This window comes from Pseudomonas sp. FYR_2 (genome assembly GCF_043106425.1).
GTDB classification, from domain to species: Bacteria; Pseudomonadota; Gammaproteobacteria; order Pseudomonadales; family Pseudomonadaceae; genus Aquipseudomonas; species Aquipseudomonas monteilii.
Genome location: NZ_JBICMM010000044.1, coordinates 1 through 49,675, shown reverse-complemented (window position 1 = coordinate 49,675; position 49,675 = coordinate 1). Strand labels below are relative to the sequence as shown.

Sequence of the window (49,675 nt, the reverse complement as noted above, 5' to 3'; positions counted from 1 at the left end):
CGAATTCAAAGTCGCATCGACCTTCACGAACGCTACCGATCCGGATCGGGTCGAAGGCACATGCTGGACGGCGTCAGCAGCCAAATACTGGACGGAGAATATGTCGAGCATGGAAAAGCTGGCAAGCGGCCAGCATCGTGAAGTGGGCTTGAAATCAATCTTTCCGTCAAGTGCGAGCTTATACGTGAGCGTACCGAGGTCACACTTGCTGTCTTTCACCAGCCCGCAAGGTATCGAGCATTGTGTCCCGAGAAGCGGTGTAAATCATCCTGCTAAGTTTCTGAGCCTTAACCCTACTTAATGCTTGATCAGCAGAAAACCAAGATTGACCATGTAAGGATTATTCCTTACCATTCGATCAATACATCCGGGAGAACACCCATGCCTGCCATCCACGAAATCGCAACGCTAACCTCGAAGGGGCAGGTCACACTGCCCAAATCCGTTCGCCAGCTTTTGGGCATAGACACTGGTGGCAAGATCGCGTTCGAGGTGCGCGGGGGTGAAATCGTGGTCAGCCGCGTAGAAACCACCCACGAAGACCCTGCCATCGGTGCGTTCCTGGGTTTGCTGGAGGCTGATATCCGAGGCGGCCGCAACCTCACCACCCTAACGGAAGACTTGGCGCAAACCATGCTCGCCAACGCAAACTACTCCGTAAACCTGGACGAAGATATCGATGGTGAGGTCGCGATCTGATGCTGCGATATGGCTGGACACTGTTGTTCCATGAAGGTGTGACTTTACAGCTACGCAAATTGCAAGAGGCCGCCGCCCGGGCCGAGCAGAACGACCCGCAAGGTTTTGAAAGCAACGCCAACGTGAAGCTGTTTCGGGCATTGAGCCATCTGATCATGGAGGCTGTGCCTGCCGACCCGGGCCGTGATGAGTTCCGCCAAGGCAACACGCTGGGCACCGCCTACCGACATTGGCGGCGGGCAAAGATCGGTAGGCGCTTTCGACTGTTCTTTCGCTACGACTCAAGATCCAAGGTCATCGTCTATGCATGGGTCAACGACGAAAATACCCTCCGGTCTGCAGGCAGCAAATCCGATCCCTACGCCGTATTCGAGAAGATGCTGGGCCGCGGCAACCCTCCTGATGACTGGGGTGCGCTGATTACTGCAACGCGTAGCGACTGGGACGAGCCCAAAGCATAAGCTGCGAGACTGGGTGAGGAATTGCACGTTTGCCCCCTCGATGCGTCCACTGTAGTCCACGCGTAGCTGCTGTAAAAAAGGGTACATCTGGGGGTACAAAATCAATTCCCCATTCATAAGCTTTTGATTTAAATCGGCGTCCAAATGTTCTTCGGCGACCCTGACAGTCTTTAGGGGCTTCGCGCATGCTTGTTAGCTGATCATTTCTGCGTTTTTCTAGCCTCGAATAGCCATTTACTTCCAGCTAATTGCTACATTTGGGGCAAATTTGAGGGCATGCTTTGGATGGTTTGAAAAGGATGCCCCCAGCTTGAGGCTCAACAATCATCTTCTCGAAAAATCACCTGCGACAGTTCCCTATCGCCGTTGAATGCTATTGGATCGTCGAGTGATCACGGCCCACAGCCATCAATGGATTTGTCCGTAAGCTTGCTCTTCACAAAGCCCTGCCGCTAACCTTCACCTGACAACAAAACGACGCGTCAATCGACGTGGTTACGCGCTAACTCCACTTGGCTCTCCCCCCCGGTGTCAGGATAGCCATTGAGCGAACTTCATGTATGTGACTAATCAGAACGGCAAGAACTGGCAAAGGTGACCAGCCAGTCCCGAGACGCGGGACTATTGCCCATCCTGAAAAATATATCGTGCTGTCTGCGTGGCAGCTTTTTCGCACAGTGCTTGACCGCAGATCGCATGGCAGCATCCGCCCCATGAACTCGATCGGCCAGTAGTCAAATCCAACCAAAACAAAGTTTCAAATAACAAAGTAAAGCACAACACTTTAGAAAGACAAATCACACCCTACCAAAAACTTGCGATAAGCACAGACAGATCCCGCCACAGCATAAAAACTTGATTATTAAGCAGACTAAAACAGTGAATTAACTGGCAGCACATTTACACAGCACGCAGGAAGCTTAGAATTAACCCTACCGAGACCAAGCAGTAGCAGTAACTTCTGATCCGGTAGAAAAAATCATGTTCCTCAGCGTGGAAATGTAAAAGTGAAATACCTGTTCGCAATAATCGCCTTTGCCGTTGCCAGCCATTCATTCGCCGCACAAACCAGTGATGAGTCCAGCCAACACACATCAAGCAATGTCGAGAGCTATCATTACGGAATGGCGATGGACATCGCCCATGTCATTTCGATAACCAGCAACGATGAGAGTGGATGCGGTGTGGTGCCTGCCAGCATCACTTATGTTGACCACCAGGGTGTAACCCATACCATCGACTACCTCAAAGTTTCCAACCTGAGCCAGTGTGACAATGGTTAATCTAATAGCCTGGAGCGAGCCTGCCACTCGCTCCGGCTTGCAATGCCGCCTCATCACCCTGTAGCCGTGTTGGAAGTTGCGCCTTCAAGAATTCGACCCAGGTTCTGACCTTGGCATCCAGAAAGTGCCGTGAAGGATAAATCACCGAAATACTTCTCTGGTTGGCCTTTACCGTGGGCAACACCCTGATCAAGTCACCTCTGGCGATTGAATTCGCAGCCACATAGCTGGGTATGAGACAAACACCCATGTTTTCCTTTGCCGCTTGAGCGATTGACCCAGCCACGTTGACCGTGAACGTTTGTCTGGGAGAAATCACTTCATCCATGTCATACCCATCAATTTCCCAACCCTTCGGAAAACTGGGGTCATGAAGCCTGAGGCAGGTATGGTCTTTCAATTGATCAATTTCCTCCGGTAACCCATGTTCCTGGATATAAGCCGGGCCTGCGCAAAAAACGCTGTAGGTCTCTCCCAGTTCTCTGGCAATGAAACTGGAATCAGAAACCCGGCTGTCCGCCGAAATGACTAGATCATAGCCTTCGGCAAGCAAGTCCGGAGAGGCTTGCGACAGGTTGAGTTCAAAGTCTACATTGGGCTGCAGCTGAGAATACTTGGCGATCAACGGAATAATATGATAATGGCCGATGCCGTTCGGCGAGTGCATGCGCAATTTGCCAAAGGCTTCCAGATGCGCCCCCGCCGCTTCAAGCTCCGCAAGTTTCAGGTCCTCCAGCAGCACTTTGCAGCGTTCAAGATAACGGTAGCCGGCTTCAGTTAACGCCACCTTTCGTGTCGTTCTGTTTATCAGTTTTGCCCGCAGATGAACTTCAAGATCCGAAATGCTTCGCGAGACATGCGGGGTCGAGTACCCCAACGACTCCGCGGCGGCGGTGAAGCTGCTGAACTCCGCTACCCGAACAAAAATATGCATGGCATGTACAATATCCATTTCCTGATCCTGATCAAGGTTCTACAAGCGCGAACGCCAACCAAAATCGACGTCAACTTTCCCGACGCATCACGCGAAGGCCTGCGCCAGATGTTCAATGACAAAGCGGATACGCGCAGTGTGTCTGAGGTCCTTGTGGGTGACCATCCAGACGTCATAAGACTTGGCTCTTACCCGATCGGGCCACACTCTTTGAAGCCCGTCACGGATTCCCATTTCAATCGGGATTTCTCCGATGCCCAGGCCTTCCTTTATCGAACGCCGCACCATCATGCTGGTATTGGCGGCCACCACTACCCGGCCTTGCTTAATGCTTTCATCGACCAGCCTGGGGTGGCCCCGGTCTCTCCAGTAAGGCTCATACATGACCAGGTCGTGCCCCTCAAACCCTGTGCCAGGCTCCGGCTCGCCATGTTTCTCTATGTATTGCGCAGATGCGAACAACCCCATCGGCCACTCGGCCAGCTTTCGCAGTATCAAATCAGGGTTCTCCGGACGCTGATTTCGCAGTGCGATATCAGTCTCTCGCTTTGACAAATTCACAATTTCCGATGTGCTGTTCAAGACAACACGTATGTCGGAGTGCGTAATGTGCAACTGCTTCAATGCCGGTATTACAAAGTCATAGGCCAGTGAGTCCGTTGTAGATAAACGCACTTCCCCCGCTTGCTCCTGGTCGGCTCCACGTGTTCGACGAGCCAACTCCATGGCGGCGCTTTCCATTTTCTCCGCCATTTCGAATGCCACTTCTCCGATGGCGGTCAGTTGATAACCCGTGGGCGTGCGCAGAAACAGAGTAGATCCCAGATCTTCCTCCATCGCGGCAATCCGCCTTCCCACCGTCGCTTGGTCAATCCGAAGCACGCGCCCCGCGCGGCGCAACGTCAACTCTCGCCCAAGCGCCAGCAAGACCCGTGCATCATCCCAGTTCATAAGCTTTTTTCCTTGAAGAACAACTGCAACAGAGCGTCGCAAAAACGCCGCGCGCCCCAGGCTCAACACTTTCGTACCCTTGATTTCACGCTAGCCGTGTTGGCTGGCTTTCACTCTTTTTCAGGAATATTCCATGAGCATAACCAACAGCAAGCCGTCCGTTGAGATGACGGCTATTGAAATTACCCGGCCTGGTGGCCCGGAGGTTTTGAAACCGACCCGGCGAGCGGTCCCGACGCTGGGGCCTCGTGATGTCCTGATCGAAGTTCATGCAGCGGGCGTAAACGGACCAGACCTTCTTCAGCGCAAAGGGCTCTACGACCCGCCCGCCGGAGCCTCCGACATTCCTGGCTTGGAGATCTCAGGCGTGGTCGCGGTGGTAGGCGATGAAGTCACGCGCTTCTCTGCCGGCGACAAGGTCATGGCGCTGGTTCCAGGCGGTGGATATGCCGAGTACGCCGTGTCGGATGAGCGGACGGTTGTACATTTGCCAGCTGGGCTTTCCATGCAGGAAGCTGCGGCTGTTCCTGAAACCTTCATGACGGTATGGGTCAATCTCTTTCAACGCGGTCAGTTCAAAGCAGGCGATTCGGTACTTATCCACGGAGGCGCCTCCGGCATCGGCACCACCGCAACCATGCTGGCCAAGGCTTTTGGCGCCTCTAAAGTGTTCACAACCGTCGCCAATAAAGAGCAGCAGGTTGCAAGCCAGAACCTGGGGGCCGATGTGGCGATAAATTACAACGAACAGGACTTCGTCGATGAAGTCATGCAGGGCACTAACGGCCAGGGCGTTGACGTCATTGTCGATATCATTGCCGGCGACTATGTTTCGCGAAACTTCCGGGTCGCCGCCATGAACGGTCGAATCGTGCAAATTGGTGTCATCAAAGGCGCCGCAACCAACGTCGATCTTTTCCCAATGCTTGTCAAGCGCCTGACTCATATCGGTTCGACCTTGCGTTCAAGAACCCATGACGACAAGGCCAGCATTCTGGCGGAGCTTGAACAGCACGTCTGGCCACACCTCAAGAACAACACCATAAAGCCGCTGCTTTACAAAGAATTTCCACTTTCGGACTCAGACAAGGCCCATGCCCTCATGGAGTCTGGACAACACATCGGCAAGGTTGTCTTGAACGTGTCAACGAAAACCTAATTCAAGCATGACGCTGCCTTCAAGGCAGCGTCATCTTTTTTAGCTGAGCCTCTACGCAACCACCACCCTGTTCAATAGATTGTCCACGACCACCGGGGTTTCGAACAACTCAACGCTCGGCGGTGTTCCGTATTTGCCCTCAACAAAAGCTTTCCACTCATCTGTGTATTGCGCCAGCGCCTGTTCTCGCGACTCCCACAAATAGACGCCGCCTACAGAGCGGCCATCTTCGGCCAATAAATAGTATTTCCTGACAAGCCCGGGCACAGCTTGGTATTGCACTGCTGTGCTTTTGAAAATGTCCTTGGCTGCCGCCAACTCAAGCCCTTCAGGAAGGCGAATGCGCACCACTGCCGTAATCATCGTAGCAACTCCTTTTAAAGACCCGCGCAGGCGTGACCGCCATCGACAATGATCTCTGCACCCGTCATGCCACGCCCAGCTTCAGAGGCCAGGAGCAACAGGGCACCATCAAGATCACTGCTCGTGCAAAACCGACGACTGGGTATACGCGCACGCAACCGTTCACCGGCGTCACTGGTAAGAAACGCGTCGTTGATTTCCGTAGCGATGTACCCAGGCGCAAGCGCGTTCACCCGTATTCCGTGACGTGCCAGCTCCAACGCGAGTGATCGGGTTAAATGGCTAAGCCCTGCCTTGGCCGCACAGTAAGGCCCTACACCTCCTCCGGTGCGGCTTGCGAGGATCGAGGTGATATTGATCACACTCCCCCCCTGCCCGGCCTTGACCATCCGTTTGGCCGACTCCTGCGCCACGATCCACGCGCCTTTGAGGTTGGTATCTAAAATGGCTTGCCAATCCTGATCGTCGTAATCGAGCACGCGTTTGGTATCGCTTACGCCGGCATTGTTGACCACGATATCCAGCCCACCAAAATCCGCTTCGATGGCGTCGATGCACTCGATCACCGATTGGCGCGAAGTCACATCCAGCGCGTAGGCTCTTGCGTCGTGCCCCTCGAAACGCAAGCCGCTTACCAGGTCATGAAGGCGATCGACGCGCCGAGCCGCAACCGCAACACGAGCACCTGCCGAAGCCAAGGTCTTGGCAAAGTGCAAACCCAGGCCACTCGACGCCCCGGTCACCAGCACACGTTTACCGGTCAGAACAAAGAGCTTGGAGACGAGAGCGCTCACTGTTCACCTCCGACGACACGGTCCAGGATTTTTCGTGCAAGGCTCATCCGATGGACTTCGTTAGGGCCGTCATAGATGCGGAAACCGCGGGCGTCTAGGAAAATCCGATCGACGATCGCCTCGCTGGTAACCCCTTGCCCGCCCAAAACCTGCACGCTGCGGTCAATCACTCGCCAAATGCCCTCCGAGCTCACCACTTTGGCAATGCTCGACTCGAAATTGCCACGTGCGCCCTGGTCCAGCACCCAGGCGCAGTTCCAGATGATCAAGCGTGTGGTGAGCAGGTCCATTTCGTTGTCGGCGAGCATAAAGCCCACCCCCTGGTGATCGCCCAGCCGCTTGCCAAAGGACTCGCGCCGCTTGGCGTAGGCGCAGGCCACATCGTGAGCACGACGTGCTTGGCCCAGCCAACGCATGCAGTGGGTCAGGCGTGCCGGCGCCAGTCGCACCTGGGCATACCGGAAGCCCTTGCCGACTTCACCTAGAACGTGGGTAGCGGGCACGCGAAGATTTTCAAAACGCAGCACCGCATGGCCACCGGTGAAACAGCTGTCCAGGGAGTCCATCATTCGCTCGAGAATGAAACCTGGCTGGTTCGTATCGGTGAGGAACATCGTGGCGTTACCGTCTTCGGTCCGGGCCATGATGATGGCGAAGCCTGCCCCCTCAGCGCCGGTAATGAGCCACTTCTGGCCATTGATGATGTAATCGTCACCGTCTCGGACGGCCGTGGTGGCAAGCATGGAAGGGTCAGAACCTGCCCCGGGCGCAGGCTCGGTCATGGCGAAGCAGGAGCGAATGTGACCTTGTACGAGGGGCCTCAACCAGCGGTCTTTCTGCGCTTCGGTGGCGACAACTTCCATCAGGTGGATGTTACCTTCGTCGGGCGCATGAATATTCATCGCCGTGGGGCCCAAGGGTGAGTAGGCGGCCTCCTCGAAGATTACAGCCTTTTCAACGTGACTCAGGCCCTGCCCGCCCATCTCGCGGGAAGCGTGCAGGGTCAGCAGGCCCTTGGCACGCGCCTTTTCGACGAGCGCGTGCCGAAGTTCTTCCGACGGGCCATGGGGGCTTTGTCGAGGGTCAGCTTCCATGGGAATGATGTCGTTGAGGATGAATTCTCGGACACGCGACTGCAGCGCAATCAGATCATCGGGAAATGCGAAGTTCATTGTTGTTTCCTCGGATAGTCCTGAGTCAGGCCAATGGCTTGCCCGGGCGAATGTGGCGGTAAAGGTTCTCTAGGACGGTGTCGCGAATACCTACCTTGCCTGGGTCGTAGGGCGTGACATTGAGCGCGCGGATGATCGCGGCGAATGAGCCATCGCCCTCCCCGTCGATGTCGATGACATTGAGACACGCGGTGTCCTGTTCGAAAGCCGCAATCCCTGGCAGGTCTGTACCCGCGGCCCATGCCAGGACGATGCGGTTGACGGCGTCATGGGCAACGATCAGCAGCGACTCCCAGCCATCCTCGTTCAGCACTGCGTGAAACTTGTCCAGCACGCGTTGGCTGAAATCGCTCCAGCGTTCGCCGCCCAGGAACGTGGCATCAGGCTCGGCGGCATTGCGATAGGCGCCCACGATGGCTTCTTGCATGGATGGCTCAGGTATCTCACGCAAACGGCCGGCTCTGATTTCGCGTAACGCAGGCGTGGATTCAACCTTCAGCGCTCGCCCCATCAGCACGAGGTCGAGTGTTTGCTGCGCCCGCGGATAATCGGAAACCAATACGCGATCCAACGCAGTTGCGCGCATCACCTCCCCAAGCGCTCTTGCCTGCAAAGCACCTTGGTCGGAGAGACTCACCGAGCGCGGGTCCAAAGGACGGCCTTGTGCGTCGAAATAATCGACATGGCCATGACGAACCAGATAACAGCGTCGTCGTTTGACCCCGATGCTATTTGCCATGGCACGCAACCTTCGGATTACTGATGGCCAGTCGTGCATGGGTAATTTGTCTCAGGGCTTCAAGCATGTTGGACTGCGCAGAGTCGGCATTATCGAAAACACCTTTTCTGATGAAACCGACCAGCAAGTGGCGCGCATGGGCCGGTGTCAGCTTCAACAGCCCATGGCGCCCCATGACTTCGCCCAGGACATTCGATTCAAGTGCGCTGACTTCTGCGCGCAGCTCGATCTCTCGGGCAGCGATTGACATGGCCCGGGCAATCATTCTGCATTCGTAGTGGTTCGCCTCACCCAGCAAGGGCAAAAGGTCGTCGATCAGGACATGTCGGGCCGTGTTCAAAAGGTCAATCGCGCTGACGTTGCTAGCGTTCATACGGTTTCTCCACTGAGGGCCAGGATTTCATGTTCGAGTTCGGGCAGCAGATGGCCAGTCAGCGCCAATTCAAGAGAGGGCTGCTGGCCGGAGATATGCCGCTGCACTTGCTGCAGCGCCACGACCGCCCAACGTAGATGAGCCATCAGTTGCCAGTACCGCAGCTCTTCATGACTCACCCAGTAACCGGATACAGACGCGTAGCCGGCCAGGAAGGCGTCGATGTCCCCTATACCGCCCGCCTCACGGTCTCGCCGGGCAAAGCGCCAACAACGGGCTGTGAACCAGCCAATATCCTCACGGGGGTCTCCCCAACCGGTGAACTCCCAATCCAGGATGCCGCTGAGCTGGCCTTGCTCGACCATGAAGTTGCCAGTGCGGTAATCACGATGGATCAGCCCGGCAGGCAACGGTGCGGGCTTGTTGAGTTCACACCATCGAAGCCCCCATTCGACGACCGGATGGTTGTCGGGCAATGCATCCAGAAACCGCCGGTACTGGTCGATGCTGGCCTGTATGGGGTCAGCGGCCGGTGGTGCGAGAAACGCCAGCATTGGATGGTACGGTCGGATCTGGTGCAGTTGGGCGAGATTCAGACCAAGCGATCTGCACAGTTCGTCGCGCTTTGGATCAAGGCCTGGATCTGATGTCAGCAGATGGCCGTTGGTAATGCCGTTCAACTTACGCATGATGAAGAACGGGCGGCCTATGACCGAGGCGTCTTCGCATAACCAAAGCGGCTCTGGTACGCGGACTCCAGCAGTGTGAACGGCCGCCAACACCGCAAACTCTTCTGCGCGGCTCATGCTGACAGCCACGGAAGAAGCGGCATCGGTTCGCAGCACCCAGCTGTCGACGAATGTGTTTGTCCCAAACTGGACTGTGCCATTCAGTAGCCAATTTTCCTGAATGGCGCCACCTGAAAGGCGCTGGCCCTGGTCTATGTTCACCAGATCGGCGCCGAGTTGTTGCTGCAAATATCGCGCAAGTGCCGGGTACGCATCTGGGATACTGACCCGAACATCTGCGGGGCGTGGGTTGGGAATGCTGTTCATCGCAATATCGAACTCGCTCTAATGACTCAAAGCCACTGAGCAAGAGCTGGGCCAGATGACGATAAATTTTAATTTATTCTTTTAAATCAATTAGTTATCGAGCTTATTGATTGAACCAGCAGTTGTCGAAGCACGTTCCTCGTTGCAGACCTGAAATTTCTGTTTCAACATGGAAAAAATTGTCGAGTGTTCAATCATGCGTGGTCGAGAGTACTTTCCCAAGGTGGTTGCCCTGATTACCCACCTTCGTCTGCCTGAGGGGCTCAGCCGCATGGCGCGAATAGTCGAAGAGGTGATTCCCGACTATGCCGGCCGTGCGCGCGTCGAAATTGTCGAAACCACGGTCGGCGAACTGCGCAGCACAGGCCTTGAGTTGGAGGCCAGAGGGGATGTGGACGTCATCATCTGCTCGGGCGCAACCTCCGAGTACCTGAGGCAGCACATCGCAACGGCCATCCTGTCGATTCGCATGGGCGAGTATGACCTCATCCGAGCCTTGGACCTCGCCCGCGCCCAAGCCACCCAGGTCGGTATTCTCAGTTTCCAGCACGCTCATCCAGAGCTTGAAGCGATGTCATCGCTTTTTACCGTCGATATCCGCCAGGCCACCTACACCAGCTATGAAGAGGCTCGCCAGCAGGTACACCGCCTGGTCGATGATGGATACCGAGTGGTGGTAGGCTCATCCACCGCCGTTGAACTTGCCGAGTCGGTGGGCGCACAGGGTGTACTGGCGCTGAACACCGACACAGTGCGGCGCGCCATGGAAGATGCATTGGCCATCTGCCGCAGTCGCCAGCAGAGCCTGGTTCAACAACAGCGCCTCAATTCGATACTGCGCAACTTGTCCGATGGCGTAATCGCGGTGGACGCTGAAGGGCTCGTTCAGTCCCTGAACCCACGCATGGCCGCACTTCTCGGTATTTCCAGCGAGTGGGCACGCGCACGCCCGCTCGCCGAGGTCATCCCGGGCCTGGATATAACGGCGGTACTTTGCAGTGGTGAAAGCGAGGAAAACCGGATTCTGAAAGCAGCGGGCCGGACACTGGCGGCGAACATCACGCCCATCATCGAAAACGACAAGCCCGACGGGGTCGTCATCACCTGTCAGGAAGCGAATGCAATCCAACGCGCGGACCGGCGTATCCGCAGTCAGGTGAAGCCCAAGCAGTTCACGGCTCGCTATCACTTTGAACAAATGCTTGGAGACACAGCCGGGTTCCAGGCCATGCTGGGGCTTGCCCGCCACTACGCGGAGGCCGACGCCACTGTGTTGATTCACGGAGAGAGCGGGACGGGCAAGGAGCTACTGGCACAAAGCATACATAACGCCAGCCAACGCCAGGCAGGCCCTTTCGTTGCAATCAACTGCGCAGCCTTCCCTGAAACATTGCTCGAAAGTGAGCTGTTCGGTTACGAGGAAGGTGCCTTCACCGGTTCGCGCAAGGGTGGCAAGGCTGGCTTGATAGAAAACGCCCACACCGGGACCCTGTTCCTCGATGAAATCGGTGATATGCCGGTCACCTTGCAAACGCGCTTGCTACGCGTGCTTCAAGAACGTGAGGTGTTACGCCTGGGGGCGGCAGAGCCGACACCGGTAGACATCCGGGTAATCGCTGCCACCCACCGGGACCTTCGCCAACGCATCACCGAAGGTTGTTTCCGCGAAGACCTCTACTATCGCCTCAACATCCTGCGCTTGACCATGCCACCCCTGCGCGAACGCTCCCGCGACATTCCAATGCTTGCCAGGTCAATTCTGGACAAACTGACGGGACACAGCTCGGCCACTGAATCGTCCAGCAGCCTGCTCGAGAGGCTCATGCCTCAACTGGAGCGGCACAGTTGGCCAGGGAACATTCGAGAGCTGGAAAACATCGTCGAGCGTGCGGCGCTGTCAGCAAGTGCACTGCAAGGCCAGGACAACGCTCGGCTGTTACAGGCCTTGTTCGACGAACTGTTCGAGCCGGCCCCGCATGCGACATTGCAAGGCATGACAAGCCAGGACCTGCGCAGCCACAGTCGCGCCGAAGAAGTAAGGCGAGTTCGGGAAGTGCTGGCTCATTGCGCAGGTGACATGGATGAAGCCGCCAAGCGACTTGGCATCAGCCGTACGACCTTGTGGCGGCGCCTCAAGGATGAAAAAAGCTAAGCGTCTGCGCCTTTGCAACCTTGAAATCCGATTCAATTCTGAAATCAGCTTTTCAGGACCTGCCGAACCCCGGAAAATTGACCCTAAGTACAACCATATGATTTTTATCGCTTTTTTCACGCACCCCGATTGATCTGCAAATTGGCACACCCCTTGCTCCTTGCTCATTCCAAGCTCGGCGCCCTCGCGCGCCCAGCCTAGAACCTCAAGAAGAACAAGGCTGGAGGTGCCTGTGCAAGGCATGATGATGAACTTCAACCTGAGTATCGCCGCGGTCATGCGGCAGGCACTCATGGTTGCTGCCGATACCGAGATTGTCTCTCTCTTCGCCGATGGCCGAGTACATCGATACACGTACGCCAACGCCTTTGCCAGAGCACGACGATTAGCCGATGGGTTGGACGCACTGGGTTGCCCTGACGATGCGAGGGTGGGCACCCTGGCCTGGAACGATCATCGGCACTTCGAACTGCATTACGCGATTCCATGCTCGGGGCGAATCTGCCATACCATCAACCCCAAATTGTCCCCAGAACAGATCAGCTACATCATTCGCCACGCTGAAGATGATGTGTTGTTCGTCGATCCGCAGTTCATTCCTTTGCTGGAAAGCATTCAACCCGAGCTGGATCGCGTACGCTGGTACGTTGCCCTGTGCGCTTGGGACGAGATACCGGACAGCACCCTCCCTAACCTGCTCAGTTACGAAACGCTGATTGCAGACGCCAATGATGACTACAGCTGGCCAGAGCTGGATGAGAGCCGCGCCAGCGGGCTTTGCTATACCTCCGGGACTACGGGAAACCCCAAAGGCGTGCTGGCAAGTCACCGCAGTACCGTCTTGCACGGCATGGCGCAAAACATGGCGGACAATGTTGGTTTGCGTGCCCTCGATGTTGTAATGCCGATGGTCCCCATGTTCCACGTCAATGCCTGGGGCATGCCATACAACGCCGCAATGGTGGGAGCGAAACTGGTGCTGCCGGGGCCAAGAGTCGGCGATGCTGCAGCCATGGTCAGGCTGATCAACCAGGAGCACGTGAGTTTCTCCCTGGCTGTACCCACTTTGTGGTCCAACATCTCGACCTATCTCGATGCCCAGGGCGAGCGTATTCCTACTTTGAAACGTGCCGTCAGCGGTGGCGCGGCGTGTCCACTTTCGCTGATTCACGCCATGGGGCGTCACGGTGTGGCCTTGGAAAATGGTTGGGGCATGACCGAGCTGAGTCCGATGGGCAGCTACAACCGCCATCAGCCATGGTACGACGTGTTGCCAGAAGAGCCCCGTAGCCAGCAAGTGCTCAAGTCAGGCCGGGTCTTGTTCGGCGTCGAGATGCGCATCGTCGATGAGGCCGGCAATGCGCTGAGCCACGACGGCCAGTCCTCCGGTTCACTGCAGGTACGTGGCCCTTGGGTATGCAGTGGCTACTTCGGCCAGCCTGCTTCGCACGTATGGTTCGATACCGGCGATGTGGCAACCATTGACCGGCGCGGGTACCTGCTGATCACCGACCGTATCAAGGACGTCATCAAGTCTGGCGGCGAGTGGATCTCCTCTGTCGAGATCGAGAATGCGATAACGGCTCATCCGTTGATCGCGGAGGCGGCCGTCATTGGTGTACCGCATGCGCGTTGGAGCGAACGTCCTTTGCTGATCGTTGTGCCGAAGCATCCCGAAAAAGTCCCTCGACACGATGAGCTCATCGCATTCCTGGAAGGGCGAATTCCCAAATGGTGGCTGCCCGATGCAAGCGAGTACCTGAACGAACTGCCCCATACCGCCACTGGCAAGGTGAGTAAAAAGACCTTGCGCGAGCAATTCGACCATTACGTCTGGCCTTGACCCGACACCCTGTTACGCACCGCGCTAATTGGCTCGCCTGCTGGTGAGCCAACAGGTAGCCCTACAACAATAAAACGGAGGCGCCATGAACAAGGTCACTGTCTCACAGGCCGAGCACTACCAACGAATCCGGGAAAACCCTGGGTTCATCGCATTGATCAATGCCCGCTCAAGGCTTACATGGGGGCTGAGTGCGCTGGTGCTCTGTTCCTATTTCTCGTTCATGGCAGTTGCCGCCTGTCGGCCGCAGCTACTGCAGATACCCCTGCATCAAAGCAGCCACCTGTCGTCAGGTATCCCCATTGCGATCTTGCTGATAGTGATGGCCTGGTTGCTGACCGGTTGGTACGTGCACCGTGCCAACACGCACTTCGACAAACTCAGTGCGAAGATCGTCGAGGAGTGCCAGTGATGAAGCCCATCCATGCCTTGCTTGCCGTCATCGCCTTGCCTTGGCAACCCGTGTACGCGTCCACCGTTGTCGCTACAGAACCCGGTGTGAACCTGAATGCGATCGGCATGTTCCTGTTATTCGTATCCATTACGCTGGTCATCACGTGGTGGGCGGCCAGAAGAACCCAATCGACCCGCGACTTCTACACAGCAGGCGGAGGCATCAGCGGCCTGCAAAATGGCTTGGCAATTGCTGGTGACTACATGTCGGCATCGACCCTGCTGGGCTTATCCAGCATGGTGTTCAGCAAAGGCTACGACGGCATCATCTACATGACCGGCTTCTTCGTCGGTTGGCCAATCCTCACGTTCCTGATGGCTGAGCGCCTGCGCAACCTCGGCCGTTTCACCTTCGCAGACATCGTTTCATTCCGCCTGGATCAACGTCGAATACGTGTGCTTGCAGCCTGCGGCTCATTGACGGTGGTGTGTTGCTACCTGCTATTGCAGATGGTGGGCGCAGGTCAGCTGATCAAACTGCTGTTTGGCCTGGACTACCCCGTGGCGGTGGTCATCGTCGGGCTGCTGATGCTGGTGTATGTCATCTTCGGCGGCATGCTGGCAACGACATGGGTGCAGATCACCAAGGCGATCCTGCTGTTGGTGGGCGGGACCCTTCTGATGCTACTGGCCCTGGCGCCCTTCGACTTCAGCCTGGAGCAACTGGCGCGCCGCGCAATTGAGAGCCACTCCGGCGGTTGGGCCATCATGGCGCCCGGTGGCATGTTGGCAAACCCCTTGAATGTCGCCTCCATGGCATTGGGCTTGGTGTTCGGCCTTGCGGGCCTGCCGCATATCCTGATGCGTTTCTTCACCGTGCCCGATGCCCGTGAAGCACGAAAATCGGTGTTCTACGCATCCGGCTTCATCGGCTACTTCTTTGTGGTGGTCTGTGTGTTGGGCTTCGCCGCCATCGTCATCGTCGGCACAGACCCTGCCTACTACGTCGACGGCAAGATTGGCGGAGTGATCCTGGGCGGAAACAACATGGTGGCCATGCACCTTGCCAAGGCTGTCGGCGGCAATCTGTTCTTTGGCTTCTTGTCCGCTGTTGCCTTCGCCACCATTCTGGCGGTGGTCGCAGGGCTGACATTGGCCGGGGCATCCGCCATTTCCCACGACCTCTATGCCATGGTCATCAAGCGCGGCGTCGCCAGTGAAGCCCGGGAGATGCTGGTTTCACGTGCGGCGGTGGTTGCTCTGGGCGTGCTCGCGATCGCGCTCGGCATCCTGTTCGAGCAAGTGAACATCGCATTTCTGGTCGGCCTGACGTTCGGCATTGCCGCCTCGGCCAACTTCCCTGTGCTGCTCATGGCGATGTACTGGAAGGGGCTGACCACACGAGGCGCCATCTACGGCGGCGTGACAGGCCTACTCAGCGCGCTGGGCCTGGTGATTTTGTCGCCGACAGTTTGGGTCACTGTTCTAGGGCACGAACACGCCATCTTCCCTTACGACCACCCTGCACTGTTCGCCATGCCAATGACGTTCCTGGTCATCGTGCTGGTTTCCAAGCTCGACCGCAGCGCCAGAGCAGCGCTCGATCATCAGGGCTTCGACGATCAAATGGTCCGAGCTCAGACTGGCGTGGGCATCGCTGGCGCCAGCGAACATTGACTCATCGGGTAAGCGTTGCCGCCAAGGCCCTACCCGCCACCGCAACAAGAGGTCCAATCAATGCCCGAATACAATGCCCCACTGCGCGACATGCGCTTTCTGCTCACCGAGGTATTTGACGCACCCGCACTGTGGCAACGGCTACCCGCCTTGGCCGAACGAATCGACGCCGATATCGCCGACGCGGTTCTTGAAGAAGCAGCAAAAATCAGCCGCGAACTGGTTGCCCCACTCAACCGCAGCGGCGATGAACAAGGTGCGCAGTGGAACAACGGCGAAGTCACTACCCCCAACGGCTTTCGCGATGCCTACGGCATCTATGGCGAGGGTGGTTGGATCGGGTTGGCGGGCAATCCGCAGTATGGCGGCATGGGCATGCCGAAAATGCTCTCTGTGCAGTTCGAAGAAATGATGTATGGCGCAAATGCCAGCTTCGCCCTTTACTCCACGCTATCTGCCGGTGCCTGCCTGGCCATCGACGCGCATGCCAGCGAAGCACTGAAGGCTACCTATCTACCGGCCATGTACGAAGGGCGCTGGGCCGGGTCGATGTGCCTCACCGAAGCTCATGCCGGCAGCGACCTCGGGCTGATTCGAACCCGGGCCGAGCCGAACACAGACGGCAGCTACGCCATCACCGGCACCAAGATTTTCATTACCGGTGGAGAGCAGGACCTTACTGAAAACATCATCCACCTGGTGTTGGCCAAACTGCCCGACGCTCCGACCGGTTCCCGAGGCATATCGCTATTTCTGGTGCCCAAGGTGCTTGTCAATGCGGACCAATCACTGGGTGATCGAAACCAGGTACATTGCGGTTCCATCGAACACAAAATGGGCATCAAGGCCTCGGCCACGTGTGTGATGAACTTCGACGGTGCGGTCGGCTGGCTGGTGGGCGAACCCAACAAAGGCCTTGCGGCAATGTTCACCATGATGAACTACGAACGGCTGTCCATAGGTATTCAGGGCATAGGTTGCGCCGAGAACTCCTACCAGAATGCAGTGAGTTATGCCCGTGAACGGCTGCAAAGTCGCGCACCTGGCGGGCCTCAACAACATGACAAAGCCGCCGATCCAATCATCGCCCACCCAGACGTGCGGCGCATGCTGCTGACCATGAAGGCGCTGACTGAAGGGGGGCGAGCATTCGCCACCTATCTTGGTCAACACCTCGACATTGCCAAATTTTCCGAAGTGGCGACGGAGCGCGCCCGCTCGGAAGGACTGGTCGCCCTGCTAACCCCAATCGCAAAAGCGTTTTTTACCGATACCGGTTTGGAAAGCTGCGTACACGGCCAGCAAGTCTTCGGTGGGCATGGGTACATCCGCGAGTGGGGTCAGGAACAGCTTGTTCGTGATGTACGCATTTCGCAGATTTATGAGGGGACCAATGGTATCCAGGCCCTGGACTTGCTGGGACGTAAAGTTCTGACCAATGAAGGCACGCTATTTAATATTTTTGCCGGAGAAATACGCGCCTTCGTGGCGCAAATGCCGCAGGAAGCCTTCAGCCACCGCCTGCTGGAAGCACTAGGGCAACTGGAGGCGCTGTCCCATTATCTGATCAAAATTGCCAGGACCAACCCTTACGAGGCAGGTGCCGCAGCCGTCGACTACCTGCATATTTTCGGTTACACCGCCTACGCCTATATGTGGGCACGCATGGCACGGGCCGCTACCGGAAAGGAAGACAGTTTCCATCAAGCTAAACTGGCCACCGCCCACTTCTACTTCGACCGCCTGTTACCTCGCATCGAGTCCCTGATCAGTGCCGCTCGCGTGGGAAGTGCCTGCCTTTACGTGCTGGACGCCGAACAGTTCTGAGAGATCGGCGCTGCAACGCAGCGCCGCCGGGGTCTGGCCTGGATGGCCGACCCAGGCTGGCCAGGGCCGCGAAAATCCAACGCCATCACCCAGTTCAGCACACGCGACGATACTGGGTGACTTGCGCCGGCCCCTGCAGCCATTCGGAAACCTGGACCAGCGCGGCCTCGAGGTGTTCGGTTCGCCAATGCTGCGTTTCGGCCTCTTCGTCTTGCCAGACTTCGAAGGATGTCAGCTGCAACGGATTTTCCAGCGACTGGTAATAGCCATAGTCCAGGCAACCTGGCTCTTGCAGGGTAGTTTCGCTCAGTGTAGTCAACACTTCGAGTACATTTTCGAGCCCTTGGGCTTTGACCATGAAGCTGGCAGTGACATACAACGTGGACATCGGCGGGTTCTCTGCATGGAAATATATTGTGTGCTGCTGCCGGGATCAAAACGCAGCCAAGACCCGGTCTACGGCCGCCATCCGCGGCTACTTGAGATAGTCGTGCACGACCTTGCCGGGCGCCAGCATGAAGTTGCCAAGCGTATGGCGCACTGACACGATCTCGCGAACGGGCAGCGCGGCTATCGGGACTGCCTCGTGGTCGAACAGCTCGAGGCTCGCTGCCCCCGTCCAGGCTTCCTTGAGCTCTACCGTCGAATATTCGAACCTCACCAGTTCGGCAATACGCGCTGTCTTGCCGTCCACATCGGGAATGACTTTGAGAACAACCCCGGGGGTGCGCATGGCCGCCGCTGCTTGCGCCAAGTCGACCTCCTGGTACTTGTAGGCCATGCTGGCCCTGGCCACCAACGTGCCGTCGTACTCGAGCGTGCCGACATAAGATTCATTGTTTTGCCCAACACGAGGATGGCCGTATTTCTTGGGCAATCCCCAGACCTCGCGGCCCAGCATGATGGCGGTGACATTCTCGGCCACCATGAGCGGGCGAAAACTGACAGCCTCGTCACCCAGAAAACAAGCGATGCTCTGGGCGAACTCGTAATAGTCACCGATCCCGGGCGCAACCATCCAAAGGAATGAAAGGCTGACGAGCGGGTCTTTGACCATCAATGGTTCAGGCACCATTGCCCGCGCGAGTTCGACATCGGTGCGATAAATTATCGTCAGCGACGGGCGTTCCAGAAACCAACTTGGTGGTTGCGGGTAAGCCGGCGAAACTACTGGCATCGCATAAGCCTTTTGACGAACGCTTTCAGGCGTCCATGGCGTGCCGGCGGCAGAATTCGGAAGATAGAGCCCGCCCGACGAGCGACTGGAGTGCTGTGTGCCATTGAGCGACTGGGCGAGCAAGGGTGACGAAGCTGCCACAAGCCCGATGCCTGCCGTTAGTAAAACCTGCCTGCGTGAAAAATCAACTGGACAGTTCATGACTGTTGCCTCCAAGCGATAGTTGAGAAACAGCTAGTCGCTACAGCGCTAGAGGAATTGCTTCCTCAACTGAGTTGAGTGATATTTATTACGGGCAGCTAGCCAATTTGCTTTTTACCCAGGGCTTGATACCACGTGACGTTATCCCAATAGGCCTTCATCGCCAGAATCAGGCCATCGTCGGTAAGTTCAAGAATGAAGACATGAGGCAACTCGAAGCTGCGCCCCAGGTTGTCAATGCCAAATGCATCTTTCGCCTGAGTACCGCGAATAGTCACTTCGACTACAATCGTTTGTGCGTGCTCATCAATATATTGTGCAGTCACCTGATTGTTCAAATCGGGAAATGCATCAATAAGTGCTCCCCATATTTCAAGGCCAGCAACATCCACCGCCCCCTCTAGGCCAATGGGCAGATAATCAACTCGACCCTCTGGAGAGAAACAGGCCAACATGCCTTGAAGATCATGAGCATTATACCGCGAGAAAAAGTGCCTAGTGATGTCTACGGATGTTTGCATCTTAAACTCCTCGATTCATCAGCTGACATATTGGGCAATGCCGATTTCAAGCGCCTCCAATGCCTCCAATTTTTCTACAGCATCCTGGACTACTTCAATGAGGCTATCGCTTCCATACGTCTGACTGCTCTTTCTTCACCATTTCTTCAGCACTGGCTGGTCGAACAGTACGATAGCTGGGCTTGTCCTGTTCAATCACCGCAATGATGGCACTGATCATCTCGGCAGGATCATGTTGACGATTGAGCTCACGCACCGGCCAATGAGCGACAACCCTATCACCCTGATCCCACCACTGATCCATGCTCTTCATGCCCGTATCATTGAAGCCCGTGCGGTAGGCACCTGGGTTGACCGTCACTACTTGGACACCGTAGGGCATCAGTTCATCGTGCATTGCCGAGCAGATGCCTTCGACCGCATGCTTGGAGGCGGCATACGCTCCATCGAAAGGCACTTTGACTAAGCCGGCCACCGACGACGTCCAGACGATCCGCCCATTGCCGCGCTGGGCCATCACCCGAGCAAAGCCTTGCGCCAACTCAAGGGCGGCAAATACGTTGGTCTCAAAAACCGAACGAAACACTGACATAGGTATTTCGATAATGGGACCTGACTCCATGATGCCCGCATTGTTGAACAGAACATCGATTTCGATTGCCAGCGCATGTTTGCGGTCAATCTCGTTGAGGACATCAAGTTTAATAACTTGCATCTCAATCCCGGCCGACAACACAGCGTTACGCAGCTCCCACACCTGCGGCCATATCTGGCATCCAGCGATCACCTGGTGCCCACGCTTCGACAGCGCCCAGGCCACGCCTCTTCCAAAACCGGTTGCCGCGCCTGTCACCAGCACTTTTTTACCCATCATGTTGGTCTCGACTGTCACCAAGGTCGCCGTTGCGCATGGCGATCTTGATCGCTTGAGCAGTGGTAGCGACACCAAGACGGCGCCGCGCCGCACGAAGATGGTTCTCCACAGTACGCTCCGACAAGCCCAGCGTCGCCGCAATATCAGCATGCCGTCGACCCGCTGCCGTCCAAGTCAACACCTCGCGCTCGCGAACGGAAAGTTGTCGGACACCTTCAGTGTGGGGCGCTTCCAGCAATCTGTGAGCGGCATTGAAAGCAGCGGTGGCCACCATAGCCAATACCAAGCGAGCGTCGGGGCTGCTATCTACCTTATCGCCACCTAGACTCATCGCCCCCTCCAGTCCTTGAGGGCCGAACACCGGCACCTGCAGTCCGTGTGGTCCAGGCCCAATCGGACGCCGGACCACCCGATAACTGTCCCCTGTCACACAGTGGGTTTTCGTCCAGAAGAACGGTTCTCGAGCCTCCAAAATATGACGGGTGACAGGGCAACGTCTGACGTATGTTTTGGCATCAACCGTTTGGCCATCTTCCCACCAATTGCCCTCCACCCAAAAAATACGATCGACCAGGTCATCCCTTGATGGGGCAACAGAGAAAAGAACAAAACGGTCATAGCCGAAGCGCTTGGCGAAGACACGAACAGCATCTTCGATCAACGAGAGCATCGAAGCTCGCTCTATTTCCAGGACGACTTGCATAGCAGCATCGGCTAGACCGGATTTCATTGCTCTGCAGCCTCCTTCAACAGTTCAGCCGCAGCCAGCTTGCCCAGAGCGTTACCCGCCAACGGACTGTCGCCGGTCAGCAATTTACGATCCTTATACACCGCTCCAGATATATCTTTGTTGATGATCTCAAGGCCCAACGCTTTTAGTTTTTCACCAAACTTCCAGGTCAAGTGACCCGGCATATAACCGATGTCCGGCGTTTTCGCATCCAGGTCGTCAGGGAACGCACAAATTTTGTACCCGTTGTAAATATAGCTCTCTGGGCTCTCACCTAAACCTGCAGCAATAAGCGCAGCTGGTCCATGGCACAACGAAATCACAAACTTGTCTTTCCTGGACGCCCACTCAAGTACCCTTTTTACATCGACGCTTTCTGGCAACCCGATTAGTGCGCCGTGGCCACCGGGAATAAACACGCCGATATAGTCGGAGTCGTCACCTAATGCCTGGTCGATTACCTCAGCCAATTTTTTAGGCTGTTTGAAATTATCGCGATATTTAGCGTATAGCCCCTTCACTTCGCCGTCTTCAGATGGCATCGCCCAGAACTCGAACTTGACCGGGTTGCCGGACAAGGTCGCAATGTCGAATTTGAACCCTGCTTTATCCAGATGGTACATCGGCAGCAGCGTCTCTACAGGGTGATTGCCTGTGGAGAACATGGTGCCATTATCGGTTAACAAATAACGCTCGTCAGCGCCGATGACCAGCACCTTCCACCGGCCACCTTTATAGGGATCAGGATAGTCGGCATCACTGAGATCGGATTTTGGCGAAGTGAATTGGCTTAGCGAATAAGGCGAGGGGAAAAACGCATTGTCCTCTGCGGGGTCTTCGGTTGGGCGCTTGTCTTCAGCTTGTGCATTAGTCATAGCTTACTCCGTCGTGGCTGGCAAAATACGATGATCATGCTAGGGGCCCGCCCATCCCGTCAGCAATGAGGGTTTTCCCCTAACCATGCAGCTCCTCAACTGAGATTTAGATTAAAATTTTAGTGCAACGGCAAGGCGGGTGAAAAACCCCGACCGATGGCTCCGATGGCCCTATCTTCATCCTGTACCTTGGGATAGTCGATCTCATGCAGGGCAGTCGAGATGGTCTCTCGCATGCCACGGCCGGTGAGCCGGTCAGCAGCCTATGTGTGACCGGCCAGGGTTGATCCGCGCCTCCAATTGGTGGATCTACAGACCGGGCCCACACCTCTTCCTATTCGATATACTCTGTACGTTTTCACAGAGCCTGGGTCGGTAGCTGCCGTTCGTGACAAGCGATCCCATACGGATGCTGCACCGCCCTGCTTCCGACCATCCCGCCATGGAAGCACACTGAAGTCCTGTATGCGCCACCTTAACAGGTATCAGAAATCGCCATTCTCGATCGCGTGTCCTGCTGTGGGTATCGACGGGTATTTTTGGGGGTATATTTCTGCTTCTGTAGACCAGAAACACCGCGCTAGAGCCATGTCAAAATGTTCTTCGGCCAGCGCGCCCAGCTGGCGGCCCACTTCGGTGGAGCCCGTGAACGACACCTTGCGGATGATCGGCGAACGGATCAGGTAATCGGAGACTTCCGCCGCAATGCCAAACACCAGGTTGAGCACGCCCTTGGGTACACCGGCATCGTGGAAGCAGCGCACCAGTTCGATCACGGAGCCGGGAGCCTCCTCGGGGGCCTTGATGATGATGCTGCAACCGGCGGCCAGCGCGCCGGCAATCTTGCGCATCGCCTGGTTGATCGGGAAGTTCCAGGGTGTGAAGGCCGCCACCGCGCCGACCGGTTCACGTACCACCAACTGACGGACCGCCGGGTTGCGAGCCGGCACGATGCGGCCGTAGGCACGGCGCCCCTCCTCCGCGTACCACTCGATATGGTCGGCGGCGCTTTTCGCCTCCAGCGTGGATTCGGCGAAGGGTTTGCCCTGGTCCAGGGTCATGCAATGGGCCATGTGCTCATGTCGCTCGCGCACCAGCGCAGCGGCACGGCGCAGGACCGCCGAGCGGTCATAGGCCGAGGTCACCGACCAGAACTGGTGACGGGCCTCATGCCCTGGACCCTCGGCGACCACGTAATTCTCGGCACGCCGCAAGGCTACCGTGGCGAGGGCGTGATCGCCCGATTCGGAGAGATGGTGAAACACTTCGAAATCAACTTCTTCTCCGCCGTTCCCACCGTTTATGCCGCGCTCCTGCAAACCGAGTTGTCGGGCCGCGATCAGTCCAGCCTGCGCTATGCGTTGTGTGGCGCCGCACCGATGCCGGTCGAGCTCTTCCGCGAGTTCGAGCAGCGGACCGGGGTGAAGATTCTCGAAGGCTACGGCCTCACCGAAGGCGCCTGTGCCTCCTCGGTCAATCCTCCCCATGGCGAACGCTACGTCGGCTCGATCGGGATACGAATCGCCTATCGGGATAAGCGATGACAAGACGTGCATGGGAACCTGCGTTAACGCAACAACATAAAATTAACGCAAATCATTCCCACTAAAAAATCCACACGCTCAATCGTCGCGCATGTGCCGCTCATGCCGTTCCTGGCGTTCCTTGGCCTCCACGCACAACGTGGCGGTCGGTCTGAGCAGCAAACGCTTCAGGCCAATCGGTTCGCCGGTTTCCTTGCACCAGCCATACTCGCCACGGGCGACGCGCTCCAGGGCCTCGTCGATCTTGTCCAGCAGCTTCTTCTCCCGCTCCAGCAGCCTCAATTGCCACTGGCGATGCTCCTCGGCAGTGCCGATGTCGGAAGGATCGCTAGTGGGTTCGAAGTCACATATCACTTCGAATTCTTCAGCGATACGTTGCTGAAGCTCTTTGCGCTGGGCATGCAGCAGCTCGCGGAAGAACGACTGCTGCGCAGCGTCCATGTAAGCGTCTTCAGGTTGGGACAGCAGCTCTTGTTCGGTCATTGCAGGTGCGCTCAGGTCAATGAAAAAAGAGGGCGATCAGCCGCGTCGGGCGTTGAACGCCAGCGGCAAACCTTGGCAGCCCTCGACCAGCCGGCCTTCATGCCAGGCCAGTTGCCCGGAAACCAAAGTCGTGGCCACGCGGTGCTGGAAACGGTGGTGCACGAACGGTGTCCACTGGCAGTGCGCCAAAACCGGGTCGAGGCTGACGGCACGGGGCTCAGGCAATCGTTCGATCAGCGTCAGGTCTGCCCAGTAGCCCTCACGCAGGTAGCCGCGCGCCTCGATGGCGAACAGGTCAGCGACGGCATGGCTGGTCTTGCGCACCAGCTGGGCAACCGTCAACACGCCCTCCTCCACCAGTTCGAAGAGCGCGGGCAGCGTATGCTGCACCAGCGGCAACCCTGATGGCGCCGACGCATAAGGGCGCTGCTTTTCCGCCAGGGTGTGGGGGGCGTGGTCGGTACCGATGACATCGATACGGTCGCACAGCAGTGCCTGGCGCAGCGCGTCACGGTCTTGCTGGGTCTTGATGGCAGGGTTGCATTTGATCAGGTGGCCGAGCCTGGCATAGTCGCGGTCGTCGAACAGCAGGTGATGCGCGCACACTTCGGCAGTGATCTGCTTGCCCTGCAAAGGCCCTGCTTCGAACAGCCTTAGCTCCTGAGCGGTGGTCAGGTGCAGCACGTGCAGACGGGTACCGAATTGCTTGGCAAGCTGCACCGCCAGGCTCGAAGAGCGCAGGCAGGCATCGGCATCTCGAATGATCGGGTGCATGGCTGGCGGGATGAAATCGCCGTAGCGCTCACGCATGCGCGCTTCGTTGGCCAGGATCGACGGGGTGTGCTCGCAGTGCGCCAGGAGGATGGTCGGCACGCTGGCGAACAGCCGTTCCAGCACCCGCGGGTCGTCCACCAGCATGTCGCCGGTGGAGGCGCCCATGAACACCTTCACCCCCGCCACTTCGCGCGGGTCGAGGGCCGCCACGGTATCGAGGTTGTCCTTGCTCACGCCAAAATGAAAACCGTAGTTGGCAACCGAGGTGCTGGCGGCGCGGGCTTTCTTGTCGTGCAGGGCGGCAAGATCCAGCGTGGCCGGGTTGGTGTTGGGCATGTCCATGAAGCTGGTGATACCGCCCGCCACTGCTGCGCGCGACTCACTGGCCATGGTGCCCTTGTGCGCAGCGCCAGGCTCACGAAAATGAACCTGGTCGTCGATCATGCCGGGGAGCAACCATTGGCCCCGGGCATCGATTTCGAGCGGCGCATTGACGCCCGCGATGCTGCGGCCGATTTTCTCGATACGGCCATGGGCGACCAGTACATCGGCCTCCTGTATGGCACCTTCATTGACCAGGCGGGCGTTGCGAATGATGACTTGACTCATGCGCCCACCTCGGCGGGGTTGCCCGTCACCACCACTTGATCACCCTGGATCGCGTTGTAGAAACAGCTGCGACGCCCTGTGTGACAGGCGACACCTGTCTGATCCACCAGCAACAACAGCGCGTCGCCATCGCAGTCCAGCCGCACGTCGTGTACATGCTGGACATGCCCCGAGCTTTCGCCTTTGCGCCACAGGCGTCCATGGGTACGCGACCAGTAGCAGGCCCGGCGGGTTTCGAGGGTTTCGAGCAGCGACTCTTCGTTCATCCAAGCCAACATCAGGACTTCGCCGCTGTCATGCTGCTGGGTGATGGCAGCGATCAACCCCTGGGCGTTCCAGGGTATGTGGCGAAGCACATCGGTCAAGGCGAAGCGGCTACCCGCCTCTGCCTGTTCAAGCGTAAGGAACATGGTTTGCAACCTGCCTAAAATGTTATGTTATAACACCTACAGCTTAGCAGATCACGCCGCTACTGTTCATCTTTTCGACTTACGCAGGTAACACGCCATGACAGGAACACGCCCGAGCGCGACCACCGAGACCTACGCCGACACCGAACTGGCATGCCTGGCCGGTGCCAAAGCGGCGCTTTACCGATGGGCCGCTACCGTGGCCACACGTGATGTGGATCAGGTGCTGGCACTGTATGCACCGGATGCGATCCTGGTCCCGACCCTGTCCAACCAGGTGCGCGATTGCGACGACAGCCGTCGCAACTATTTCGAGAACTTCCTCGCCAACGACGGGCTGGTCTGTGACATCCAGTTGTTCAAGAAGCGTGTCAGCCGCAAGCTGGGCACCGTGGTCGTCGGTGGTCAATACACGTTCGTCTACCGTGAAAACGGCGAGCAACGGGTGGTGCCGGCGCGCTTTCTGTTCACCTTCGAGCTGATCGACCAGCACTGGCTGATCACCGGCCACCATTCCTCCATCGAAGCATGAGCAACATGAACCACTTCCCGAGCTCAATGGGCAGTTTCCCGGCCACCCGTTTGCGCCGTAATCGCGCTCACGACTGGACGCGTCGGCTGGTGGCGGAAAACAGCCTGTCCCGCGATGACTTGATCTGGCCCGTGTTTCTCAAGGAAGGCTCAGGCACACGCGAGGCGATCAGTGCCATGCCGGGCCAGGTCCGGGTGAGCCTGACAGAACTGCCGGACCACGTGGGGCGGGCGGTCGAACTGGGCATCCCGGCCATCGCCCTGTTTCCCGCCACCCCGGTGCAGCGCAAGGACAGCGAGGGCACCCATGCCCTCGATCCGGACAACCTGATCTGCCGCGCCGCCAGGTTGCTCAAGGCTACGTTCCCCAAGCTTGGCCTGATCGGCGACGTGGCACTGGACCCCTACACCGACCATGGCCACGACGGCGTACTGCGCCAAGGCCGCGTGGCCAATGACGAGACCTTGCAGGTACTGGCGGCGCAAGCCGTGGTCCAGGCCCAGGCCGGCATCGACACCTTGGCACCTTCGGACATGATGGATGGCCGCATCGGCGCGCTCAGGTCCGCACTGGACCTGGCCGGTTTCAACGATGTGCGCCTGATATCCTACGCCGCGAAGTACGCCTCCGGTTTCTACGGCCCCTTCCGCGATGCGCTGGGCTCGGCGGCCGCGCTCAAAGGCGACAAGCGCACCTACCAGATGGACCCGGCCAACAGCGACGAGGCCCTGCGCGAAGTGGCGCTGGATCTGCAGGAAGGCGCCGACATGGTGATGGTCAAGCCCGGCATGCCTTACCTGGACATCATTCAACGGGTCAAGGCCACCTTTGCCGTACCGACGTTCGCCTATCAGGTCAGCGGTGAATACTCGATGCTCAAGGCCGCGATCGACCATGGCTGGCTGGACCCGGACACGGTCATTCTGGAGGCATTGATGGCGTTCAAGCGCGCCGGCTGCAACGGCATCCTGACCTACTTCGCTCTGGAGGCCGCCGCACGCTTGAAGCACGGCTGAGCGGCCGGGAGGACGCATTCACAGCAACCGTGTGAATGCGTCCCGGCGGGTTACAGCTTCATGTTGAGTGAAACGAACGCAGACCGGCCGGGTGCCGGAGAAAACATTGGCTGCTCTTCGCCAGCTGGCCACCAGAAATTGTCGTACCAGACGTATTCGTATTCGCGATCCGTCAGGTTCTTGACCTGCAGATCCACGCTTGTAGAAACACTGATCCGATAGCTGACGCTCGCATCCAGTACGGCAAAACCACCGTACTTGCCCGCTTCGTTGTTCGCATCGATGTAGTAGTCGCCTTGCGCGCGCGCCTGCATGCCGAAACGCCAATCATCGTTCATGCGATATTCTGCCCCCAGGTTACTGATGTAACGCGGCGTGGAAAATACTTCTTTGCCCTTGAGGGAGTTGTTGTTCGCGTCGTTACCCTTCATCACTTTGGCTTCCTGGATGGCGTGGGAGCCCCACACCGTCCATTGATCGTTCAAACGTGAGGTGAACTGCATGTCGATACCGCGACGCCGGGTTTCGCCCAGGCCAACGGTCGAATCGATGGCTGGCATGTTCGCTACCTCGTCGGTAGCGTCCTGCTGCCAAACGGCAACGCGTGCCTCGGTGCCCTCGAAAGGCCGGAATTTCACCCCCACTTCCTTGCCCGTGTTGATCGACGGGTCATAAGTACCGGCGCCATTGACCAGGTAAGCAGGGTTTGCATTGCCAGTCAGCACCTGGAACGTGCGCCCCCAGTTGGCGTAGACGTCGATATCGTCATTAACGCTATACACCACGCTGAGTTTGGGTTGCTCGATCCAGCCGTAGTCCTGCAGAGGCCCCTTGGCACTCGTGGTAACACCATTGTTGGTGCTTGAGATGTTGGTGTTGCCACTGAACTTGTCAACGCGCATCGCCGGGATGATCTTCAACGAGTCAATTGGCTGGATAACCGCCTGTACGTAACCACCCAGGTTACGAAGCGTGTAGTGGTCATCGTTTTGAACGCGCGCTGGCGGGCCATCGAAGTTGGTGGGTACGCTGAAGTTGAAGCGCCTGCGCTCGTACGCGTTATGCTGTTCTTCATAGTTGATGCCGCCATCGAGGGTCAGCATGTCATTCACCCGCCAGGTGAGATTGCTGAGCATCCCACGCTGCTGCTCATCCCAGAAACGACGCTGGCGCGGCCCGTTGCCAGGCTCGTAACTGGTAAACGTGATGGAGCGGTCATCGTTGTAGCTGTTGTAATACAACTTGCTGCTCAGGTTCAGATCGTCACGCAGTTGCCAGTCCATGTGCAGGCTCAGCTGTTTCATGTCTCGATCGCTGCGATCGTTGTCATTCTTGGCAGGTGAGTCGGTACGGCTGGCGTGCAACTCTTCGCGGGTGAGGAACCCGCCTTCGTCCGCTTGCTGGTGGTACAGACGTGCAATGGCACCTACACGGAAGTTTTGCTCGTCATTACTGAGGAACCACTTGCCACCCAGGGAATACTTGTTGGAGTTGCTGTGATCGCGTGAACCGTTGGTGTCCTGCTTGGCCAGCATGTAGTTCTGCGCAAAGTTACCTTCCTCGTGGCCGAGGGCGATTTGGACTTCACGGGTATTGAAGCTCCCGTAAGTCAGGCGGCTGTCTGCATAGTTGCCGCCCTGACGGGTCGCAAAGTTGATGTTGCCGCCGATGTTGTGCAGGCCGTAACGCGGATCGTTGGTGCCGCGCACCACCTCGATGTAATCGATCTCCAGCGGGAAAATCATGTCGATGAAACGCTGGTTGCCGCTGTTTACGTTACTCGGCACGCCATCGATCAGGGTTTTGATGCCGTTGACGTAACCCTCGCCATTGAAGGCCCGGAAAGTGGCCTTGCCCGACTCAGCCCCCTGCCCCGTCTCGGTCAGTTGAATGCCCGGCATCTGACCCAGTAGTTGCCAGCTATTCATCACGTTCTTGTCTTCCACCTGGTCACCGCCCATGACGTCGACTGAGGTGAGTACATTTTCCGTGCTTAGTGCCACGCCGGCTTTCTGCGTGATGTTCACTTCGCCAAGGGTGATGGTTGAGTTACCAGCCTGATCGGCGAGAAGGTCTGGGGTTACCAATGCCGTGACGACGGCAATGGAGGCCGAGGTGAATCTCATGGAAGCTCCTGAACTGCAGGGGTGAAGGTGCGGCTGATCGCGGGGTCAAGCGGTGACGCAGGTCTGAGACTGCGCCTTCCAGAAGCAACGTTATATCATGATGATATCGCTTCAAGATACTTTATAACATTCAGCAACAGACTGGCTCCGCAAATGGCGGAGCCCACGGCCTGTCTTGCCGGCAGTGAATGGCACTATCGGGAACGCATCCGCGCACAATGAGCCCCCTGTTCGAGGGCTCGCAGCACTGATCACACCTGCCCCTTGGCAGCGATCAGGCTGCCAGCCGGCGGTTGCTGGCGAAAATAGCCGTCCAGCCCGGCGAAGATCGCTTGCGCGACTTTGCGTTGATGCCGCGAATCATGCAGCCGACGACAATCTCCGGCATTGGAAATGAAGCCTGTCTCGACCAGGATCGAAGGCACGGCCGCCGACTTGAGCACGGCGAACCCTGCCTGCTCCACCCGCGCCTGATGCAGACCCGACACCTGGCCAAGCTGTGCGAGCACCTGATGACCGAGGTCCAGGCTGGTGGCAATCGTCGAACTCATCGACATGTCCAGCAGCACACCGGCGACCATCGGATCGTGCTGGCGCAGCTTGACCGGCAAACCACCACCGACCATGTCGGCATCGTTTTCACGCTGCGCCATCCAGCGAGCCATCGACGATGTGGCGCCCCCTTGCGACAAGGCGAACACCGACGCCCCCGACGCCGTGAGCCGCGGTGCGGCATCGGCGTGCACCGAAACGAACAAGTCGGCATTGAGCCGCTGAGCGAGTTCGGCGCGCTTGCGCAGCGGAATGAAGACATCGTCGCTGCGCACCAAGCGTGCCTTGTAGCCCTTCTGTGCATCGATGCGCTTGGCCAGCAACGTGGCGATCTGCAACGCCACGCGCTTTTCCTGCTCGCCCTTGGGCCCCACAGCGCCAGGGTCTTTGCCACCATGCCCGGCATCCACCACGATCAACAGGTCGCGCTGACGCGTCGAGGGCTTGACGGCTACCGGCGCAACGGACACCGCTGGTCCAGTGAGCACCAACTCCAGGCCATGCCCCCCGGGATTTAGCGAACGGACTTCGCTGCGCACCGCCGCGTCGGCCAGGTCCAGCACGATACGCAAGTCACCCGCCGCGGTAACGCCACTGCGCACGGCCGTGACCGCAGAACCTTGCAGGGCAAGCTCGTTCAGTGACGCCTGCAGGCTGGCCTGGGGAAGATCAATCACCAACCGCGGCGGCGCCGCGAGGCTGAAGTGCTTCGCGGCCACCGGCCCGGTCAGCTCCAGCGACACCTTGGTTATGCTGCCCGAACGGCTCAGCCGAATCCGTTTTACCGCCTGGCCTGCTTGCGCCGCGAAGGGCAGCGGCAATGCCAGGCAGGCGACCAATAGTTTCAGCACACGGCGTCGATCCATACGTACTCCAATTGACCTGCATACCAGCGAAGCCCCGGGCGATTTCGCTAGCCATTTTATTAATGTTACTTTATAACATCTCACGCCATGAACAAACATGAAGACTGCAAAGCGAGCGGAAGGAGACCTGCATGCAACTGACCAGCAATCAGCAACGTGTCCTGACGACGCTTCAGCAGGCCGCCAGGCCGCTCAGTGCCTACGCCATTCTGGACAGCCTGCGCAATGAGGGTTTCCGGGCGCCAACGCAGATTTACCGCGCCTTGGGCCACCTGACCGAGCAAGGGTTGATCCACCGCCTGGAATCGTTGAATGCCTATGTCAGTTGCGCCTGCCCAAGCCAGTGCGAAGCAGGTTTCAGAGCGTTCGCCATCTGCGATAGCTGCGGCCATGTCGATGAATTCAACGTCCCGCACCTGAACCAGGCCTTGGGGCACTGGATGACCCAGAACGTGTTTTCGCTGTGCAGCTCGACCATCGAGCTGCACGGTAAATGCGCCGCCTGTACTCGCCGTGATACCGGCGAGGACTGAGTAGAGCCGCACGCATGCACACTACCTACTACCGTGAGGCCACCTGATGAGCACCTCTAGCGCGATTGCCAATCAAGCCGCAAGGCTTCCCGTCACCGTGCTGTCCGGCTTCCTTGGGGCCGGCAAGACCACCCTGCTCAACCATATCCTGAACAACCGCGAAGGCCGGCGCGTCGCCGTGATCGTCAACGACATGAGCGACGTGAACATCGACGCCGCGCTGGTCCGTGATGGCGGCGCCGAGCTGTCGCGCACCGACGAAAAGCTGGTGGAAATGAGCAACGGCTGCATTTGCTGCACCTTGCGCGAAGACCTCCTGCTGGAAGTGGACCGCCTGGCCAAAGAGGGCCGCTTCGATCAACTGGTCATCGAGTCGACCGGCATCTCCGAGCCGCTGCCCGTAGCGGAAACCTTCACCTTCGAAGGTGAGGATGGCCGCAGCCTCAATGAAGTGGCACGCCTGGACACCATGGTCACCGTGGTCGATGCCTTCAACTTTCTGCGCGACTACAGCTCGCGCGACAGCCTGCAGGCCCGCGGTGAATCGCTGGGCGAGGAAGACGTGCGCACGGTGGTCGACCTGCTGATCGAGCAGATCGAGTTCTGCGACGTCATCGTGCTGAACAAGATCGACCTGGTCAGTGACGCAGAGCGCGAGCGCTTGATGGCCATCCTCAATACCCTCAATCCAAGGGCAAAAATCGAAATCGCCGAGTTCGGCAAGGTCGCGCTGAATCGCGTGCTGGACACCGGCCTGTTCGACTTCGACGAAGCCTCACGCGCGCCTGGCTGGTTGCAGGAAATGCGCGGCACCCACACCCCCGAAACCGAAGAGTACGGCATCGCCAGCTTCGTGTACCGCGCACGCCGGCCGTTCCACCCAGGCCGCTTCCACGCGCTGGTAGAAAGCGAATGGCCTGGGGTGGTGCGCTCCAAGGGCTACTTCTGGCTCGCCTGCGAGCCAGCCATGGCCGGCAACTGGTCCCAGGCCGGGGCCGTCGCGCGCCACGGCCCGGCAGGCTACTGGTGGGCGGCCGTTCCCGAGGAACATTGGCCGACCGACAGCGAATCAGTCCTGCACATCCGGTCGAAATGGCACGAAGGCGTGGGTGATGCCCGCCAGGAGCTGGTGCTGATCGGCATGGAAATGGACGAGGCTGCGCTGCGTGCACGCTTCGATGACTGCCTGCTGACCGATGATGAAATGGCCCAAGGGCCGGAAGCCTGGAAGCAGTTGGCCAACCCCTTCCCCGGCTGGAACTGATTGATACGCCTTGCTGCCACGCGCAAGGCTCCCACCACTGGATAGACATGATGAGCTCAGCATTACCCGACGTTTCCGTCACCGACCTGGCCCCTAGCCTCAGCCCACTGCAATGGGTCGGCATGCAAGGTATCGACCTGCCGGTTCGCATCGAAGAACCGACCTATCAGCGCGAGTTGCACGCCCGGGCGGATGTCCAGGTCGACCTGCCGGCACCGCACGTCAAAGGCATTCACATGTCCAGGCTGTATCGCCTGCTGGACGCCTGGGGCCAGGCGGGGTCGGTTTCGCCGGTTAACCTCTTTCACCTGTTACAAGAGATGATCGATAGCCATCAGGACTGTGAGAGCCGCAATGCCAGGTTGCGCCTGGATTTCGACCTGCTGGTTCGCCGCCCTGCGCTGGTGACCGAGGGCCTCTCCGGCTGGAAATCCTACCCCGTTCACCTGCTCGCCACGAAGGTGAGCGATGCGCTGAACCTGAGCGTCGAGGTCCGGATCGGCTACTCGTCAACCTGCCCGTGCTCGGCCGCCCTCTCCCGGCAATTGATCGAAGACGGTTTCCTGCAAACCTTCAAGGGCCAGCCGCTGCTCGAGGCCAGTGCCGTTGCGCAGTGGTTGCGCAGCAACGCTTCGCTGGCGACGCCGCACAGCCAACGCAGCGAAGCACGCGTGCGCGTCGCGGTGCCCGCAGATGCCCCGAATCTCGGGCTGTTGGCCCTGATCGACCAGGTCGAAGGCGCCCTGCGCACGCCGGTGCAGACCGCCGTGAAACGGGCCGACGAACAGGCGTTCGCGGCACTCAACGGGCAGAACCTGATGTTCGTCGAAGATGCTGCGCGGCGCATCCAGGCCAGCCTGCAGGGTTATCGCGACACTCAGGTGCACGTTCGCCACCTGGAAAGCCTGCACCCGCACGACGCCTCGGCCTGGTCAGCCCCGCAGGCCCCTGCGCATGACTGAGCCGATCTACCTGCACAACACGCTGACCCGGCGCAAGGAGGTGCTGCGCACCGAGCGGCCCGACCGGGTGACGATGTACGTCTGCGGCCCCACGGTCTACAACTACCCGCACATCGGCAATGCCCGCCCGGCCGTGGTGTTCGACCTGCTGGCCAGGCTGCTGCGCCACGACTATGCAGAGCTGGTGTACGCCCGCAACTTCACCGACGTCGACGACAAGATCAATGCCGCCGCAGCCGCGGCTGGCGTGCCCATTGCCAGCATCACCGACCGCTTCATCGAGGCCTACCACCAGGACATGGCTGCACTCGGGGTGGCCTCACCTGACCTGGAACCTCGCGTCACCGCGCACATGCCGCAGATCATCGAGCTGATCCAGGCCCTCATCGCGCGTGGCCATGCCTATGTGGCGCAAGGCCATGCGCTGTTCCACGTACCGTCCTACCCCGCCTATGGCGAACTCTCCGGGCGCAACACCAAGGACATGCTCGCCGGCGCCCGGGTGGAAGTCGCGCCCTACAAGCGCGATCCCTTGGACTTCGTGCTGTGGAAGCCGTCCACGGCCGACCAGCCCGGCTGGAGCAGTCCCTGGGGCAGAGGCCGGCCGGGCTGGCATGTGGAGTGCTCGGCGATGATCGGCCAGCACCTGGGCCATACCATCGACATCCATGGCGGCGGCCAGGACCTGATATTCCCACACCATGAGAACGAGATCGCCCAAGGCACCTGCGCCCACGGCACCTTGTACTGCCGCACCTGGGTGCACAACAGCTTCATCACCGTGGATGGGCAGAAGATGTCCAAATCGCTGGGCAACGTGCTGCTGGTGCGCGACCTGCTGAGCCAAGCGCCTGGCGAGGCGATCCGACTGGCGCTGCTGTCCACCCACTACCGCCGCCCGATGGACTGGAACGCCCAGCGCCTGAGCGCGGCAGTGCAGACACTCACTCGCTTCTACACCAGCCTGGCGCGCTGCGAGGCATTGCCCTGCGCTGCCGATGTAAAGCCAGATGAGCAATTGCTCCACGCCCTGAGAAACGATCTGGGCATCGCCGAAGCCCTGGCTCGCCTGAATGTGCTACGCCAAGCGCTCGATGACGCCAGCGATGATGCCGCCCGGGCATTGGCCAAGGCCCGGTTGGTGAAGTCGGCCGCACTGCTCGGCCTGTTGCAGCAAGCACCACTGGCCGCACTGCAAGCCTTGCAACCGCACATCGACGCGCCACCACCACAAGCCGCGTTGCACGCTTTGCTCGAGGCCCGCGAAACCGCGCGCAAGGCCCGTGACTTCGCCACCGCCGACAGGCTGCGCAGCGAACTGCAAGCGGCCGGCTTCACCGCCGAGGACACCGCACAAGGATCGAGGCTGCGCGCCCTCGTGCAGACGACCAGCGCCCGCGCCAACCCAGGTGACCCATGCTGATCCGCAAACTGTTCAAATTCGAAAACGCCCACATCGTGCGGGGCTGCAGCACCCGACGCTGCTCCCACTCGATCCACGGGCACTCCTACAAGGTCGAGCTGATCCTCCACGCCGATGCGCTGGACAATGGCCAGATGATCTACGACTTCGGTCTGCTCAAGGGCGATATCAGGGACCTGATCGACGCTTTCGACCATGCCGTCGCACTCTGGTCTGGTGATGACCCCGACTACCTGGCATCGGTTCGTCGCCATTCGGAACGCTGGGTGCTGATTCCGGTTTCGCCCAGCGCCGAGCAGTTCTCGCGCCTGTTCTTCTGCCTGGTCGATGCAGCGCTGTCACAGGCCGAAATGCGCAATGGCGAGGCCGAGGTCAGCCTGCATTCAGTCATCGTGCACGAAACCGAGACCGGCTACGCCCAGTGCTTCCGAGCGGATGCGCAGAACCCGCGAATGGGCCTGATCGACCTGCACAGCATCGAATTTTCGCCCGCCATCACCCAAGCCTGGGCAAACCCGGGCTTGTTCGAACAACTGAAGTCTCACCCCCGCCATGCTGCAGACCGAGCTGCAAGGGTTGGATAGACCCATCCCGACCACGCTATTGACCACCCGAGCCTGAAAAATGCCAGAACAACCCCTATCCCAAGCCGTATCAGTGACCTTGCCCGATGGGGCGCTGCGTCACTTCGACAGCCCTGTCAGCGTCCTCGACGTCGCCCGCGCAATCGGCCCAGGCCTTGCCCGCAGCACCGTTGCCGGCAAGCTCGACGGGCGCCTGGTCGATGCCTGCGAAATCATCGACCACGATGTGAGCCTGCAGATCATCACCCCCAAAGATGAAGAAGGTCTGGAGATCATCCGCCACTCCTGTGCGCACCTGCTTGGCCACGCGCTGAAGCAGCTGTTCCCCACCGCGCAAATGGTGATCGGCCCGGTAGTCCGCGATGGCTTCTACTACGATGTCGCCTATGAGAGGCCGTTCACCCCGGCCGACCTGGAAGCCATCGAGGCACGCATGCGCGAGCTGATCGCCCAGGACTACGACGTGGTCAAGCGTATGCTCAGCCGTGAAGAAACCATTGAGGTGTTCAAAGCCCGCAACGAAAACTACAAGTTGCGCCTGATCGACGACCTGCCGCAGGCGACCCAACTGGGCCTGTACTTCCACCAGGAATACGTCGACATGTGCCGTGGCCCGCATGTGCCGAACACCCGCCTGCTCAAGGCCTTCAAACTCACCAAGCTGGCGGGTGCCTACTGGCGTGGTGATGCACAGAACGAGCAACTGCAACGCATCTATGGCACCGCCTGGGCCGATGCCAAGCAACTGGCGGAGCATCTGCGCGGGATCGAAGAAGCGGAGAAGCGCGATCATCGCAAACTCGGCCGCGAGCTCGACCTGTTCCACTTCGAAGACGATGCCCCTGGCGCGGTGTTCTGGCATCCACGGGGCTGGGCGGTGTTCCAATCGCTGATCGCCTACATGCGCCGACGCCAGGACGACGCCGGCTACATCGAAGTCAACACGCCAGATGTGATGGACCGCAGCCTGTGGGAGATTTCCGGCCACTGGCACAACTACCGCGACAACATGTTCACCACCGAAACCGAGGATGGCCGGGCACTGGCGCTCAAACCGATGAACTGCCCCGGCGGTACGCTGCTGTACAAGCACGGCCTGAAGAGCTACCGCGACCTACCGATCCGCATGGGCGAGTTCGGCAAGGTGCACCGCTACGAACCCTCGGGCGCACTGCACGGGCTGCTGCGGGTGCGCCATTTTACCCAGGATGATGCGCACATCTTCTGCACCCCGCAGCAGATGGACCAGGAATGCCAGTCGGTGGTAGCCCTGGTGCTCGACATCTATCGCCAGTTCGGCTTCGAGGATGTACGCATCAAGCTGTCCACTCGGCCAAACAACCGCATGGGCGACGATGACACCTGGGACCTGCTGGAAGGCTCGCTGATCACCGCCTTACAGCACATGCAGCTGGCCTACCAGGTCAGCCCTGGCGAAGGCGCGTTCTATGGGCCGAAGCTCGAGTTCGTGCTGCGCGACGCCATTGGCCGGGACTGGCAATGCGGCACCCTGCAGGTAGACATGAACCTGCCGGCACGCTTTGGCCTGGAATATGTCGACGAGGACGGCCAGCGCCAGCGCCCAGTGATGCTGCACCGCGCCTTGTTCGGCTCGCTGGAGCGCTTCACCGGCATCCTGCTCGAACACCATGCCGGCAAGCTGCCGAGCTGGCTATCGCCGGTGCAGGTGGTGGTGTCGTCGATCACCCAGCAATACGCGGGTTATGCCCAGGACGTCACGAAGCTGCTGCATAGTGTCGGCTTGCGGGCCGAGGTCGATACCCGCAATGAGAAGATCGGCTACAAGGTGCGCGAGCAAACCCTGCAGCGAATCCCGTTCCTGCTGATTGCCGGTGCCAAGGAACAGGCAGAAGGGACTATTGCCATTCGCAACCGCGACGGAAAGGATCTAGGCACCTTCGAAGTGAAAGCGGCCCTCGACATGCTGATGCAGCAATGCGAAGCGCCGGATGCGGCTGAACGCCGACAGGCGATCGAGCAACTGTGGGCGGGCTTATCGCCTGCCAAGCACTCGACTACCGCTTGACCCCGCCTTGAAACACGCCTCTGGAAGGCAGCACGCCGTGCGGTCCTCCAGAGTGCGCTGACGCGTTACCCCTGCTTGTCCAGCCAGCCGCTTACGGCTTGCCACCAAACCCGGAAAAGCGCTTGTTGAAGTTGGCGATGCGCCCTTCGGTGGTGGCCTGTCGCTGCTGGCCGGTATACACCGGGTGCGAGGCACTCGACACGTCAAGCTGCACGTACGGATAAGTCTTGCCATCGGTGTGCTGGTAGGTGCGGTCGGATTCGGCTGTCGAGCCGATGAGGAAGAACACGTTCGCCGAGGTGTCGTGGAACAGCACAGGACGATAGTTAGGGTGGATGCCAGGCTTCATGAACAACTCCTTTAAGTTACACAATAACATTACACACTTAACGCGAATAATTTTCAACTGCAATTTTAGTGTGCGCTCTGGCGTTACGTTATTACATCAAATATCATGCGCGCCCCTCTTGATGAAATTTTCTTCATCAAGGTTCAGTTGTCTGGCCTGAAGCAAGAAAGGTCGCGCTCTAGAAAGGCATTTCATGTTGTCTGTCAAGAAGCCCCGCTTGAAGCTGCTCGCAGCGTTGTTATTGGCCTCCAGTGCAGTCTGCACAGCGCATGCCGCGACTCCGGACCGTGTATTCGATGTGGTCGCCCCATTCGAGATCGTGGGCCTCGATCCGTCCGTGTCCGGCTTCATCTTCCAGCGCATGCAGATCACCGAGACCTTGCTGGAGGCCGATGCCAAGGGCCAACCGCTGCCCGCGCTGGCCGAAAAATGGCAAGTCTCTGATGACGGGAAAACCTGGAAGCTGTCCATCCGTCAAGGCGTCAAGTTCCATGACGGCAGCGACCTCAGCGCCGCCGTGGCGGCCCATGCACTCAACGTCGCGCGCAACAAACCGGGCATCCTGCGCAACGCCAACATCGATTCGGTCAGTGCCCAGGGGCGCGATGTGGTCATCACCCTGAAGCAGCCCTTCGCCCCGCTGCCAGCGCTGCTGGCGCACTCGTCGACCAGCATCCTTGCCGCCAGCGCCTACGACGCCAACGACAACGTGCTCAAGGTCATCGGCACCGGGCCATACCAGACCACCTTGGTAGAGCCCCCTCAGCGCCTGGCCGCAGAACGCTTCGAGGGTTACTGGGGAACCAAGCCAAGCATCGAGAAGACCACCTACCTGGGCGCAGGCCGTGGCGAAACCCGTACCGGCCATGGGCACTCGGGCGCTCGCACAGGTTGTTTGCCGGGTCGCTGCGCAGTGGCAAACGGGCCGCGGCGATCATGAGCCTGATCCAGTCGGCGCGCATGAATGGGCATGATCCGTATGCCTATTTCAAAGATGTGCTGACGCGGCTGCCGACGCAACGGGCCAGTGAGATCGGGCAGCTGCTGCCGCATCAGTGGGTGCCAGCCTGACTTACGCAAGGTGAGTTGGGCGGACGCTTACCATGACACCTCCTATTTGGGCCTCATTATGAGGCTTGGAGGTGTTTACGAAACCAGGGGCGATTCAGTTGATTTCAGTTTTACTCAGCACTTGTAGTCGTTAAAACGCACTAGATTTACCGACCAAACAATCTTCGCTCTTGTGCCCAGACGATCGCTTCACCCCGGCTGTGGACGTCAAGCTTGGAATACACTGTGGCCACGTGGTTGCGCACGGTGTTCAGTGCTAGGTTCAACCGCGCCGCGATCTCCTTGTCGGCAAGACCTTCGCAGATAAGCGCCAACACGTCGCGCTCTCGGCGAGTGAGGTCGCTGAACGACGTATCCGGCAAACGGCCAGTATTGATGCGTTTGGCATTGGCTAACTTCTCTATCAGCGTTTGGCTGAACCAAGACGCATCCTGCATCACCGTCTCAATCGCCTCGACCAACTCCAGCTCTGAACGCTTGCGCTCGGTAATGTCCATTAGAACCAGCAGATAGCAGGGAGTGTCCTGTAGGCTGACGCTGTCGGCTTGCAGGACACAGTCGAGTCGCTCGTCGCTTTTTTTGCGCAGTTTTAGGTCAAGCCCGTCGATACGGCCTGTCTTTTCTAGTACGTCGAATATCTGCGACGTCACTCGCCGATCGACCATGAAATCGATTTCAGCCACTGTTTTGCCTAGCAGTTCCTGTGCGGTGTATCCCAGAGTGTCGAGAAAGGCTTCGTTGGCATCGATCAATTGCTGCCTGTCAGCGCTGCACAATAAGGTAGGCACGGGGCTCAGGCGAAACGCCTTCGCAAAGCGTTCTTCGCTCTGCCGCAGGGCATTTTCCGCCTTGCGCCTGGGCTCAAGGTCGGTGAATGAGAACAACATGCAGTCTTCCTCATGCATGTCCAGTGGTTGTCCGGCTACAATAACCAGCTTCGTGCCACCTTCCGGCAAGCGCAATTCAGCCTGCATCTGCGGGATGGTTGCACCTTCTATGAGACGCTCGATCGCCAACTCCTTGCGCTCGGCGTTTTCCAGCACATCCACTTCATAGACAGACCTGCCGATGACGTTCTCCCGCACATGGCCGGTCATCTCCAGAAAACCTTGATTGACTTTGATAAAGCGCAGGTCGCTAAGCCGGCAGATAACCGCAGGGGCCGGGTTGGCATTGAAGGTTTTTTCGAAGCGCTGTTCGGCGCTGGCCCATTCAGTGGCATCGGCGATGATCAGCACCAGCGATTCAGCATCGCCCTTGCTGTCCGCCAGCACCATGCTGCGCACCCGGTGTACCCGGCTGCGCGCTTCCTCATCGCCAACGGGCCTAACCTCAACCACCACGTCGCTGAACACTTCCCCAGCAGCCACACGAGCAATTGGGTACTGCTCGGCTTCAAGCGGGTGGTTGTTGCGGTAGCGCAGGGCGAAACGCTCGCGATAAGCCTCAGCGTTGCTACCCAGTAGCTCCAGGCTGTCGACGTCATGCATGCGCAGGGCCGCTTCGTTCGCCCAGATGATGGATTGGTCGACTTCCAGCAGGATCACACCATCGGACAATCCGGCGATGATCTGCTGAAGTTGGCGGCGGTTGGTCTCTCGGGTGAGCACGGCGTCGCTCATGGCGGTTCTCCATCGCGCATGTACGTTTTACCTGGAGCTTAATCGCTGCAGGCATGCCAAGGGTGGTGCGGATGCACTAATCGATCAGGTGCAGATGCGCCAATACAGCCTTGCATGAGACCTGCAAACTGGCCCTGACGTTGCACCAGAGGTATCCGTTGCTGGTGCTTCCCGTCTCAACTCTCGAGGATGCATAGATGACTGAATCGTATGTGACCGCCCCAGCCAACGCTGCCAGCACGCTGCGGGTATCGTGGAGCGCCGTGTTTGCAGGTGGCGCCATCGCCTTGGCCAGCTATCTGATACTCAGTGTGCTGGGAACGGCCATCGGCGCCGGAATCGTGGACCCCATAGCTGAAGGCAATCCCTTACGCGGCTTCGGTACGGGCGCGGGCGTGTGGTTGTTTATCAGTACGGTGCTCTCGGTGGCAGCCGGTGCTTGGGTGGCTGGCCGTACCGCCCCAACCCGCGGGGGCCTGCATGGTCTGTTGAGTTGGACAGTGACCACGCTAGTGGCTACCTGGCTGCTGGCTTCTTTAGCCGGCAGCGTGGTCGGCACCGCTGGCAACATTGCCGGCAAAGGCCTGTCGCTTGCAGCCGACGGGGTAGCGGCAGCCGCGCCTGCTGTAGGCCAAGGCATTAAGGAACAGCTGAATAAGCAGGGTATCTCGCTTGACTGGGACAGCATGGAAGCAGAGTTGAATAAAACGCTGGAGCAGACCGGCAAGGCTGAACTGAACCCTTCGACGTTGGAGCAAGAGGCCGATCAGGTTCAGGCCCAAGGCGAGTCTGCAGGCCAGGTAGCAGCCGAAAACCCGACCCTGGCGATCGATCAGCTCAAGCAGTGGTTCGAGCGGGTACGCAAGGCGGGTGAGCCTGCCCTGAGCGCGGCAGACAAGGAAGCCTTGGTCAACATCGTCGCTGCGCGTACCGGAAAGAGCCAGCAAGAGGCCGAGCAAGTGGTCGATAACTACGCCCGTGCCTATCAACAGGCCGCTGGACAGGTGAAGACACTGAAAGAGCAGGCAGAGCAGCAGGCACGTGAAGCTGCTCAGGTCGCTACCAGCAACGTATCGAAAGCCGCCTGGGGCACCTTGGCAACGCTGTTGATCGGTGCCGCCTTGAGCTTTGCGGTAGGCCGCTTCGCCTTGTCGTCACGCAAGATCCGTGTCATCGCTGAGTGACACGCGTTTCAACCGATGCACGTACGTTTCACCCAACCCACGCTTCACTGATCGTCGTCGAAGGAGAAAACCATGAGCAGCACTTCGGATAAGGTAAAAGGCATGGCCAACGAGGCTGTTGGCAAGGTCAAACAAGCCATAGGCAAGGCCACAGGAGACACTGAACTGGAGTTGAAAGGCAAACTGCAGGAGAAAAAAGGCGAAGTGCAGCAGGTAGTCGGTGATGTCAAGGATGCGGTCAACAAGGATTAACCTAGCCACCTGGTAGAAATGAACGGTCGTCTTAGGGCGACCGTTCATTCATGGCGATCTTTGCTGATCTTTTGCAGGACAAAGAAGCGTAGAGCGGTTCAGCTCCTGCTTGCCGCCCCCCAAGCTCAACGCCCAGGGAGCATGCGTGTGAGGGTGTTGTCCTTGATCAAGTAGTGATGCGCCAGACCTGCGCAGGCATGGAGTCCAATCAACGCGTAGCCAGCATTCCCAATGAGTTCATGCCAGTCCTTCAGTGTCCTGGCCAAAGCGGGATCGACAGGAAGCGGCGAAGGCAGACTTATACCCCAATACGGCAGGGGCTTACCGGCAGCGCTCAGCATCATCCAGGCCAACAAGGGGGTCACAATCATCAAACCGTACAAGGCCAGGTGTGTGACGCTAGCCACTGCCGTCTGCCAGGTAGGCGGTTTTGGCAAGATGGGAGGACGTGGGCTAAGCCGACCCATCAAGCGCACCCAAACCAACACGAATACGGCGATACCCATCAGCGCATGAAATCCGAGCAATGGGCCCTTAAGCACGTTGCCTCTTGGCAATGCCCCGCGCAGTTCGATACAGGCATAGATACCGATGAATAAGACGACCATGCTCCAGTGCATGATGATGGATAGGCGACCATAACGGTCGGAAGTTGAATCGTGCTTCATATCCACGACCTCGAAAAATTAGAGGGGTATCCGTTGCCATAAAGCGTGAAGCCATTCCCGGCAACTGGATAGCCTCAAGTTGCCAGCCCAAGCTTAAGGAAGCCTGAAGTCGTCAGCATTAATTACAGCTGCAGGTAACCTGCACGATCTCGAAAGCGTGTGCCCGACGGACTCAATCGATTGGAAGGAGCAAGGTGGCGGCTAGCCCCCCGCTTGCTCGGTTATCCAAACGCACCTGCCCGCCTAGACGATCGATAATCGTTGCAACTATAGAGAGCCCAAGGCCGGCCCCATTGGGGCTATTGCGGCTGTAGAAGCGCTCGAACACGCGAGAGAGGCTCGCCTCATCGATACCCGGCCCCTCATCTTCGACCACCAGCGCAAAAGCGTTGTCCAGACGCCTGAGTGACACGGTAATGCGGCCTGCTGGCGGTGAATGCTCAACCGCATTGGATACTAGGTTCTGCAGCGCGATACCTAGCGCGCCGGCATCGATCGCCAGGTGATGGTCGCCTTCGCCGATGTCCAGCGAGGGCTCCAGGCCGCGATCCAGTATCCACGGGGTCAGATCGGCCAGGGTATCGGTGACGACCTCGGCCAAATCGACTCGGGTATTGGCGCGCTGTCCCAGCCTGGGTTCGACGCGGGCCAGTGTCAGCAGTTGGTTGACCACTCGGGTCAGCCGGTCGACCCCGCCCATCAGAAAACCCAGTGCCTTTTGCCGCTCGGCATCGTTGCTGGCTTCAAGCGCGTTCTGTGCGTGCAGGCGCAGGACCGCCAAGGGGGTACGCATTTCGTGGGCAGCGTCGGCAATGAACCGATGCTCACGCCGCAGCAGGTCCTCAATTTGCGCCAACAAGCGATTGATAGCCGCCTGCATGGGTTCAAGCTCGGAGGGCAGCGGTACCAGCTGAAGAGGCTCCAGCGAGTCGGCGTGACGCCCGCGGATGACATTGGCCATGTTCTGCAACGGCCGCAGTCCCCAGCCAATCGCAGCCCAGACCAGCAGCGCCAAGGCCAGGCTGCCGAGCAGGAACGGAAACAAGGTGTGACGAACAATCCGGTCGATCAGGTCGTAGCGCACATCATCCCGCTCACCGACCCAGATCACCCAGTGATGCTCCGGTACTGGCAAGACAAAACCCCGCCATTGTTGGCCACTCGTTGAAAAGTCGTAGAAACCGGGAGCAGTCGGTGGAGGGTCGATGGTCGGCGCACTGGGTGTGTGCACGAGCAAGCCAGCGCCATCCTGCCAAACCTGGAAGGCCAATTTGCTTTCGTAAGGGTGGCCCACCTGATGTCGTCCGGCCTTACCCAGCGCCTCATTGAACGCCCGATAGAGCGCCTCGCGCGATCCTTCCTGCACCGGCATGCTCATGACACCCTGTAGCAGGCGCGCATTCTGGGCCAGGTGGGCGTCATACACTTCGTTAATTTCGCGGCGACTGTCATGGTAGTTGTAGAGCGCGAGCAGACCTGTGCCAAGCATCAGCAACAGCATCACTCGCCAGAGTGTGCGCTGGCGCAGCGAGCTCATACCTTGGCCTCGACCAGATAGCCGATACCACGCACCGTCCGAATCAAACCGTTGAACAATTTTTTGCGCAGGTGATAGATGTTTACCTCCAGCGTATTGCTCTCGGGTTCTTCGTCCCAGCCATACAGCAGCTGGGTCAGGCGCTCACGGGTGAAGACCTTGCCCGGTTGCGCCAACAGTTCGTGCAACAGCACATACTCCTTCGGGGTCAGCACCACTTCGACACCGTTGTAGTGCACTTGCTGGGTGGCCGGGTCGAGGCTGACGCCGGCATGCTCGATCAATACCTTGGCGCGCCCGGCGCTGCGCCGCAGCAACGCCCGCAGGCGCGCCTTCAACTCGTTGAGGTCGAACGGCTTCACCAGATAATCGTCGGCACCGGCATCCAGGCCAGTGATGCGATCGTCGAGGGCGTCTCGTGCGGTGAGAATCAGCACCGGCAGGCTGTCGCCGCCGGCGCGTAAACGCAGCAGTAGTTCAATCCCATCCATACGGGGCAACCCCAGATCCAGAATCAGCAGATCAAAGGTTTCATGCTGCAACGCATGCAAGCCACTGACACCGTCGCGCAACCAGTCGAGGGTGTAGCCCTCCTGACGCAAGCCGTCGCAGATCCCTTCACCCAATGCGATGTCGTCCTCAACCAACAGCAGCCGCATGTTCAGTCCTGTTTGTCCTTGATCGCCTTCATTAAAGCATCGATATCGGCACGCCGGCCTTGGTCTGCCAATTCACGCCCAGGCCGGGCTGGGGCCTGCAAGGCTTTCTGCAGGGCTGCAGTAGCCTCAGGGTAATGCTTTTGTCGGTACAGATGATCGGCCCAGAAGTAGTTGCTGTCGATACCGTTGGGGTTGATTTGCAGCGCTTTGCGCAGCAAAGCGTCCGCTTTGTCGGCATCGCCGAACCCGATCGGCCAGCCCGGCACTTGGTCGTAGAGCGTGCCAAGGCTGGTGTAGGCCGACCCCTGCAGTGCGTTGGGGTCCAGTTTCATGGCCTGTTCCAGGCTGGTCTTCGCCGCTTTGACCTTGCCCAGTGCCCCCAGACCGCCAACGGCGCCCGCCCAGCTGCTGTTGATGATGCCGTCCCAGATCAGAGGCTCCGGTGTACCAGGGTACTGGTGAACGAAAGCCGCCGCGTCAGCAGAGAGCTTTTCAAAAGCATCGGCCCGTTTGTCCTTGGGCAATTGATACTGGATCTGCGCCCAGCGCTGCTGGAGCTCGCTCAAGTGCTGGGTGCCGGCCTGGTCCAGTGCCCAGGTGAAGGGGGCGAATGCCAACAAGCTGGCGACGAACAGACGATTCATTTGATCGACTCCTTGGAATGGCTACCGATGTAGCGACGAATGACCGGCAGTTGCTTGCGCAACGCGCGATCGACCACGCCTGGTAGCATGCCGTTAATACGCACGAAGAGTTTTTCCGGCCACCCCAGATACAGCTCACTGCGCTCGGACTGCACGGCTTCGAGCACTGCACGGGCGACATCGGCCGGGTCGTCCATGCCGACTTTCAGCGCCTGATTGAGCGCCGTCGCAGCGCTGCTGTTCATGGTGGTGCGGGTCGCCCGGGGGGCGGCATACAGAACATTGACCGTGGTGTCGGCCAACTCACGCCGCAATGCTTCGGAGAAACCCCGCAAGGCGAACTTGCTGGCGCAATAGGTGGCATAGCCGGGATACCCGATCGAGCCATAGGTGGACCCGACATTGACCACCAGCGCCTTGGGCTGAGCGCGTAGCAATGGAAGACAGGCGCGTGTCAGTTGCAGCGGCGCCTTCAAATTGATATCCAGCAGTTCGTCGAGTGCGTGTTCGCCCAACTGATCGAGCAAGGCGAAGCGGTTCACGCCAGCGGCGTTGATCAGCACGTTGACTGTGCCCATCTCGCGGGCGCGGGCGATGACCTGGTCGCGCCCCGCTTGGCTGCGCAGGTCCGCTTCTTGCCAGCGCAGGCGATCAGGATACCGATTCATCAAACCGGCCAGCTTGCCCATGTGCCGACTGACAGCCAGCACCTGGGCGCCAGCTGCGCACAATTGTTCGGCCAGCTCAAGGCCAATGCCCCCACTGGCGCCGGTGAGGATAACCACAGATTCAGGCAAGCGCATGGCGCACCTCTGGCTGGTCTGCACGCGGCAAGCCCTGGAACATTTCGGTGTACAAGCGATAGACGACCTTCGCTGCATGGATGACGGCCTGTTGATCCGCGGCATCGTCGAGGCGGTCCATCAACTGCTTGTAGGTCACCATGTGGTCCTGATCGAGCGCACCATGGGAACTGAGGTAGCTGAACGCCTGATCAGGCAGGGCAAGGGTGCTCTGGATGGTACCCGCCGCCTGAGTGGCCAGCGCGATGCTGGTGCCTTCGAGCACATTGACCATGCCGAACAACCCGACGGGGTTGCCGCGAGCGATCAGGTCATAGAGGTAGGCGACCATCAGCTCGATCGACAATGCCGGGCGACCATCACGTACCGCCTCCCAGTTGCCGCCGCACGCGTTGACATCGTTGAGGATCCATTGCTCATGGCCGTATTCCTCGTCGATATACTCGCATACCGCGCCACGCAGCCACTCCAGCCGTGACGGCAAACGTGCGCCACAGGCCATCATCAGTGGAACGGTGTGGCGAACGTGGTGGTAGGCCTGGCTCAGGAAAGCGACATAGCTGTCCAGGCTGACCTGACCAGACAAGGCTTCACGGATCACAGGCACGGCGAACAACGCCTGACGCTCTTGAGCTGTTTCTATTTGCAGGGTGTCGAAAAAAGACATGGGAACCTCACAACGAGATGTCGGATAACAGGGTGTGGTAACGCTGCAAGATCGCCTCGCGTCGCGGGCGGCCGTTGGCAGTCAAGGTTTCGTCACGGGTGCTAAGCGGGGCTAGCAAACGGCGCCAGATGTGCACTCGGGCGTAATCGGGCAGCTTCGCGTTGCACTGCTGCACGGCTTGCTCGATGGCCTCATCGCTGGCGCTGGGATCCAGCGGCCAGAGCAGTGCCAAGTTGTGCGGCAAGGCCTCTCCATGAACAAAGGCCTGGGCAATGACACCGCTCTGAGTGAGTTCGGCCTCTACCCACTCGGGGTTGACGTTGCGCCCGAAGCTGGTGATGAACTGGTGTTTCTTGCGCCCGTCGAGGAACAGATAACCTTCTTCGTCGAGGTGGCCCAGGTCGCCCGTCGCCCACCATTGCTGGGTGAGCGGGGCCTCCTCCAGGTAGCCAAGCAATGTCGAGCCAGCCACCAGCACCTCGCCGTCCTCGGCAATACGCACTTGCACATGGGGCAATGGCTTGCCGACGCTGCCGTGGCGTACAGCACCGGGGCGATTCAGTGCGACCACGGAGGCGCACTCCGACAGGCCGTAGCCTTCGAACACCGGCAGCCCGACCGCCTCGGCCCTGGCTAGCAGGCTTGGGGATACCCGTGCACCGCCCACCGCCACGAACCGCAACGGGCCAACGCGCATCAGGCCGCGCTCGATGGCCGTGACCAGCCCCATCAGCAACTGCGGTACGAGGATCAGGCTCTGCGCACCACTGAGGGCAATGGCGCCCAGCAGTCGCTTGAAGTCCACCTGGCTTGCGCCCCCCATGCCCAGCTGATGCTGCGGATAAAGCTGTACGCAGGCCCCCGCCATCAGTGCGGCATAGACGCCGAGATTCTCCAGCAATACGCCCAAAGGCAGCACAGCCAGGTACTGCTGCGGTTCAGTGGGCCGGCTTGCCGCCTCCAATTCCCGTGCTACCCGCAGCATGGCGTCAGCGTTCAGGCAGACCCCTTTAGGGTGCCCGGTGCTGCCAGAGGTGTAGGTCACCTTGGCGGTACCATCAGGCAAGGGTGCGCTGACCGACCGCTCGCGCACCCAGAACTCACCTTCCAGAACAAACCCCTCACTGACCAGTCGCGGCTCCCACTGCGTCGTGCAAAGCACGGTTGAAGCACCACTCTGGGCAATGCAGTGATCAAACTGCGTCGCACTGAAGAACGACGGCACGATCACGCAGGGGCGTTCAGCGAACAGGGCGGCCAGGTCCCAGAACAGCAGATTAGGGCCGTTATCCAGGGCCAGCACCAACGCTCCAGCAGGTTGTCGGTGCAGAGCATGGGCTCGCAGTCCCACTTCACCGAGTAACTGCCGGTATGTGTAGCTGTGAGCATCACCTTTCACCGCCACGGCACCGGCGTGATCGCGGGCGAACGACATCAGCAGCTCTTGAAACCGCTCCAGTTCACGCGGCATGGCCAGTCTCCTCGGCGAGCACTGGGAAACCCAGCCTTTGGAACACGCCGGCTCGGGTCAGGGCGTCGAAGCCATAGCCGATGTTTCCGGCGAATACCTGGGGACGTTGCTCGTAGTAGGTTCCCCACTGGTCCATCTGTCCCACCAGACGGTCGGGATCGGCCGAGGCCAACACGGTGGGGGTCAACCCTAGTCGTTGAAAACTGTTGATCAATGTCGCCGCCCCAGTGAACGTGACCCACTCAAGGCCACGGTTGGCCAACAACCACGTCACCGCGATGATCATGATGCGAGCACTGCCAGCGCTGAGGGAGGCCAGGTTTCCAACTTCGACGATGCAGGTGCGATCCAATGAAATGCCCGCAACTTGAGAAACGGCGGTTTCCAATGAGACGTCCAGGTACCGTTCGAGAAATACGGGACCCTGGCTGGCCGGGCGCATGCCGGCCGCGGCGATCAGGCGGCCGTGGCTGTCATGCAATGCCAAGAGTTCTGGTAGGTAATGCTGCACATTCGCTTGATGCACGGCGGCAAAGCACGCGTGGATGAATTGCTCGAGATCCTCACGTGAAGCATCTCCCTCCAGATGAAGCGAAAGCTGCGCGCGGTGGTCGGCATGGCTACCGATTGGTAGCGGGAGCAGGCTGCTCCATTGAGACTCGGTCATGAAACTCCCCCCAATTGGGTTCGACAGGGGGATTATCGGGGTCGAATCTGAATAGAATCTGAAGTGACATTTTCGACTTTAGGTAAATTCGGCCTGACGGCTA

The 49,675-nt window shown here is 58.9% G+C and carries 49 protein-coding genes and 3 pseudogenes; 22 read left to right on the top strand and 30 right to left on the bottom strand.

Annotated elements, in window-relative coordinates; translation table 11 throughout:
- Positions 1-381: 381 nt before the first annotated feature.
- The 3 genes from ACF8R4_RS18975 to ACF8R4_RS18965 all read left to right on the top strand — a co-directional run bounded on the left by ACF8R4_RS18975 (position 382) and on the right by ACF8R4_RS18965 (position 2,443).
- A complete protein-coding gene (locus tag ACF8R4_RS18975; RefSeq protein WP_392493188.1) occupies positions 382-699 on the top strand; it encodes a type II toxin-antitoxin system PrlF family antitoxin in 318 nt (105 codons plus the stop codon).
- A complete protein-coding gene (locus tag ACF8R4_RS18970) occupies positions 699-1,160 on the top strand; it encodes a type II toxin-antitoxin system YhaV family toxin (protein WP_392493187.1) in 462 nt (153 codons plus the stop codon). The genes ACF8R4_RS18975 and ACF8R4_RS18970 overlap by 1 nt, the downstream gene beginning before the upstream one ends.
- 1,007 nt (positions 1,161-2,167) lie before the next feature.
- On the top strand, positions 2,168-2,443 hold the full coding sequence (locus ACF8R4_RS18965) for a DUF2790 domain-containing protein (protein WP_223625764.1): 276 nt from the start codon (positions 2,168-2,170) through the stop codon (positions 2,441-2,443).
- A gap of 1 nt (position 2,444) precedes the next feature.
- Here the strand turns inward: ACF8R4_RS18965 and ACF8R4_RS18960 are convergent, their stop codons facing one another.
- Complete coding sequence (locus ACF8R4_RS18960; protein WP_392493186.1) at positions 2,445-3,395, bottom strand: LysR family transcriptional regulator; 951 nt, start codon at positions 3,393-3,395, stop codon at positions 2,445-2,447.
- A 69-nt stretch (positions 3,396-3,464) separates the two neighbouring features.
- On the bottom strand, positions 3,465-4,328 hold the full coding sequence (locus tag ACF8R4_RS18955; RefSeq protein WP_200928472.1) for a LysR family transcriptional regulator: 864 nt from the start codon (positions 4,326-4,328) through the stop codon (positions 3,465-3,467).
- Between the two features lie 166 nt (positions 4,329-4,494).
- Here ACF8R4_RS18955 and ACF8R4_RS18950 point away from each other — a divergent pair, with 166 nt between their 5' ends.
- Positions 4,495-5,487, top strand: coding sequence for an NAD(P)H-quinone oxidoreductase (locus tag ACF8R4_RS18950; RefSeq protein WP_200929468.1), 993 nt, complete (start codon positions 4,495-4,497; stop codon positions 5,485-5,487).
- Between the two features lie 51 nt (positions 5,488-5,538).
- On the opposite strand, the gene ACF8R4_RS18945 is transcribed toward ACF8R4_RS18950, so the two are convergent.
- Genes ACF8R4_RS18945 through ACF8R4_RS18920 form a run of 6 tightly spaced genes read right to left on the bottom strand, consistent with a single transcriptional unit; the run spans position 5,539 to position 9,983 of the window.
- Positions 5,539-5,850, bottom strand: coding sequence for a monooxygenase (locus ACF8R4_RS18945; protein ID WP_186723077.1), 312 nt, complete (start codon positions 5,848-5,850; stop codon positions 5,539-5,541).
- Between the two features lie 14 nt (positions 5,851-5,864).
- Positions 5,865-6,644, bottom strand: coding sequence for an SDR family NAD(P)-dependent oxidoreductase (locus ACF8R4_RS18940; protein ID WP_392493184.1), 780 nt, complete (start codon positions 6,642-6,644; stop codon positions 5,865-5,867).
- Positions 6,641-7,816 (bottom strand): acyl-CoA dehydrogenase family protein, encoded by a 1,176-nt coding sequence (locus tag ACF8R4_RS18935; RefSeq protein WP_392493182.1) that lies wholly within the window; start codon positions 7,814-7,816, stop codon positions 6,641-6,643. Before ACF8R4_RS18935 ends, ACF8R4_RS18940 begins: the two co-directional genes overlap by 4 nt.
- Positions 7,817-7,841: 25 nt before the next feature.
- Complete coding sequence (locus ACF8R4_RS18930; protein ID WP_392493180.1) at positions 7,842-8,555, bottom strand: histidine phosphatase family protein; 714 nt, start codon at positions 8,553-8,555, stop codon at positions 7,842-7,844.
- Entirely contained in the window at positions 8,545-8,928 is a 384-nt protein-coding gene (locus ACF8R4_RS18925) for a DUF6285 domain-containing protein (RefSeq protein WP_200928475.1), read from the bottom strand. Before ACF8R4_RS18925 ends, ACF8R4_RS18930 begins: the two co-directional genes overlap by 11 nt.
- On the bottom strand, positions 8,925-9,983 hold the full coding sequence (locus tag ACF8R4_RS18920; protein ID WP_392493177.1) for a phosphotransferase family protein: 1,059 nt from the start codon (positions 9,981-9,983) through the stop codon (positions 8,925-8,927). Before ACF8R4_RS18920 ends, ACF8R4_RS18925 begins: the two co-directional genes overlap by 4 nt.
- A 169-nt stretch (positions 9,984-10,152) precedes the next feature.
- Here ACF8R4_RS18920 and prpR point away from each other — a divergent pair, with 169 nt between their 5' ends.
- The 5 genes from prpR (at position 10,153) to ACF8R4_RS18895 (ending at position 17,875) form a co-directional block, all read left to right on the top strand.
- Positions 10,153-12,135: a propionate catabolism operon regulatory protein PrpR gene (gene prpR / locus ACF8R4_RS18915; RefSeq protein ID WP_392493176.1), complete on the top strand. Its 1,983-nt coding sequence runs from the start codon at positions 10,153-10,155 to the stop codon at positions 12,133-12,135.
- 247 nt (positions 12,136-12,382) lie between these two features.
- Entirely contained in the window at positions 12,383-13,978 is a 1,596-nt protein-coding gene (locus ACF8R4_RS18910; protein WP_189658199.1) for a long-chain fatty acid--CoA ligase, read from the top strand.
- Positions 13,979-14,063: 85 nt separating this feature from the next.
- Complete coding sequence (locus ACF8R4_RS18905; RefSeq protein WP_238066139.1) at positions 14,064-14,390, top strand: DUF485 domain-containing protein; 327 nt, start codon at positions 14,064-14,066, stop codon at positions 14,388-14,390.
- The gene (locus tag ACF8R4_RS18900; RefSeq protein WP_392493173.1) at positions 14,387-16,048 is read left to right on the top strand and encodes a cation acetate symporter; all 1,662 of its coding nucleotides are present in this window, start codon (positions 14,387-14,389) and stop codon (positions 16,046-16,048) included. The genes ACF8R4_RS18905 and ACF8R4_RS18900 overlap by 4 nt, the downstream gene beginning before the upstream one ends.
- A 60-nt stretch (positions 16,049-16,108) precedes the next feature.
- Positions 16,109-17,875, top strand: coding sequence for an acyl-CoA dehydrogenase C-terminal domain-containing protein (locus ACF8R4_RS18895; RefSeq protein WP_392493171.1), 1,767 nt, complete (start codon positions 16,109-16,111; stop codon positions 17,873-17,875).
- A gap of 94 nt (positions 17,876-17,969) precedes the next feature.
- Here the strand turns inward: ACF8R4_RS18895 and ACF8R4_RS18890 are convergent, their stop codons facing one another.
- The 7 genes and pseudogenes from ACF8R4_RS18890 to ACF8R4_RS18860 all read right to left on the bottom strand — a co-directional run.
- The gene (locus ACF8R4_RS18890) at positions 17,970-18,263 is read right to left on the bottom strand and encodes a putative quinol monooxygenase (protein ID WP_186723066.1); all 294 of its coding nucleotides are present in this window, start codon (positions 18,261-18,263) and stop codon (positions 17,970-17,972) included.
- An 87-nt stretch (positions 18,264-18,350) separates the two neighbouring features.
- Positions 18,351-19,253 (bottom strand): acetoacetate decarboxylase, encoded by a 903-nt coding sequence (locus tag ACF8R4_RS18885; RefSeq protein ID WP_392493169.1) that lies wholly within the window; start codon positions 19,251-19,253, stop codon positions 18,351-18,353.
- Between the two features lie 98 nt (positions 19,254-19,351).
- Positions 19,352-19,774, bottom strand: coding sequence for a nuclear transport factor 2 family protein (locus tag ACF8R4_RS18880; protein WP_392493167.1), 423 nt, complete (start codon positions 19,772-19,774; stop codon positions 19,352-19,354).
- Between the two features lie 103 nt (positions 19,775-19,877).
- On the bottom strand, positions 19,878-20,666 hold the full coding sequence (locus ACF8R4_RS18875) for an SDR family oxidoreductase (protein ID WP_202888888.1): 789 nt from the start codon (positions 20,664-20,666) through the stop codon (positions 19,878-19,880).
- Positions 20,638-21,378, bottom strand: a complete 741-nt coding sequence (locus tag ACF8R4_RS18870; protein ID WP_238066132.1) for a PA1136 family autoinducer-binding transcriptional regulator — start codon at positions 21,376-21,378, stop codon at positions 20,638-20,640. Before ACF8R4_RS18870 ends, ACF8R4_RS18875 begins: the two co-directional genes overlap by 29 nt.
- Entirely contained in the window at positions 21,375-22,253 is an 879-nt protein-coding gene (gene hchA / locus ACF8R4_RS18865) for a glyoxalase III HchA (RefSeq protein WP_392493164.1), read from the bottom strand. The genes ACF8R4_RS18870 and hchA overlap by 4 nt, the downstream gene beginning before the upstream one ends.
- 584 nt (positions 22,254-22,837) lie before the next feature.
- Positions 22,838-23,518: pseudogene (locus ACF8R4_RS18860) on the bottom strand (aldehyde dehydrogenase family protein); the annotation flags it as partial.
- On the opposite strand from ACF8R4_RS18860, the pseudogene ACF8R4_RS18855 reads away from it, so the two are divergent.
- Positions 23,405-23,794, top strand: a pseudogene (locus tag ACF8R4_RS18855) (AMP-binding protein); the annotation flags it as partial. The pseudogenes ACF8R4_RS18860 and ACF8R4_RS18855 overlap by 114 nt on opposite strands.
- A gap of 81 nt (positions 23,795-23,875) precedes the next feature.
- On the opposite strand, the gene dksA reads toward ACF8R4_RS18855, so the two are convergent.
- The 3 genes from dksA to hisI are packed head-to-tail and all read right to left on the bottom strand — an operon-like array spanning position 23,876 to position 26,073.
- Positions 23,876-24,280, bottom strand: coding sequence for an RNA polymerase-binding protein DksA (dksA, locus tag ACF8R4_RS18850; RefSeq protein ID WP_060501300.1), 405 nt, complete (start codon positions 24,278-24,280; stop codon positions 23,876-23,878).
- 36 nt (positions 24,281-24,316) lie between these two features.
- Positions 24,317-25,663, bottom strand: coding sequence for a dihydroorotase (locus ACF8R4_RS18845; RefSeq protein WP_060501302.1), 1,347 nt, complete (start codon positions 25,661-25,663; stop codon positions 24,317-24,319).
- The gene (gene hisI / locus ACF8R4_RS18840) at positions 25,660-26,073 is read right to left on the bottom strand and encodes a phosphoribosyl-AMP cyclohydrolase (RefSeq protein ID WP_060501304.1); all 414 of its coding nucleotides are present in this window, start codon (positions 26,071-26,073) and stop codon (positions 25,660-25,662) included. The genes ACF8R4_RS18845 and hisI overlap by 4 nt, the downstream gene beginning before the upstream one ends.
- A gap of 97 nt (positions 26,074-26,170) precedes the next feature.
- Here hisI and ACF8R4_RS18835 point away from each other — a divergent pair, with 97 nt between their 5' ends.
- Both ACF8R4_RS18835 and hemB read left to right on the top strand, forming a co-directional pair.
- Entirely contained in the window at positions 26,171-26,605 is a 435-nt protein-coding gene (locus ACF8R4_RS18835) for a DUF4440 domain-containing protein (RefSeq protein WP_060501307.1), read from the top strand.
- A 5-nt stretch (positions 26,606-26,610) separates the two neighbouring features.
- The gene (gene hemB / locus ACF8R4_RS18830) at positions 26,611-27,621 is read left to right on the top strand and encodes a porphobilinogen synthase (RefSeq protein ID WP_392493160.1); all 1,011 of its coding nucleotides are present in this window, start codon (positions 26,611-26,613) and stop codon (positions 27,619-27,621) included.
- A gap of 50 nt (positions 27,622-27,671) precedes the next feature.
- Here the strand turns inward: hemB and ACF8R4_RS18825 are convergent, their stop codons facing one another.
- Both ACF8R4_RS18825 and ACF8R4_RS18820 read right to left on the bottom strand, forming a co-directional pair.
- A complete protein-coding gene (locus tag ACF8R4_RS18825) occupies positions 27,672-29,747 on the bottom strand; it encodes a TonB-dependent receptor (protein WP_392493158.1) in 2,076 nt (691 codons plus the stop codon).
- A gap of 251 nt (positions 29,748-29,998) precedes the next feature.
- The gene (locus tag ACF8R4_RS18820; RefSeq protein WP_392493156.1) at positions 29,999-31,165 is read right to left on the bottom strand and encodes an N-acetylmuramoyl-L-alanine amidase; all 1,167 of its coding nucleotides are present in this window, start codon (positions 31,163-31,165) and stop codon (positions 29,999-30,001) included.
- A 131-nt stretch (positions 31,166-31,296) separates the two neighbouring features.
- Between ACF8R4_RS18820 and ACF8R4_RS18815 the strand changes: the two genes are divergently transcribed.
- The 6 genes from ACF8R4_RS18815 to thrS are packed head-to-tail and all read left to right on the top strand — an operon-like array spanning position 31,297 to position 37,978.
- Positions 31,297-31,698 carry a Fur family transcriptional regulator gene (locus ACF8R4_RS18815; protein WP_060501315.1) on the top strand — a complete coding sequence of 134 codons (402 nt, stop codon included), beginning with the start codon at positions 31,297-31,299 and terminating at the stop codon, positions 31,696-31,698.
- A 46-nt stretch (positions 31,699-31,744) separates the two neighbouring features.
- Positions 31,745-32,962: a zinc metallochaperone GTPase ZigA gene (gene zigA / locus ACF8R4_RS18810; RefSeq protein ID WP_104834857.1), complete on the top strand. Its 1,218-nt coding sequence runs from the start codon at positions 31,745-31,747 to the stop codon at positions 32,960-32,962.
- 50 nt (positions 32,963-33,012) lie between these two features.
- Positions 33,013-33,924, top strand: a complete 912-nt coding sequence (gene folE2, locus ACF8R4_RS18805; protein WP_060501319.1) for a GTP cyclohydrolase FolE2 — start codon at positions 33,013-33,015, stop codon at positions 33,922-33,924.
- A complete protein-coding gene (gene cysS, locus ACF8R4_RS18800; protein WP_104834858.1) occupies positions 33,917-35,347 on the top strand; it encodes a cysteine--tRNA ligase in 1,431 nt (476 codons plus the stop codon). The genes folE2 and cysS overlap by 8 nt, the downstream gene beginning before the upstream one ends.
- Positions 35,341-35,931: a 6-pyruvoyl tetrahydropterin synthase family protein gene (locus tag ACF8R4_RS18795; protein WP_392493153.1), complete on the top strand. Its 591-nt coding sequence runs from the start codon at positions 35,341-35,343 to the stop codon at positions 35,929-35,931. The genes cysS and ACF8R4_RS18795 overlap by 7 nt, the downstream gene beginning before the upstream one ends.
- A 40-nt stretch (positions 35,932-35,971) precedes the next feature.
- On the top strand, positions 35,972-37,978 hold the full coding sequence (gene thrS / locus ACF8R4_RS18790) for a threonine--tRNA ligase (RefSeq protein ID WP_060501325.1): 2,007 nt from the start codon (positions 35,972-35,974) through the stop codon (positions 37,976-37,978).
- A 91-nt stretch (positions 37,979-38,069) separates the two neighbouring features.
- Here the strand turns inward: thrS and ACF8R4_RS18785 are convergent, their stop codons facing one another.
- Positions 38,070-38,327 (bottom strand): type B 50S ribosomal protein L31, encoded by a 258-nt coding sequence (locus tag ACF8R4_RS18785; RefSeq protein WP_060501327.1) that lies wholly within the window; start codon positions 38,325-38,327, stop codon positions 38,070-38,072.
- Between the two features lie 193 nt (positions 38,328-38,520).
- Here ACF8R4_RS18785 and ACF8R4_RS18780 point away from each other — a divergent pair, with 193 nt between their 5' ends.
- Both ACF8R4_RS18780 and ACF8R4_RS18775 read left to right on the top strand, forming a co-directional pair.
- Positions 38,521-39,267, top strand: a complete 747-nt coding sequence (locus tag ACF8R4_RS18780) for an ABC transporter substrate-binding protein (protein WP_156866709.1) — start codon at positions 38,521-38,523, stop codon at positions 39,265-39,267.
- Positions 39,180-39,398: pseudogene (locus ACF8R4_RS18775) on the top strand (transposase domain-containing protein); the annotation flags it as partial. The gene ACF8R4_RS18780 and the pseudogene ACF8R4_RS18775, both read left to right, overlap by 88 nt.
- Before the next feature lie 146 nt (positions 39,399-39,544).
- On the opposite strand, the gene ACF8R4_RS18770 reads toward ACF8R4_RS18775, so the two are convergent.
- On the bottom strand, positions 39,545-41,020 hold the full coding sequence (locus tag ACF8R4_RS18770) for a PAS domain S-box protein (RefSeq protein ID WP_060501331.1): 1,476 nt from the start codon (positions 41,018-41,020) through the stop codon (positions 39,545-39,547).
- A 197-nt stretch (positions 41,021-41,217) separates the two neighbouring features.
- On the opposite strand from ACF8R4_RS18770, the gene ACF8R4_RS18765 reads away from it, so the two are divergent.
- Entirely contained in the window at positions 41,218-42,204 is a 987-nt protein-coding gene (locus tag ACF8R4_RS18765) for a hypothetical protein (protein WP_104834863.1), read from the top strand.
- Between the two features lie 72 nt (positions 42,205-42,276).
- Entirely contained in the window at positions 42,277-42,456 is a 180-nt protein-coding gene (locus ACF8R4_RS18760; RefSeq protein ID WP_392493150.1) for a CsbD family protein, read from the top strand.
- 125 nt (positions 42,457-42,581) lie between these two features.
- Here the strand turns inward: ACF8R4_RS18760 and ACF8R4_RS18755 are convergent, their stop codons facing one another.
- From ACF8R4_RS18755 to ACF8R4_RS18720, 8 genes are all read right to left on the bottom strand, one after another.
- On the bottom strand, positions 42,582-43,124 hold the full coding sequence (locus tag ACF8R4_RS18755; protein WP_186723058.1) for a cytochrome b: 543 nt from the start codon (positions 43,122-43,124) through the stop codon (positions 42,582-42,584).
- Between the two features lie 172 nt (positions 43,125-43,296).
- Complete coding sequence (locus tag ACF8R4_RS18750) at positions 43,297-44,661, bottom strand: ATP-binding protein (protein ID WP_186723057.1); 1,365 nt, start codon at positions 44,659-44,661, stop codon at positions 43,297-43,299.
- Complete coding sequence (locus ACF8R4_RS18745) at positions 44,658-45,320, bottom strand: response regulator (protein WP_060501341.1); 663 nt, start codon at positions 45,318-45,320, stop codon at positions 44,658-44,660. The genes ACF8R4_RS18750 and ACF8R4_RS18745 overlap by 4 nt, the downstream gene beginning before the upstream one ends.
- 2 nt (positions 45,321-45,322) lie before the next feature.
- Positions 45,323-45,964, bottom strand: coding sequence for a hypothetical protein (locus tag ACF8R4_RS18740; protein WP_186723056.1), 642 nt, complete (start codon positions 45,962-45,964; stop codon positions 45,323-45,325).
- Complete coding sequence (locus ACF8R4_RS18735; protein ID WP_186723055.1) at positions 45,961-46,767, bottom strand: SDR family oxidoreductase; 807 nt, start codon at positions 46,765-46,767, stop codon at positions 45,961-45,963. Before ACF8R4_RS18735 ends, ACF8R4_RS18740 begins: the two co-directional genes overlap by 4 nt.
- Positions 46,754-47,434: a TenA family transcriptional regulator gene (locus ACF8R4_RS18730; RefSeq protein ID WP_392493147.1), complete on the bottom strand. Its 681-nt coding sequence runs from the start codon at positions 47,432-47,434 to the stop codon at positions 46,754-46,756. Before ACF8R4_RS18730 ends, ACF8R4_RS18735 begins: the two co-directional genes overlap by 14 nt.
- Before the next feature lie 7 nt (positions 47,435-47,441).
- The gene (locus ACF8R4_RS18725; protein ID WP_060501349.1) at positions 47,442-48,905 is read right to left on the bottom strand and encodes an AMP-binding protein; all 1,464 of its coding nucleotides are present in this window, start codon (positions 48,903-48,905) and stop codon (positions 47,442-47,444) included.
- A complete protein-coding gene (locus tag ACF8R4_RS18720) occupies positions 48,895-49,572 on the bottom strand; it encodes a thermostable hemolysin (protein ID WP_104834869.1) in 678 nt (225 codons plus the stop codon). The genes ACF8R4_RS18725 and ACF8R4_RS18720 overlap by 11 nt, the downstream gene beginning before the upstream one ends.
- Positions 49,573-49,675 lie beyond the last annotated feature (103 nt).

Coding starts and splice junctions, on each gene's coding strand:
- ACF8R4_RS18975 (WP_392493188.1), top strand. CDS start 382: ATGCCTGCCATCCACGAAATCGCAACGCTAACCTCGAAGGGGCAGGTC.
- ACF8R4_RS18970 (WP_392493187.1), top strand. CDS start 699: ATGCTGCGATATGGCTGGACACTGTTGTTCCATGAAGGTGTGACTTTA.
- ACF8R4_RS18960 (WP_392493186.1), bottom strand. CDS start 3,395: ATGGATATTGTACATGCCATGCATATTTTTGTTCGGGTAGCGGAGTTC.
- ACF8R4_RS18955 (WP_200928472.1), bottom strand. CDS start 4,328: ATGAACTGGGATGATGCACGGGTCTTGCTGGCGCTTGGGCGAGAGTTG.
- ACF8R4_RS18950 (WP_200929468.1), top strand. CDS start 4,495: ATGACGGCTATTGAAATTACCCGGCCTGGTGGCCCGGAGGTTTTGAAA.
- ACF8R4_RS18945 (WP_186723077.1), bottom strand. CDS start 5,850: ATGATTACGGCAGTGGTGCGCATTCGCCTTCCTGAAGGGCTTGAGTTG.
- ACF8R4_RS18935 (WP_392493182.1), bottom strand. CDS start 7,816: ATGAACTTCGCATTTCCCGATGATCTGATTGCGCTGCAGTCGCGTGTC.
- ACF8R4_RS18930 (WP_392493180.1), bottom strand. CDS start 8,555: ATGGCAAATAGCATCGGGGTCAAACGACGACGCTGTTATCTGGTTCGT.
- ACF8R4_RS18925 (WP_200928475.1), bottom strand. CDS start 8,928: ATGAACGCTAGCAACGTCAGCGCGATTGACCTTTTGAACACGGCCCGA.
- ACF8R4_RS18920 (WP_392493177.1), bottom strand. CDS start 9,983: ATGAACAGCATTCCCAACCCACGCCCCGCAGATGTTCGGGTCAGTATC.
- prpR (WP_392493176.1), top strand. CDS start 10,153: ATGGAAAAAATTGTCGAGTGTTCAATCATGCGTGGTCGAGAGTACTTT.
- ACF8R4_RS18910 (WP_189658199.1), top strand. CDS start 12,383: ATGAACTTCAACCTGAGTATCGCCGCGGTCATGCGGCAGGCACTCATG.
- ACF8R4_RS18905 (WP_238066139.1), top strand. CDS start 14,064: ATGAACAAGGTCACTGTCTCACAGGCCGAGCACTACCAACGAATCCGG.
- ACF8R4_RS18895 (WP_392493171.1), top strand. CDS start 16,109: ATGCCCGAATACAATGCCCCACTGCGCGACATGCGCTTTCTGCTCACC.
- ACF8R4_RS18890 (WP_186723066.1), bottom strand. CDS start 18,263: ATGTCCACGTTGTATGTCACTGCCAGCTTCATGGTCAAAGCCCAAGGG.
- ACF8R4_RS18885 (WP_392493169.1), bottom strand. CDS start 19,253: ATGAACTGTCCAGTTGATTTTTCACGCAGGCAGGTTTTACTAACGGCA.
- ACF8R4_RS18880 (WP_392493167.1), bottom strand. CDS start 19,774: ATGCAAACATCCGTAGACATCACTAGGCACTTTTTCTCGCGGTATAAT.
- ACF8R4_RS18870 (WP_238066132.1), bottom strand. CDS start 21,378: ATGAAATCCGGTCTAGCCGATGCTGCTATGCAAGTCGTCCTGGAAATA.
- hchA (WP_392493164.1), bottom strand. CDS start 22,253: ATGACTAATGCACAAGCTGAAGACAAGCGCCCAACCGAAGACCCCGCA.
- dksA (WP_060501300.1), bottom strand. CDS start 24,280: ATGACCGAACAAGAGCTGCTGTCCCAACCTGAAGACGCTTACATGGAC.
- ACF8R4_RS18845 (WP_060501302.1), bottom strand. CDS start 25,663: ATGAGTCAAGTCATCATTCGCAACGCCCGCCTGGTCAATGAAGGTGCC.
- hisI (WP_060501304.1), bottom strand. CDS start 26,073: ATGTTCCTTACGCTTGAACAGGCAGAGGCGGGTAGCCGCTTCGCCTTG.
- ACF8R4_RS18835 (WP_060501307.1), top strand. CDS start 26,171: ATGACAGGAACACGCCCGAGCGCGACCACCGAGACCTACGCCGACACC.
- hemB (WP_392493160.1), top strand. CDS start 26,611: ATGAACCACTTCCCGAGCTCAATGGGCAGTTTCCCGGCCACCCGTTTG.
- ACF8R4_RS18825 (WP_392493158.1), bottom strand. CDS start 29,747: ATGAGATTCACCTCGGCCTCCATTGCCGTCGTCACGGCATTGGTAACC.
- ACF8R4_RS18820 (WP_392493156.1), bottom strand. CDS start 31,165: ATGGATCGACGCCGTGTGCTGAAACTATTGGTCGCCTGCCTGGCATTG.
- ACF8R4_RS18815 (WP_060501315.1), top strand. CDS start 31,297: ATGCAACTGACCAGCAATCAGCAACGTGTCCTGACGACGCTTCAGCAG.
- zigA (WP_104834857.1), top strand. CDS start 31,745: ATGAGCACCTCTAGCGCGATTGCCAATCAAGCCGCAAGGCTTCCCGTC.
- folE2 (WP_060501319.1), top strand. CDS start 33,013: ATGAGCTCAGCATTACCCGACGTTTCCGTCACCGACCTGGCCCCTAGC.
- cysS (WP_104834858.1), top strand. CDS start 33,917: ATGACTGAGCCGATCTACCTGCACAACACGCTGACCCGGCGCAAGGAG.
- ACF8R4_RS18795 (WP_392493153.1), top strand. CDS start 35,341: ATGCTGATCCGCAAACTGTTCAAATTCGAAAACGCCCACATCGTGCGG.
- thrS (WP_060501325.1), top strand. CDS start 35,972: ATGCCAGAACAACCCCTATCCCAAGCCGTATCAGTGACCTTGCCCGAT.
- ACF8R4_RS18785 (WP_060501327.1), bottom strand. CDS start 38,327: ATGAAGCCTGGCATCCACCCTAACTATCGTCCTGTGCTGTTCCACGAC.
- ACF8R4_RS18780 (WP_156866709.1), top strand. CDS start 38,521: ATGTTGTCTGTCAAGAAGCCCCGCTTGAAGCTGCTCGCAGCGTTGTTA.
- ACF8R4_RS18770 (WP_060501331.1), bottom strand. CDS start 41,020: ATGAGCGACGCCGTGCTCACCCGAGAGACCAACCGCCGCCAACTTCAG.
- ACF8R4_RS18765 (WP_104834863.1), top strand. CDS start 41,218: ATGACTGAATCGTATGTGACCGCCCCAGCCAACGCTGCCAGCACGCTG.
- ACF8R4_RS18760 (WP_392493150.1), top strand. CDS start 42,277: ATGAGCAGCACTTCGGATAAGGTAAAAGGCATGGCCAACGAGGCTGTT.
- ACF8R4_RS18755 (WP_186723058.1), bottom strand. CDS start 43,124: ATGAAGCACGATTCAACTTCCGACCGTTATGGTCGCCTATCCATCATC.
- ACF8R4_RS18750 (WP_186723057.1), bottom strand. CDS start 44,661: ATGAGCTCGCTGCGCCAGCGCACACTCTGGCGAGTGATGCTGTTGCTG.
- ACF8R4_RS18745 (WP_060501341.1), bottom strand. CDS start 45,320: ATGCGGCTGCTGTTGGTTGAGGACGACATCGCATTGGGTGAAGGGATC.
- ACF8R4_RS18740 (WP_186723056.1), bottom strand. CDS start 45,964: ATGAATCGTCTGTTCGTCGCCAGCTTGTTGGCATTCGCCCCCTTCACC.
- ACF8R4_RS18735 (WP_186723055.1), bottom strand. CDS start 46,767: ATGCGCTTGCCTGAATCTGTGGTTATCCTCACCGGCGCCAGTGGGGGC.
- ACF8R4_RS18730 (WP_392493147.1), bottom strand. CDS start 47,434: ATGTCTTTTTTCGACACCCTGCAAATAGAAACAGCTCAAGAGCGTCAG.
- ACF8R4_RS18725 (WP_060501349.1), bottom strand. CDS start 48,905: ATGCCGCGTGAACTGGAGCGGTTTCAAGAGCTGCTGATGTCGTTCGCC.
- ACF8R4_RS18720 (WP_104834869.1), bottom strand. CDS start 49,572: ATGACCGAGTCTCAATGGAGCAGCCTGCTCCCGCTACCAATCGGTAGC.